Origin of the sequence: Microbacterium wangchenii (assembly GCF_004564355.1) — a bacterium.
GTDB classification, from domain to species: domain Bacteria; phylum Actinomycetota; class Actinomycetes; order Actinomycetales; family Microbacteriaceae; genus Microbacterium; species Microbacterium wangchenii.
Genome location: NZ_CP038266.1, coordinates 2,086,734 through 2,141,913, shown reverse-complemented (window position 1 = coordinate 2,141,913; position 55,180 = coordinate 2,086,734). Strand labels below are relative to the sequence as shown.

The following is a 55,180-nucleotide window of genomic DNA, read 5'->3' as shown; positions in this document are numbered from 1 at the left end:
TGGCTCGATGGCCACCCCGTGGACGTGCTCATCGGGGAGCGGCTCGTGGTGCAGCTGGACGGCTTCGCCCATCACCGGGCCGCGGACCGCCGCCGCGATATCGCCCACGACGCTCGCCTCCGCCTCCGCGGCTATACGGTGCTCCGGTTCGACTTCCACCAGGTGCTGTTCGACTGGGCGTACGTCGAGGAGACCGTGGTGCTCGCCATCGCGCAGGGTCTCCACCTCGCCAGCCGCTCATCATGACCAACCGGATTCAGGAGATCGACCGGAATCAGGAGGGATGCAGCGGATTCGGTCCTGACTCCGGCGATTCTCCTGAATTCGGGCCAGCGGCGGCCGGTCAGGAGGCGAAGGAGCGGAGGTGCTCGCGCAGCGTGGGCCCGCTGCGGAACTCCCGGATGAGGTGCTGCGCGACCTCGCGCAGGTCGCCGTCGGCGGCCTCGGCCACCGCGAGCTGACGGGCGGAGCTGCCGCCGGTCGTGAGGATCGTCTCGAGCGCGGCGAGCTCGCGCGCGCACTTCAGCTCCACGGCGATGTCGGCGACCTCGTCGATCGTCTCTCGGAGGTGGTCCACGACGGGCGCCTGCGTCCCCTCGGCGTCGACGATGATGCGCGCGCCCAGGCCGTACCGGGCGGCGCGCCACTTGTTCTCCCGGATGTACCACGGCGGGATGCGGGGGATCGGCCGCCCCTCGTCGAGGTCGCGCGAGAAGCGTTCCACGAGCGTCTGGGCGAGCGCGGCGACAGCGGCGAGTTCGGGGAGGGTCGACATCCCGTCGCACGCGCGGATCTCGATCGTGCCCCAGCGCGGTGCGGGGCGGACGTCCCACCGCACCTCAGTGGCGTCGGCCATGACGCCGGTGCGCATCATGTCATCCAGGTACGCCTCGTACTGGGCCCAGTTCTCCAGCTGCCACGGCAGCCCGGCGGTGGGCAGCTGCTGGAACACCAGCGCGCGGTTGGAGGCGTAGCCGGTGCGCTCTCCCGCCCAGAACGGGCTCGACGCCGACAGCGCCTGCAGGTGCGGCAGGTACACCGAGAGCGCGTCGATGAGGGGGAACACCTTGTTGACGTCCTCCACTCCCACGTGCACGTGGATGCCCCAGATGAGCATGTTCCGTCCCCACCACTGGGTGCGCTCGATGAGCTTGTGGTAGCGCGTCTTGTCGGTCACCTGCTGGTCGTACCACTGCGCGAAGGGGTGGCTGCCGGCGCACAGCAGCTCGACGCCGAGCGGCTCGGTCTGCGTGCGGACGGCGGCGATCGCGTCGGCGATGTCATCCACGGCGGCCGCGACGGTGTCGCCGACGCCGCTGGTCAGCTCGATGGTGTTGGTGAGCAGTTCCTGCGTGATGGTGAAGCGCTCGAGCTTCGTGCTCTCCTCCAGCGGCTCGACGATGTCGGGCGCGCGGGGGACGAGATCGCCGGTTTCGCGGTCGGCGAGCATCAATTCCCACTCGATCCCGACCGACGAACGTGCGGAGGGCGCGAACGGGACCGTCATGGCGACAGTCTGACACGGGGACGCACCGCGACCGCTCGTTTCGCAGCATCCCCCGATGTCTGGCAGAATAGAGGGCTGGACCGTGTGCTCGACCCTCTATCCAGCCCCGGTCCGACCATTTGAGCTTCCGTCGGATGCGTACCCCACTCCGGCGACCGGTTCGTCACCTTCCACACCACCAGGAGAATCGTGGCTGTCAAGATCCGTCTCAAGCGTCTCGGAAAGATCCGCGCGCCCTACTACCGCATCGTCGTCGCCGACTCGCGCACCAAGCGCGATGGTCGTGTCATCGAGGAGATCGGCAAGTACCACCCCACCGAGGAGCCCTCGTTCATCGAGGTCGACTCCGACCGCGCGCAGTACTGGCTCGGCGTCGGCGCACAGCCGACCGAGCAGGTCGCCGCGCTGCTGAAGCTCACCGGTGACTGGGCCAAGTTCAAGGGCGAGAAGGACACCTCCTCGAAGGTGCGCGTCGCCGAGCCGAAGGCTCCGTTCGAGGTCGACTCGTCCAAGAAGTCCGTCGTCAAGCCCAAGGCCGAGAAGAAGGCCCCCGCGGCCGACGCCTCCGCCGACGACGCCCCCGCGGCGTCCGACTCCGAGTAAACCGTTGCTGGCCGCCGCGCTCGAGCACGTCGTCAAGGGGATCGTGGATCACCCCGACGACGTGACCATCCGCTCCAGCACGTCCCCGCGAGGCGACGTGCTGGAGGTGCGCGTGCACCCGGACGACCGGGGGCGCGTGATCGGGCGCGGCGGACGCACGGCCAAAGCGCTGCGTACTCTCATCTCGGCGCTCGCGGACGGTCGTCGCGTTCGCGTCGACGTCGCCGACGACTGATGTCGGACGCAGCACAGCCCCGACCCGCCAAGCCCCCGCGCACGCAACTGCGCGTGGGCCGGCTGGTCAAGGCGCACGGGCTCAAGGGCGCCCTCAAGCTCGAGCTGTACACCGATGACCCCGAGGGCCGGTTCGTCCCTGGCGCGACGTTCACACTGCAGGTGCCGACGTCCTCGCCGTGGCACGGCAAGACGCTCACCGTGCGGGAGTTCCGCTGGATGAACAGTCACGCCGTCGCCTTCTTCGAGGGCGTGGACGACCGTTCCGCCGCCGAGGAGCTCGTCCGCGCCATCCTCTGGATCGATGAGGATGCCGCGACCTCTCCCGCCGAGGACGACGCGTGGTACGACCACCAGCTGGTGGGCCTGGACGTCGTGCGCGACGGCGAGGTGGTCGGACGCGTGGCGCGCGTGGACCACATGCCCGCGCAGGACCTGCTGATCGTGACGGCGGGCGAGCGCGAGGTCCTCGTGCCGTTCGTGAAGGCGATCGTCCCCGAGGTCGATGTCTCCGCCGGGCGCGTGGTGGTCACCCCGCCGCCCGGGCTGTTCGAGGAGCTGCCCCCGGCGGCCGACGACGAGCCGGAGCCGGCCGAAGCCGTTCCCGCATCCGACGAGGACGAGCCCCGGGAGGACTGACGTGCGCATCGACGTCGTCTCGATCTTCCCGTCCTTCTTCGACGCGCTCGAGGTGTCGCTCCTGGGCAAGGCCCGCGCGGCCGGCGTGCTCGATATCCGCGTCCACGACCTGCGGGACTGGACGCACGACCGTCACCGCACCGTCGATGACACCCCCTACGGCGGCGGAGCCGGCATGGTCATGAAGCCCGAGCCGTGGGGCGAGGCGCTGGATGACATCGTGCGCGACACGCGCGAGCGCCCCGTCTTCGTCTTCCCGTCCCCGGCCGGCGAGGTGTTCCGCCAGTCCACCGCGCGCGAACTCGCGCATGCGCCGCACCTGGTCTTCGGATGCGGTCGCTACGAGGGGATCGACGAGCGGGTCTTCGCCGAGGCCGCCACCCTGGGCGAGGTGCGGCTGATCAGCCTGGGCGACTACGTCCTCAACGGCGGCGAGGTCGCGGCGATGGCGATGATCGAAGCCATCGGCCGGCTCATCCCCGGCGTCGTCGGCAATCCGCAGAGCCTCGTGGAGGAGTCCCACGAAGACGGTCTCCTGGAGTACCCGTCGTACACGAAGCCGGCCGTGTGGCGCGGCCGGGAGGTGCCGCCGATCCTGCTCAGCGGCAATCACGGCGCGATCGCCGCGTGGCGCCGCGAACAGCAGATGAAGCGTACGCGCCTGCGCCGCCCCGACCTCCTGGCCGAGTGAGTACTCCGCTGCCCTGATCCGGCCGGATCAGTCCACGCCGAGGAAGGACCGATCCGTCAGGATGACGGGCCCCTCCTCGGTGATGGCCACGGTGTGCTCGGAGTGCGCGCCGCGCGACCCGTCGGCGCTGCGCAGCGTCCAGCCGTCGGGGTCGGTGATGAGCTTGTCGGTGGTGGCGAGGAACCACGGCTCCAGGGCCAGAACGAGGCCTGCGCGCAGCGGATAGCCGCGTCCGGGCTTGCCGTCGTTGGCCACGTGGGGGTCGCCGTGCATTTCGCGCCCCACGCCGTGCCCGCCGAAGTCGTTGTTGATGGAGTACCCGTCGGCGCGGGCGACGGCGGCGATCGCGGCGGAGATGTCGCCGATGCGGTTTCCGACGGTCGCGGCGTGGATCGCCGCATCCAGGGCACGCTCGGTGGTGTCGATGAGTGCGAGGTCTTCGTCGCGCGGTGTGCCCACGACGAAGGAGACCGCCGAATCGGCGACCCAGCCGTCCACGGACACGGCGAAATCCAGCGTCACCAGGTCGCCGTCGCGCAGCGCGTAGTCGTGCGGCAGCCCGTGCAGCACGGCGTCGTTGATCGACGTGCAGATGACCTTGCCGAAGGGGCTCGCCCCGAACGAGGGGTGATAGTCGATGTAGCACGACTCGGCTCCGGCACGACGGATCATGTCGTGGGCGCGACGGTCGATCGCCAGCAGGTTGGTGCCCACCTTGGTCTCATCGCGCAGGGTCGCCAGCGCCTCCGCCACGAAGCGGCCGGCCGGCCGCATCGCCTCGATCTCCGCCGGGGTGCGCAACTCGATCATGGATGTCCTTCCGTCCCCTCCATTCTCCGTCATGCGCCAGCCGAGAGGATGCCGAGGGAAATCCGGGGCCCGGGACGGGTGCGCGGCCCCCGCGTTAGCATCGGAGCATGTGGCTTCGTCGCGCGTTTTTCTGGTGGTTGTTCCCGGCCGCCGTCGTGCTCCCGGCGTGGCTGCTGGCCGGCTGGATCGCGTTCGACGCCGGCGGGTGGGCGCTGCTGTGGGTGCTGTTCCTCGCGATGCCCTCGGTGTTCGTCTCCCAGCTGATCCTCGCGTTCCTCGTGCGGGCGCGCTCGAGCGTGCGCCTGACGCGAGCCGTGTCGTGGTGGGACGTGCTGGGGTTCGGGGTCTGGCATGCCCTCATCATCGCGACGGGACTGTTCAACGCCACGTGGTTCGCGCCCGTCCTCGTGCTGACCCTGTTCGTCGCCGTCGCGCTGTTCTGGCTGACGCTGTGGCAGCTGTGGCGCGAGGCGCGGGACGGCACCCGGGCCTACCTGCGCGCCGCCGACGGCACGGCCTACCTTCCGCCGCAGCCTCAGCCGCAGGCGCAGCCCAAGGCCGCTGAGACGCCCGTGATCGTCGTCGTGGAGCGCCCGCCGGACGCCTGATGGTTTGGGGGCGCTCCGCATCCATGGCAGAATGGATCATTGTGCCCTGACCGGCTCTGCCACAGGGGAGACCGCCGCGTTCCGCGGCCTCGGGCACACTCCGAACCTCACCAACCATCGTGCGATCGACCTGTGGCGGTCGCAGGAAGAGAAGATCATGCAGATCCTCGATGCCGTCGACGCGGCCTCGCTCCGTTCCGACATCCCCGACTTCGGTCCCGGTGACACCGTCAAGGTGCACGTGAACATCACCGAGGGCACGCGCTCTCGTATCCAGATCTTCCAGGGCATCGTGCTCGGTCGCTCCGGTGACGGCGTGCGCGAGACCTTCACCGTCCGCAAGATCAGCTTCCAGGTGGGCGTCGAGCGCACCTTCCCGGTGCACAGCCCGGTCATCGACCACATCGAGGTCGTGACCCGCGGCGACGTCCGCCGCGCCAAGCTCTACTACCTCCGCGCCCTGCGCGGCAAGAAGGCCAAGATCAAGGAGAAGCGCGACCGCTGAGCGCCTCCGTACCGAAACGCCCCGGCTCCGGCCGGGGCGTTTCTCGTTTCCCGCAGAACCGCTGGGTGGATTCCCGCTGCGCGCGCCAGGTGTGCGACGCTTGACGGGCGGTCCGCGTCGTCCTCGGCGGGCCCGGTGTGAAGGATCCCCATGAGCAGCGACCAGACCGCATCCGTCCCGGCGGCCGCCGCCGGTCCCGCGGGCGGGGAGCACGATCGCCGGCGCGGCTGGCTGATCTTCCTGCGCGACGTCGTGGTCATCGTCGTGGTGGCGCTCCTGGTGTCGTTCCTGGTGAAGACCTTCGTCGTGCGTTCGTTCTACATCCCATCCGCGTCGATGGCGCAGACCCTGCTCGTGGATGATCGCATCCTCGTCGACGAGGTGACGCCCCGGTTCGGCGGCTACGAGCGCGGCGACGTGGTGGTCTTCCGCGATCCGGGCGGGTGGCTCCCGCCCACCGTCCGAGCCCCGCGCCCCCCGATCGTGGAGGCCGGGGAGTGGCTCCTGTCGCTGGTGGGTCTCTCCGCGCCGGACAGCGACGATCACCTCATCAAACGGGTGATCGGCGTCGCCGGCGACCACGTGGTCTGCTGCAACGCGCTCGGGCAGGTGAGTGTCAACGGCGTCCCCATCGACGAGACCGACTACCTCAACCTTCCGCCCGGCCGCGACGCCGCCGAGCCCGTGCCGTACGAGATCGACGTGCCGGAGGGGTCGCTGTGGGTCCTGGGCGACAACCGTGACAGCTCGCGTGACTCCCGGTACAACCAGGACCAACCGGGGGAGGGCTTCGTCCCGCTGGAGAACGTCGTGGGCCGGGCGTTCCTCAAGACGTGGCCGGTGAGCCGCTTCGGTCCGATCGACTTCCACCATGACGTCTTCGCCGGCGTTCCCTCGTCCGAGGATGCGCCGTGACGGTCGTGGAGCCGCGTCTGACGCTCGAGCGGCGCCTGCTGAAGGAGCACGCGCTGGTCATCGCGTGCGACGAGGTGGGCCGCGGTGCCCTGGCAGGCCCGGTGGCCGTCGGTGCGGCCGTGATCGACCCGGAGCGCTCACGTAAACGGATCCCCGCCGGACTGCGCGATTCCAAGCTCGTGCCCGAGCTCAAGCGTGCCGACGTGGCAGCGCGGGCGTCGTCGTGGGTCGCCGCCAGCGCCGTCGGGTGGGCGAGCTCGGCGGAGATCGACCAGGTCGGGATCATGCGGGCGCTCGGGCTGGCGGCGATCCGCGCCATCGCCGACCTGCGGACCTACGGTGTGGTCCCCGAAGAGGCGATCGTCATCCTCGACGGCAACTACGACTACATCACCGCCGCCGGTGCATCCGGGCTCCGCGTCACGCCCGTGATCAAAGCCGACCGCGATTGCGCGAGCGCCGCCGCGGCATCCGTCATCGCCAAGGTCGCCCGTGACGCGGTCATGACCGGCCTGCACGACGAGACCCCGGCCTACCAGTGGGTGCGCAACAAGGGCTACGCCAGCCCCGAGCACCGCGACGCGATCCGGGCGCACGGGATGAGCCCGCATCACCGACAGTCGTGGGCGATCGCCGACGCCCCCACGCTGTTCTGACCGACCACGCGGCGGGGCTCCGCCCACCGCACCCGCATGCCGCGCCCTAGGATGGAGACACCATGGATGACGATGTCTTCGAGGACTACGACCGCGAACTCGAACTCGCGCTGTACCGCGAGTATCGCGACGTCGTCTCGCAGTTCCAGTACGTGATCGAGACCGAGCGCCGCTTCTACCTCGCCAACGAGGTGAACGTCGTGCGTCGTGACACCGAGCACGACTTCTACTTCGAGATCTCGATGAACGACGTGTGGGTGTGGGACATCTACCGGGCAGACCGCTTCGTGAAGTCCGTGCGCGTGCTCACCTTCAAGGACGTCAACGTCGAGGAGCTGTCGCGCCGCGACTTCCAGCTTCCCGAAGAGCTCTCCCTCGACGGCTGAGCCCACCTCTCCTCCCCAGGCGCCGGCTTTCACGCGCCGTCCCCGGATGACGCGACCACCCGCGTCCGGGGGTTCGCGCGCCGTCAGGCTGAGCGCATGGCAGCCAAGGACGACTTCGGCAGGGCGGGCGAGGATCGTGCGGCCGCGCACCTGCGGGCGCACGGGTACACCCTCCTCGACCGCAACTGGCGGTGCCCTCAGGGGGAGATCGACCTCGTCGCCGTGCGCGGCCGCGACCTCGTCGTCGTGGAGGTCAAGTCCCGCCGCTCGGACGCATTCGGCCATCCCCTCGAGGCCATCGACGAGCGCAAGGCGGCGCGACTGTGGCGCCTGGCGCTGGCGTGGATCGCGTCCCACCCCGCCGACGCGCGCGGCCGGCGGCTGCGCGTGGACGCGATCGCGCTGACCGGCGTCGATCCGGCCACCGCGATGCTGGAGCACCTCGAGGATGCGCTGTGACGACCGCGCGCACGCTGTCCATCGCGCTGTCAGGGCTGGACGGCGCCGTCGTCGAGGTGGAGGCCGACCTCACGCCGCAGACACCGGGGTTCCGGGTCATCGGCCTCCCCGACAAGGCCATCGGCGAGGCCGTGCAGCGGGTGACGAATGCGTGCGCCAATCGAAACCTGCCCCTTCCGCGGCGTCGCCTGACGGTGAACCTCTCTCCGGCGAGCGTGCCCAAGCACGGGTCCGGCTTCGACGTGGCGATCGCCGTCGCGGCCTTGGCCACGGAGCATCCGGTGGATGCGGCGCGTGTGGCCTCGACCGTGCACATCGGCGAGCTCGGGCTGGACGGCCGACTGCGCCCCCTGCCGGGGGTGCTGCCCGCCGTGCTCGCGGCGGCACGCGGTGGCGTCGCCCGCGCGGTCGTCCCGTGGGCCAACCTGGCGGAGGCGGAGCTGGTGGAGGGCATCGAGGTCTTCGGCGCCGTGTGCCTGGCCGACGTGCTGCGCTGGCACGGAGCGGCCACCGATGCTCCCGAACTCGACGCCGTGAGCGTACAGGGCGGGGTCGAGCCGGTGGCGTCCGACGAGGTGCCCGACCTCTCGGACGTCATCGGGCAGCCCGAGGCGGTCGAGGCGATGGTCGTCGCCGCCGCCGGTGGGCATCACGTTCTGCTGAGCGGACCGCCGGGTGCGGGCAAGACGATGCTCGCGCGGCGGCTGCCGGGCATCCTGCCGCCCCTGGACGACGATGCGGCGCTCACGGCGGCGTGTGTGCGCTCGCTCGCGGGTGCCCAGGTGACCCGCCTCTCGCGCACGCCTCCGTGGGAGGCGCCCCACCACAGCGCGAGCGTGGGCGCTCTGGTGGGCGGCGGGTCGCGCGTCGTGCGCCCGGGTGCGATCGCGCGTGCGAGCGGCGGAGTCCTGTTCCTCGACGAGGCGGGCGAGTTCGCGGCATCGGCGCTGGATGCCCTGCGGCAGCCGCTGGAGTCCGGCACGATCGCCATCCACCGCACCGGGGCGTACGCGTCCTATCCGGCCCGGTTCCAGTTGGTGCTCGCGACCAATCCATGCCCGTGCGGTCAGTACGGGGTTCCCGGCGGCACGTGCGTGTGCCCGCCGCACGCGATCCGCCGCTACCTCGGGCGCCTGTCCGGCCCGCTGCTGGACCGCATCGACATCGAGCTGTCGCTGCGGCGGGTCTCCGTCGCCCACCGCGACGCGGCACCACACGTGACGACCAGCGCCGCCGCGCGCGGACGGGTGCTCGCCGCACGGGAGCGCACCCTGGCGCGGCTCAAGGAGACACCGTGGCGCCGCAACGCCGACGTGCCGGGGACATGGCTTCGCCAGGGCCCGCTCGCCCTGGCGCCCATCGTGCGTCGGCCGCTCGATGCCGCCCTGCATCGCGGCGCGCTCACGCTGCGCGGTTATGACCGCGTCCTGCGGGTCGCCTGGACCCTCGCCGACCTCGCCGGGCGCGCCACCGTGGACGTCGGCGACATCGGACGCGCCCTCTTCCTCAAGAGAGGGGTCATGGCATGAGTGGATTCGATCTGTCGGCCGACGCGTCCACCGCGGCATTGCGCGGCGTGCGCGCCGCATCCGCTGCATCCGCCGACGTGTACGCCCGTGCCGTGTGGAGCGTGCTCACCGAACCGGGCGACCGCGTCGCCGGAGCGCTGATCGCGCACCTGGGCGCGGCGCCCGCATTGCGGCACGCCCTCTCCGGCGCCGCAGCGGAGTCGCCCGTGTCGCCGCGGGAGATGGCGACCGCGCGGGAGCGGTGGATGCCGCGGGCCGACCCCGCACTCGTCGCCACGGCGCTGGAGCGCGCCCGGCGTTCGGGAACCCGGCTCGTCGTACCCGGGGACGCGGAATGGCCGACCCGCCTGGATGACCTGGGCGAGCACGCGCCGCATGCGCTGTGGATGCAGGGGACGCCCGGCGACTGGAACGTCACGCCCGCGGTCGCTCTGGTGGGCGCCCGCGCGGCGACCGGCTACGGGGAGCATGTGGCCGCGGAGCTGTCGGCCGAGCTGGCCGGCGAGGGGGTGACGGTCGTCTCCGGCGCCGCCTACGGGATCGACGGCGCCGCGCACAGGGCCGCGCTGTCCGCCGGCGGCCGCACCGTCGCCCTCCTGGCCGGTGGGGTCGACCGCCCGTATCCGACCGGTCACACCGACCTTCTCCGCCGCATCGCGAGCCACGGCGTGGTGGCGGGGGAGACGCCGTGCGGCACGGCACCCAGCAAGTGGCGGTTCCTCGCGCGCAACCGGCTCATCGCGGCGCTGTCCGACGCCACGATCATCGTGGAGGCCGGCGTGCGCAGCGGGTCGCTCAACACCGCCGCGCACGCGGCCTCCCTCGGCCGGGCGCTCGGTGCTGTTCCCGGGCCGGTCACCAGCGCCGCATCCGCGGGGGCGCACCGCATCCTGCGGGAGTTCGACGGGGTGTGCATCACCGGCGCCGACGACGTGCGAGAGCTTCTCGGGTTCACCGTGGCGGCGCCAGTGGCGACCGGAAGCCGCACCTCCGAGCTCACGCGCCTGCTCGATGCCGCGAGCACGCGTGTCGCGACGCCGGCCCTCGAGCTGGCGCGGCGCAGTGGCCTGGCGCCGGCGGAGGTGGAGGCGCTGCTCGGCCTGGCCGCCCTGTCCGGCGACCTCCTGGCCGACGGGGACGGCTGGCGACGCGCGCCGACCCGGTGACCCGCCGCGCGCCCGCCCCCCACGGGCGGCGCGGCGGGGCATTCTGGGAGAGTGCTGCTGAGTGCCGCGACCGACGCCTACCTCGCCGACCTGGAGTCGGTGCGGCGGCTTGCGCCGGCGACGGTGCGCGCCTACCGGTCCGACCTCGACGATCTGATCGCCACCGTCGGCGACGCGCCGCTGGCGGAGGTGGACGTCGAGCACCTGCGGGAGTGGTCATGGGGCGCGGCGCAGCACGGGCTGGCGCGCAGCACGCTGGCGCGGCGCACCGCCGCCGTGCGCGGACTGTTCCGCTGGGCGCGGGAGGAGCACCTCATCGAGTCCGACCCGACGCTCCGGCTGACCAATCCCAAACGCGGACGCACGCTGCCGCAGGTCGCCTCGGCCGACTCGCTGCGCGAGGTGCTCGAAGAGCTCGCGGTCCGCGCCGCAGAGGGCGACCCGGTGACGCTGCGCGACTCCGCCGTGCTCGAGCTCCTGTACGGCGCGGGCGTGCGCGTGTCGGAGCTGTGCGGACTCGACGTGGATGACCTGGACCCGCAGCGGCGGACCGTGCGGGTGCTGGGCAAGGGATCGAAGGAGCGGGTCGTGCCGTACGGCGGCGCCGCCGCCCGGGCCCTCGACGGGTACCTCGTGCGTGCCCGGCCCGCGCTCGCCGCGCGCGCGGACGATGCCGGGGCCGCACTCTTCCTCGGCGTCCGCGGACGGCGCCTGGGGGTGCGCACGGTGTACGACCTGGTCACCCGCACGGTCGGGCCGGCCGTGGGATCGGCGGCGGTGGGGCCCCACGCGCTGCGCCATTCCGCCGCAACCCACCTCCTGGACGGCGGCGCCGACCTCCGCGCCGTGCAGGAGATCCTCGGACACGCGAGCCTGGGCACGACGCAGATCTACACGCATGTCTCCAGCGAGCGCCTGAAGGAGTCGTACCGGCTCGCGCACCCTCGCGCGTAGCTGCGCGGGAATCGAGGACTCTCGCGGATCGAGAGCACCCGGGTCTTTCGGACCTTCGATCGGCCGGATCTCCTCGTTCGCCGGGCGAGGGACCTACCGTGGAAACATGACTCGACGCGCACACCTGGCCGTTCTGGTGGCATCGGCGGCGATCCTGTCCGGATGCGCCGCGCCCGACCCCGTCGTGACGCGCCTGCCCTCCGACGAGGCCCGGCCCGTGCCGTCGGCCACGTCCTCGCCTCCGGCGACGCCGACAGCAGCCCCGGCCGACCCCGGCACCGCGCAGGACTGCGCCGGCGCACCGCTCACGCTCACGGCGGGCTCGCCCTCCCTGGCCGTGCGCGGCGACTGCCCCTCGGTGCAGGTGCAGGGCAACGACCTCGCCGTGGACCTCTCGGCCGCCGACATCGACGTGCTGGGCATCGAAGGCGACCGTGTCACGGTCACGGTGGGGGAGACGGATTCGCTCACGCTGGTGGGGAACGACTCCACGGTCACCGCGCGCGATCTCGACGACCTCATCATGACCGGAGACCGCAACACCGTCACCGCGACGGACTCCATCGACGCCGTCACGGTGGACGGGAACGACAACGTCGTCCGCGGCATCGACGACGATGCGGTCATCTCCGACGGCGGGGCCCGCAACTCCATCCAGTGATCCGCGCCTTCAGCAGCACGGCAGGAGGACGGCGCGCGGCACGCCGCCCAGGAGCAGCAGCGGGTTGATGTAGTCGCCGTCCAGCCGCACTCCGAAATGCACGGCTCCCTCGGCGGTATGGCCTCCGGAGGCGACCTCGGCGACCTCCTGCCCGCGAGTCACGGCGTCGCCGGGACGCAGCGCCGACTCCACCGGCTCGAAGGTCGTCACGAGCCCGTCACCGTGATCGATCGTGAGGACGCCCCGATCCACCACGGTGCCGGAGTAGGCGATGACCCCGTCGGCGGGGGCGCGCACCGCGCCGTCGGCGGCCAGGTCGATGCCGCGGTGCCCCGCACCGTACGCGTGCGCGGGCGCGGCGAAGGGGCGGACGATCTGCACCGGCGCCGTCGGCCACGTCCATCCGCGCTCCATCAGGGGCGCTGAGGCAGGAGTGGTCACCGCCCACACTGCGGCGACGGCCACGGTCACGGCGCTGCGGAACGGGTGCGGCATCGCCCCAGGATCGCGCGCGACCACTGCCCACCGGCGGGCGGAAACGGCTCCGGTGGACGGTGCCGGCGATGCGGGGTGCTGGGGAGGCGCGGCTGGTACAGTAGAAGGGCACCCCGTCCGTCGGGGTGACTCCGCGTGTCCACAGCGCACCGCGGTTCCCTGCGAACTGCACCGCGCGGCATCCCGCATCCACCGGTCTCCCGAGCTTTCGCCCGGGAGCGGATGCGTGCCGGACACCAGGCTCGCCGCCCATCCGGGCCGGCGCGAAACCAACCGCAACCCAGGCGCATCCGCGCCCAGAGAAGGAGAACGGCCATGGCCGTCGTCACCATTCGCCAGCTGCTCGACAGCGGCGTCCACTTCGGACACCAGACCCGCCGGTGGAACCCGAAAGTCAAGCGCTTCATCCTCACCGAGCGCAGCGGCATCCACATCATCGACCTGCAGCAGTCGCTGTCCTACATCGACAAGGCGTACGAGTTCGTCAAGGAGACCGTCGCCCACGGCGGCACCATCCTCTTCGTCGGCACCAAGAAGCAGGCGCAGGAAGTCCTCGCCGAGCAGGCGACCCGCGTCGGCCAGCCGTACGTGAACCAGCGCTGGCTCGGTGGCCTCCTCACCAACTTCCAGACCGTCTCCAAGCGTCTCGCGCGCATGAAGGAGCTCGAGGAGCTGGACTACGACAACCCCGCCGAGAGCGGCTTCACCAAGAAGGAGCTGCTGCTGAAGAAGCGGGAGCTCGACAAGCTGCACAAGTCGCTGGGCGGTATCCGCAACCTGCAGAAGACCCCGTCCGCCATCTGGGTCGTCGACGCCAAGCGCGAGCACCTGGCCGTGGATGAGGCCAAGAAGCTCGGCATCCCCGTCATCGGCATCCTCGACACCAACGCCGACCCCGACGAGTTCCAGTACCCGATCCCCGGCAACGACGACGCGATCCGCTCGGTGAGCCTGCTCACCCGCATCATCGCCGACGCCGCGGCCGAGGGCCTCATCCAGCGTCACCAGCCCGCCGGGGAGGCGACCGAGGTCGCCGAGCCGCTGGCGGAGTGGGAGCGCGAGCTGCTCGAGCAGGGTGCCCCGTCGCAGTCCTCCGCCGAGACCGAGAAGGTCGCGGATGTCGCCGAGGCCACCGCCGAGGCGAACGAGCTCATCGCCGACGAGCAGGCCATCGAGGGCGAAGCGGCGACCGAGTCCGCCGCCGACGCCGAGGCAGCCGCCGCCGCGGAGCAGACCACCGACGAGGCCGCTCAGGCCGAGTCCGCCGAGAAGTAATCGGCGCCCGCACCACACTCCCGTCGGCGAGGTCGTGACCAGCGACCTCGCCGACGTCTCCCTCAGAACTCACCAGAACTAGGAGCCACCACACATGGCAAACTTCACGATCGCCGACATCAAGGCGCTGCGTGAGCAGCTCGGCACGGGCATGGTCGACACCAAGAAGGCGCTCGAGGAGGCCGACGGCGACGTCGACAAGGCCGTCGAGATCCTGCGTCTGAAGGGCGCGAAGGGCAACGCCAAGCGCGCCGACCGCTCCACGAGCGAGGGCCTGGTCACCGCGCGTGAGCAGGACGGCAAGGTCACCCTGCTCGAGCTCGCGTGCGAGACCGACTTCGTCGCCAAGAACGAGCGGTTCATCGCGCTGGCCGACAAGGTCGTGGAAGCGGCTGCCGCCGCCTCCGCCGACTCCGCCGAGGCGGCCCTGGCCGCCCCCGCCGGTGAGCAGACCGTCGCCGAGCTGATCTCGGACGAGGCCGCCATCATCGGCGAGAAGGTCGAGCTGCGTCGCGTGCGCACGCTGACCGGCGAGCACTTCTCGGTGTACCTGCACAAGACCAGCAAGGACCTCCCGCCGCAGATCGGTGTCGTCGTCGCCTACAGCGGCGAGAACGCAGAGGCCGCTCGCAGCATCGCGCAGCACGTCTCGTTCGCCAACCCGACCTACCTCGCCCGCGAGGACGTGCCCGAGGCCGACGTCGAGAAGGAGCGCGAGATCGTCACCGAGATCTCCCGCAACGAGGGCAAGCCGGAGGCGGCGCTGCCGAAGATCGTCGAGGGTCGCGTGAACGCGTTCTTCAAGCAGGTCGTGCTCCTGGACCAGGACTACGCCAAGGACAACAAGGTGTCGGTGGCTCAGGTCGCCAAGGACGCCGGGATCACGATCACCGACTTCGCTCGCTTCAAGGTCGGCGCGTAACACGTGTGGAAGGCCCGCATCGCTGACCGGTGCGGGCCTTTCCCATGCCCGACGATAAGTTGTACCCGACGAGAGGATGACACGTGATCGATGAGGCCACCGGACGCCGCCGCGTCCTGCTGAAGCTGTCGGGTGAGGCTTTCGGCGGAGGGCAGCTGGGTGTCAATCCCGACGTCGTCAGCCAGATGGCCCGTGAGATCGCCGCGGCGGTGGATCGTGTCGAGGTCGCCGTCGTCGTGGGCGGGGGGAACTTCTTCCGCGGCGCCGAGCTCAGCCAGCGGGGAATGGACCGCGGCCGGGCCGATTACATGGGCATGCTGGGAACGGTCATGAACGCCCTCGCGCTGCAGGACTTCCTCGAGCAGGCCGGCGCGGCCACGCGCGTGCAGTCGGCCATCTCCATGACCCAGGTCGCCGAGCCGTACATCCCGCGCCGCGCCGAGCGCCACCTCGAGAAGGGGCGCGTGGTCATCTTCGGAGCCGGCGCCGGCCTGCCGTACTTCTCCACCGACACCGTCGCCGCGCAGCGGGCGCTGGAGATCGGCGCGACGGAGGTCCTCGTCGCCAAGAACGGCGTGGACGGCGTCTACACCGCCGATCCGCGGCACGACGCCACGGCGACGCGCATCGACACCATCACCTACCGCGACGCCCTCCAGCGCGGGCTCAAAGTCGTCGACTCCACGGCATTCAGCCTGTGCATGGACAACGGCATGGACATGCGCGTGTTCGGCATGGTGCCGGCCGGCAGCGTCACGCGCGCCCTGCTGGGCGAGCCGATCGGAACCCGCGTCACCGCGTGAGCGGAGCGTGCGCCCGCCGGATGGCGCGCGCTTGTCTAGACTGAGACGTCGAGCCCAACGAATGGAGTCCCCGTGATCGCCGATGTTCTGGCCGACGCCGAAACGCGCATGGACCGCGCCGTCGAAGCTGCGAAAGAAGACTTCGCCACTGTTCGCACCGGGCGCGCGAACCCGCAGATGTTCCAGAAGGTGATGGTGGACTATTACGGTTCCCCCACCCCGCTGGCCCAGCTGGCTTCGCTGAACAACCCCGAAGCCCGCACCCTCGTGGTCACCCCCTACGACAAGTCGGCCCTGAAGGCGATCGAGACCGCCATCCGCGACATGCCGAACCTCAGCGCGAACCCGACGAACGACGGCAACATCGTGCGCGTCACGCTGCCCGAGCTCACCGCCGAGCGCCGCAAGGAGTTCGTCAAGATCGTCCGGGGCAAGGGCGAGGACGCGAAGGTGCACGTCCGCGGCATCCGCCGGAAGTCCAAGGACGAGCTGGATGCGCTCAAGAGCGAGGTCGGCGAGGATGAACTCGTCCGCGCCGAGAAGGAGCTGGATGCGTTGACCAAGGCGCACGTCGACGCGATCGACGAGGCGCTCAAGCGCAAAGAGGCAGAGCTCCTCGAGGTCTAGACCCCATGACCGACCCCTCCGGCCCGGAAAGCGCGTCACCCCCGGACGCGCCGCTCTCCCGACGCGACGCGGCCCGTGCGCGCCGTGCGCAGAGCGCCGCCGACGCCGGGGCGGGCTTCCAGACGCACATCCGCGCCGCACGCACGGAGTTCGAGAGCCAGGTCGCGCACGCGCGCGCCGAGTTCGAAGAGGCCAACGCGCGCATCGCACAGCGCACGGGGCGCAACCTGCTGCTGGCGACCCTCATCGGCCTGGCCGCCGGCGCAGCGGTGCTCGGATCCCTCCTGTTCGTCAAGTGGATCTTCCTGGTCTTCGCGATCGCCGCGGTATCACTGGCCGTCTTCGAGTTCGCGCGCGCCCTGCAGGCCTCCGGACGTCGCGTCGACCTCGTCCCGCAGCTGCTGGCGAGCACGCTCCTGCTGCTCTCGGGTGCATTCACGAGCCTGTGGCTGCACTGGGTCGCCGTGATCGCGGCGGTCGTGCTCGTGGTGGTGTGGCGCCTGCTCGGGCAGATGTTCGCGCGCGACGGCCGCTCGTACGGCGCGGTGCTCTCCGACGTCCTGGTCGCGGGGTTCATTCAGCTGTACGTGCCGTTCATGGGCAGCCTCGCGATGGTGCTGCTCGCTCAGCCCGAGGGGGAGTGGTGGGTTCTCGCCTTCCTCATCGTGACGGTCGCCGCCGACACCGGGGCGTATGTCTCCGGTCTGACCTTCGGACGCGGCGGGCGTCATCTGATGGCCCCGCGGATCAGCCCCAAGAAGACGTGGGAGGGCTTCGCCGGCGCCGCCGTCGCCGCGCTTGCGGCCGGAGTCCTGCTGGCGCTGTACATGCTGCACCTCCCGTGGTGGGCGGGGCTGATCTTCGGCGCGGTGATCCTCGGCACCGCCACAGCGGGCGATCTCGGTGAGTCCATGATCAAGCGCGATCTCGGCATAAAGGACATGAGCTCGTGGCTGCCCGGCCACGGCGGCGTGCTCGACCGACTCGATTCCATCCTCCCCTCGGCCACGGGAGCCCTGGCGCTGTTCTATCTCCTGAGCCCTCTGGTGGTGACATGACCCTCGAGACGGAGCGCCCGGCCGAGGAGGCCGCGACCGAGACCCGCCCGCCGTTCCCCGACGCGACCGGTCGGCAGAAGGGCTACGAGAAGCGCGCGGTGGATGCGTTCCTCGAGCGGGCCCGTGCCGCCTTCGAATCCGACGAGCCCGATGCGCTGCGCTCGACGGAGGTGCGCGCCACGGCGTTCCCGCTCGTCCGTCACGGGTACGCCATCGCCCCCGTCGATGCCGCGCTCGGGCGCATCGAGGACGCCTTCGCCGCTCGCGAGCGCGAGTGGGCGATGAACCGGCGCGGCGCGCGGGCCTGGGTCGCGGAGTCGCGCGAGACCGCGCAGGTGGTCCTGGACCGGCTGCTGCGCTCGCGTGGACAGCGCTTCGACCGCGTCGGCGTGCTGCGGTACGGCTATCGCGTGGACGAAGTCGACCTGGTCGCCGACAAGATCGCGCGCTACCTCGCGGCGGGGGAGCCGGTGACGGCCGACCAGGTCAGAGCCGTGGCGTTCCGGATGCAGCGGGGCGGCTATCGCGAGGACCAGGTCGACGCGGTGCTGGATGCCGTGGTCGAGGTCATGCTCGCCGTCGGCTGACGTCGTCCGCGCCGTGCGGCGGGGTCCTGTACCCCCGGCTCGGCGGATGGCGGGCGATGGGGCAGGCGGCTAGAATCGAGCGCATTGTGACCTCCGGCACCGAGATGACGCGCGCCACCTCCGGACCGATCGTCCGCAGGCCGGCCAACGGTCTCGATGTGGTGCCCCCGCCCACGCCGCCGCGCCGGACGCCCCGCTGGTCGCGTCGGCGCGGGGTGCTCGCCGTCTTCGCCGCGCTGTCCGCGCTGGGGTTCGTGGCGGCGTACGTCGGACCCACGGGGGCGGCGCTGGCGGAGGTCGACCCGGATCGGGTCTCGCTGTTCGAGAACGCCCTCGCCGACACGCAGAGCTACTCGCCGGCCCCGGGTGCCATCACCCCGGCCGCGCTCGAGCGCGGCACCTACTCCGTGTACGTCACCCCCAAGCCCACGCCCACCCCCACTGCCACCGCGCGAAGCGTGGCGGCGCCGGCGGGGGCTTCGTCATCGTCGGGATGGCAGCCCCCCTTCGTGGCGCCGGACCCCGGCACCGCGCAGGCGATCGCCTACGAGGCTGTTCTCGCGCGCGGCTGGGGCGACGACCAGTTCGCGTGCCTGCGGGCGCTGTGGCAGAAGGAATCCGGCTGGCGCGTGAACGCGTACAACTCCTCCAGCGGCGCGTACGGCATCCCGCAGGCGCTGCCGGGGAGCAAGATGGCCAGCGCGGGCGCCGACTGGGAGTCCAACCCGGCGACGCAGATCGCGTGGGGGCTGGGGTACATCGGCAGTCGCTACGGCGACCCGTGCGGGGCCTGGGGCAGCTCGCAGAGCCGCGGCTGGTATTGACCGGTGGCCCGCGGGAAGCGGCGCCGGCCGCAGTCATCCGGTGATGATTCCTTGGCGCGCCTGATCGCAGGATGGAAGCGCACCGAGAGCCGGCGCGGCGTCGAATGGACCGTGCAACCGGTCGCCGCCCACGCCGCACAGAAGCCCTACACGTGTCCCGGATGCGGCGGCACGGTCGAACCCGGTGTCGCCCACGTGGTGGTGTGGCGGGCGGACGGCGTCCTCGGTGACGCCGCCGACCTCGCCGCCCGCCGCCACTGGCACACCCACTGCTGGAGGATCGGCTGACATGGAAATCCGAGGACCGCTCGCCCTGCCCGCGCGCCGCGAGGAGATCGAGCTGCACACCGACGACGGGCTGACCCTCGTCGGCGAGCTCGCGCTCCCCGAGAGCCGCGATCCGGTCGCGACGCTCGTGACGCTGCATCCGCTGCCCACCGCGGGTGGATTCATGGACTCGCACATCCTGCGCAAGGCCGCCGCGCGCCTGCCCGCGCTGGCCGACCTCGCCGTGCTGCGCTTCAACACCCGCGGCACGAGCTCGCCGCGGGGAAGGAGCGAGGGAGCCTTCGACGGCGGCGCCGGCGAGCGCCATGACGTCGCGGCGGCGGTGCGGTTCGCCGCCGAGCGGGGACTGCCGCATCCGTGGCTCCTGGGCTGGTCGTTCGGCACCGAGCTGGCGCTGAAGTACGGCCGCGAGCACGACGTCGAGGGTGCCATCCTGCTGTCGCCGCCGCTGCACCGCACGAGCGCCGACGAGCTCGCGGGGTGGGCGGGAGATCCTCGCCGCCTGGTGGTGGTCGTCCCCGAGTTCGACGACTACCTCCGCCCCGCCGAGGCCGCCGAACGCTTCGCGGCCGTGCCGGAGGCCATGCTCGTCCCGGTGGAGGGGGGCAAGCACCTGTGGGTGGGGGAGAGTCAGACCCGCCGCGTGCTGTCGGAGATCGTGGGTGTGGTCAATCCTGCGGCACTGCCCCTGCCCGCCACGTGGGACGGTCCGGTGCCGCAGGACTGAGCGTCACCGCTCGTTCTGCCGCGGGATGAGCACCTGCCGGTAGATGATCAGGATGCTCGCGGCCACCGGGATCGCCACCAGCGCGCCGAGCAGACCGAGGAGCGATCCGCCGGCGAGGGCGGCGATAACGACGACGGCGCCGGGGATCGCGACGGCGCGGTTCATGATGCGCGGAGAGACGACGTAGGCCTCGATCTGCATGTAGATCAGGTAGTAGATCGCCGCGATGAGCGCGGTGGTCGGGGAGCCGAGCCCCGGGAGGAGGCACGTCAGCACGATGATGGTCGATCCCGTCAGGGTCCCCACGAGCGGGATCAGCGAGAAGAAGAACGCGACCACGGCGAGCACGGCGGGGAAGGGAGCGCCGATGATCGAGAGCAGGATCGCACTGAGCACGCCGTTGATGACGCCCAGGCTCGCCTGCCCGATGACGTAGTAACCCACTGAACGGGTGATCTGCTCGGCCAGGTCGATGAACCGTGCGCGCTTGGAGGCGGGCACGAGCTGGTACACGGCAGCCTTCAGCGCCGGGGTGGACGCGGTGAAGTAGATCGTGAGGATCAGCACGATGAAGGCGCCGCCCAGGCCCACCACGACGGCGCCGACGAAGCCGAGGATCCCCTCACCCACGTCGCTGGAGATCGTGCCGAGGTCCAGCGAGGTCCACCAGTTCTCGATGTAGCCCCATGCGCTGTCCACATCGAGTGCGGGAAATGTGTCCTCCGCCCACGCGCGTGCGTCCTGCACGACGTCGTCCCACTGCAGGTCGGTGGCGATCTCCTCGATCTGGCTGACCAGCTGAGCCACCTGACTCACGATGACCGGGACGATGGTCAGGATGATGCCGGCGAAGATGCCCAGCACCCCCAGGATCGTGATCAGCACGGCGGCCCAGCGGCGGAGCTTGCGCCGCTCGAGCCACGAGATCACCGGGTCCAGGCCCAGCGAGAGGAACAGCGCCGTGCCGACGTACAGGAGGATCGTGGACAGGGTCTGCACGCTGTTGATCAGCAGCAGGCCGACGCCGACCCCGAGCGTCGCCACGAGGGCGACACGGAATGGATTGTGGATCTTCACGCGGGCTCCTGTCCGGCTGCGGCCGAAGCCGCCATCTCGTTCCGTCAGGATACGCACCGGCGGCCCGCAAACCCGGCAGGCACCCCCTCCCGGTCGACTTTCAGGTCGTTCCCGCTACGCTGGAATGTCGTGTGTGCGTGGCCCGACCCGACGGGCCGGCATCGGGAAGGTATGGTTCGTGCGTTTCGTGTGGGCGGTCGCGGCGTTCGTCATCGCTGCGCTGATGATCGGTGCGGGCATCGCGCAGCGCACGATCTTCGAACCGCCCCCCGCCGAAGCCACCGCTCTGCCCGCCGGCGAGGAGGAGGCCTACACCGTCATCGACGGCGAGGTCCTGAACCTGTTCCCCGGCGCCCAGACGCTCACGGTCGAGGGTGAGGGCACGATCTTCGCCGCGTACGGGCGCACCGCCGATGTGCAGGCCTGGCTGGCCGACGTTCCTTACAACCGGATCACCGTGGACGGGGAGGAGTTCCGCACGCGCGTGGTGGAGCCCGAGGCCGCCCCCGCGGGAGACGAGGCCGCGGCCGAACGCGCCGACGATTCGGAGGAGACGGAGTCCGCCGGGCGCACCCCCGTGGGATCGGACCTGTGGCTGGACGAGTTCCAGCAGGAGCGGCGGCTGTCCACGCCCCTGCAGCTGCCCGAGGACATGAGTGTCCTGGTGGCATCCGACGGCACCGCCCCGGCCCCCGCCGACATCTCGGTCACCTGGCCGGTCGACCGCAGCACCCCGTGGGCCGGCCCGCTCATCGTCGGCGGCGGAATCGTGCTGGTGGCCGGCGTGATCCTCTATCTGCTGGGCATCCGCCATGTTCGGCGCTCGCGCGGCCCGCGGCGCAAGGGGCTGCCCCTGCCGCCCACCGAACCCATCGACCTGGCCGTCGAAGGCGGCAAGAAGGGCGTCATCAGCTCGGGGCGGCGCCGGGCGATCAAGGCACGGCGGTCGTTCGTCGTGGTCCCCGCCATCGCGATGTCGGGCCTGCTGTTCGCTGGCTGCTCCTCCGATGCGTGGCCCGACCTCGCCGTCTCGCCCACCCCGTCGCCGACGTCGTCGGTCATCGTCCCGGAGGGACAGCAGTCGCCGGCGGTGACCGAGACTCAGGCCGAACGCATCCTCGCGCGCATCGCCTCGACGGTGGCGGAGGCGGACGCCGCGGCCGACGCCGACCTGGCCGCGTCGCGTCTGGCCGGCCCCGCGCTGGCCGAACGGCAGACCAACTACGGCCTGCGGGCGCAGCTTCCCGACCAGACCCCGCTCGCACCCATCCCCGACCGCCCGGTCGAGATCGTGCTGCCGCAGGCCTTCGACGAATGGCCGCGCTCGTTCATGACGGTCGTGGAAGCCTCCGATGACACCACCGTGGCGCCCACGATCATGGTGATGACCCAGGCCGACCCGTGGTCGGAGTACAAGGCCACCTACATCGCAGGCCTGGAGGCGGCGACGCTGCTGCCCGACCTGCCGGCCACCTACGTCGGCGCCGCGCTGGCACCGCCGGATTCCCCGTTCCTGCGCCTGCGCCCGGATGAGGTCGCCGCGGCGTACGCCGACCTCATCAACAACGGCGAGAAGAGCGCGTACTGGAACGACTTCGACACCGCGGGCGACCTGCTCCTGCCCAGCATCCGCGAGAACCAGCAGCAGCGCCTGGATCAGCTCAACCAGACCGGGTCGGGCACCTCGAGCCTGGAGTTCAAGGCCACGGCGGGAGCGGGTGCGCCCATGGCGTTGACGACGCTGGACGGCGGGGCCATCGTGGCCGTGGAGGTCCGCGAGAGCGACATCGTCCGTCCGACGAATGCCGACGCGGTGATCCGGCTGCCCGAGAACCCGGCTGTGCGCGCGCTGACGGGCGTGGAGCAGTCGGCGACCGGCTTCCAGACGACCTACGCCGATCAGCTCTTCTTCTACGTCCCCCTCGAAGGCGAGAACGAACCCATTCGCCTCCTGGGTTACCGGTCCAACATCCTGGAAGCGAAGGTCCTCGAGTGAGCACTCCCCAGCCTGGTTCCGTCCTGCGCGGCGCTGTCGATCTGTCCGCTCTGCGCAACCGTCCGCAGACGCCTGCCGCGCCCACGGGCGATCAGGCGGAAGCGCCCGCCGGCGCCGTGTCCTCGCTGGTGATGGATGTCACCGACGCGACGTTCGGCCAGGTGCTCGAGCTCTCCCGGACGGTGCCCGTCGTGGTGGATCTGTGGGCCGAGTGGTGCGGACCGTGCAAGCAGCTCTCGCCCATCCTGGAGAAGGTCGTCACCGAGCTCGGGGGACGGCTGGTCCTGGCCAAGGTCGACGTCGACGCGAACCCGCAGCTCGCGCAGGGTTTCCGCGCGCAGTCCATCCCGATGGTCGTCGCGCTCGTGGGCGGGCAGCCTGTTCCGCTGTTCACCGGGGCCGTGCCCGAACAGCAGGTGCGGGAGGTCTTCGCTCAGCTGCTGCAGCTGGCGGCGCAGAACGGCGTGACGGGGACCGTCGCGGTGTCCGGCGCGCCGGAGGCCGACAGCGACGAGGCCCCCGCCGACCCGCCGCTGCCGCCACTGCACGCGGAGGCGTTCGAGGCGATCGAGAGCGGCGACTACGACCGTGCCGTCCGTGCCTACGAGCAGGCGCTGGCCGAGGATCCGCACGATGCGGATGCGCGCGCAGGCCTCGGTCAGGTGCGCCTGCTCGCTCGCGTGCAGGGCGCCGACCTGCAGTCCGCCCGTGCCGCCGCCGCAGCCGACCCCGCGGACCTGGAGGCCCAGTTCCTCGTCGCCGACCTCGACGTCGCCGGCGGTCACGTCGAAGACGCCTTCGATCGGCTGCTGGACGTGTTCTCCGTTCTGCCCGAGGATCGGCGCGCGCCCGTCCGCGAGCGGCTGCTGGAGCTGTTCGGGCTCGTCGGCGACGCCGACCCGCGTGTCACGCGGGCTCGCGGACGTCTGTCCTCGCTTCTGTTCTGAAGCTTCGCTCCCATTCCGCCCGGCCTCCCGCGGGCGGGGATTCTGCGTGCCCGGAAACGCCTGCGTCCTGTCCCTGAAAGCCGTCCCAGTTATACCCCAGGGGGTATAACTTACGATGGGTGCAGGATCAGAAGGAGTCACGCGTGGGCGAAGTCACGGCAGCAGAGAAGATGAGGATCGTCATCGTCGGCGGGGTGGCCGGGGGGATGAGCTGCGCCGCTCGCGCGCGACGGTTGGACGAGGACGCCGAGATCATCGTCCTCGAGCGAGGTGCCCACGTGTCCTTCGCCAACTGCGGCCTGCCGTACTTCGTCGGCGGGGAGATCGAGGATCCCGATGCCCTGCTCGTGCAGACGCCCGCGTCACTCCGGGCATCCCTGGCCTTGGACGTCCGTCCCGGGCATGAGGTGGTGGGAGTGGATCCTGACGGGAAGACGGTGACCGTCCGCTCCGACGGGGGTGTGGAGCAGCTGTCCTACGACGCGCTCGTGCTCTCGCCCGGCGCGGCGGCGTCCCTGCCGCCCATCCCCGGGATCCGGTCGCCGCGCGTGCGGACGCTGCGCACCGTCGAGGATGCGGTCGCCCTGCGTCGTCAGGTGGGCTCGGGCGCGCGGCGGGCGGTGATCCTCGGGGCGGGCTTCATCGGAGTCGAGGCTGCCGAGGCGCTGGCCGCGCAGGGGCTCGAGGTCTCCCTCGTGGAGCTGGCCGCGCACCCGCTGCCGCCGCTCGAGCGGGAGCTGGCGTGGGAGGTGTCCCAGGAGCTGCGCCGCCTCGGTGTGGACGTGCACGCCGGAGTCGCGGCGACCGCCGTCGAGCCCGGCTCAGCCGCCGACACCGTGGTCCTCGCCGATGGCACCCGCCTGTCCGCGGATCTCGTCGTCGTGTCGGTGGGCGTGCGTCCGGACACGGCCGTCTTCGAGAACGCGGGCATCCCCTGTGACGGCGGCGCTCTGATCGTCGATGAGCATGGCCGGACCGGCGTCGCTGGTATCTGGGCGGTGGGGGATGCCACCGCGAGCATCGATCCGATCACCGGGTCCCGACGTCCCGTCGCGCTGGCCGGGCCGGCCAACCGTGCCGGACGGCTCGTCGCCGACGACATTCTGAGACCGGGGCTCGCTCGCCCGATTCCCCGGCCCGCCGGCACGGCGATCGTCCGGGTGGGTGCACGGACAGCGGCGCTCACCGGTGCCAATCGTGCGACGCTCGCGGCAGCGGGTGTGGCACATCGCACTCTGCACCTGCATGGCAACCAGCATGCAGGCTATTTCCCCGGCGCCAGCCCGGTCCACCTGGTCGTGCACTTCGATCCGGGCAGCGGCCGTCTGCTCGGCGCTCAGGCGGTCGGTCGTGACGGTGTCGACAAGCGCATCGATGTCCTGGCGACCGCGATCGCCGCCGGTTTCTCGGTGGAGGACCTCATCGATCTCGACCTGGCGTATTCCCCGCCGTATGGGCAGGCGAAGGATGTCGTCAATCTCGCCGGCATGGTGGGGGAGAACGTGCGCAACGGGACGCTGTCGCTGTGGTACGCGGACGATGTCGACGAGGTGCGAGCGTCGGCGCTCGTACTGGACGTACGGCGTGCAGAGGAGTGGCGGTCCGGCCACCTGCCCGGCGCTCTCCACATCCCGCACACCGAACTGCGCGGCCGGTTGAACGAGGTCCGCGAGCACGCAGGCGGACGGCCGGTGCGCGTCCTGTGCGCCTCCGGCGTGCGTTCCGCCATCGCCCATCGTGTCCTGGCGCACGCGGGCATCGACTCGGCGTCGCTGTCGGGCGGAATGCAGACCCTCCGCGCCGTCCTCGGTGACGACACCGACCGCATCCTCGAGAAGGAACCCGCCCTCGTCGGCGGATGAAGGAGATCGATCATGTGGCGAGCAGCGACATGCGCGACGTGCGGGAAGACCACGTGGGCGGGATGCGGCCAGCACGTGGACCAGGTCATGGCGGGGGTGCCGCGCGCCCAGCGGTGCCCGGGGCATGACAGCGCGCCCTCGACCGGCTTCCTCGCGCGGCTGTTCGGACGCTGAGTCGCGGCGGCGCGCCGTCGCTCAGGCGAGCGTCAGGAAGAGCTTCTCCAGCTCGTCGGGAGTGACGGAATCGTCGGTGGGATCGGCGAGGCACGTCCGCATCGCCGACGCGATGATGGCGTAGCCCGCGCGGTCGAGCGCCTTCGAGACGGCGGACAGCTGAATGACGACGTCGCGGCAATCGGCTCCCGCGTCCACGGCAGTGATGACCGCAGCCAGTTGCCCCTGAGCGCGGCGCAGCCGGTTCACGATCTTGCGCTGCTGAGCCTGTGCTTCGGCGTCGTCACGACGCTGCCGATCCATGTTCGTCGTCGCGCCCATGTCCGCCTCCCTCCTGCGCGATCCGCCCGCGCAGACGGCTATTCTGCCACGGAACCCGATACCCCAGAGGGTATTCCGGCGGCCGGGCGTCCCGCTGCCGAGCCGCGCGTGCGCACGGCCAGCAGCGCGCACGCAACGACGACCGCGCCCCCCACGATCGTCGTCCAGGTGATCGGCTCGTGCAGGATCAGGCCGGCCCACACGATGCTCAGCACCGGCTGCGCCAATTGCACCTGACCGACGCGCGCGATCGGGCCGATGGCGAGACCTCGGTACCACGCGACGAAGCCCAGGAACATGCTGATGACCCCGAGGTAGGCCAGCGCCGCCCACTCGCGTGCCGTGCCCTCCGGCGGCGTGTCGACGACGGCGATGCCCGTCAGCACCAGCATGAGGGGGGCGGCGAGGACCAGTGCCCACGAGATCGTCTGCCACGACCCGAGTTCGCGGGAGAGCAGCCCGCCTTCGGCGTACGCGATCGCGCAGACGATCACGGCGGCGAACAGGAGGAGGTCGGGCGCTCCCGCCGCGCCCAGGCCGCCGTGCTGGAGCGCGGCGAAGGAAACCGCCGCGAGGGCCCCGACGCCTGCGGCGACCCAGAACCACGGCCGGGGCCGCTCGCCGGCGCGCACCACGGCCATGACGGCGGTCATCGCGGGAAGGAGGGCGACGACGACCGCCCCGTGACTGGCCGGGACCCCCGTCAGGGCGTAGGAGGTCAGCAGCGGGAAGCCCACCACGGCGCCGGCTGCCACGATCCCCACGCGCACCCACTGGGTGCCGCGCGGCACGCGCTGGCGGGTGACGGCGAGGGCAGCGCCGGCGAGGACAGCCGCGAGCACGGCCCGGGCAGAGCCGACGAACAGCGGGGACATCGCCCCGTCTTCCACGGCCACGCGTGTGAACGGCATCGTGAAGGAGAACGCGATGACGCCGAGGGCACCCCACCAGAGCCCCGCCCCGCGGCCGTGTAGCGGTGGACGGATCCGCGCGATAGCGCTATCTTCTGGTCTCATGGGAGAGAGTAGCAGTGCGCGGATCGCGGCGGAACTGCGCTCGTGGGTCGCGGCCGCCCCGCCCGGCGCCCGGCTGCCCTCGACGCGTTCGCTGACGCGCACCCATGGTGCGAGCCCCGTGACCGTGCAGAAGGCGCTGCACGCCTTGACCCTGCAGGGCCTCATCGAGACGCGTCCGGGCGCCGGCACCTTCGTGAGCAGGCCGCGGGCGACCCGGCCGCACGACTATGCATGGCAGACGGCGGCCCTCGGAGCGCCCGCCGCTCGTGTGGCGCAGTCCTCATCCCTGCGTCCGACCTCGCCGGAGGCCGTCGCGCTGCACGAAGGCTATCCCGAGCGAGATCTCCTTCCGCATCGGCTGGTGCGTGCGGCCCTCGCCCGGGCGGCCCGAGGCGACGTCGCGGTCACCCGACCGCCGTCGGCCGGAATCCCCGAGCTGCAGGCCTGGTTCGCAGCGGAACTGGCTGCCGTCACGCCGGCCGGCCTGGCCGCCCCGACGGCGAAGGACGTCATGGTCCTCCCGGGGAGCCAGAGCGGTCTCAGCACACTGTTCCGCAGCCTCGTGGGGGCCCGCATGCCGCTCCTGATCGAGTCGCCCACCTATTGGGGTGCGATCGGGGCGGCGGCACAGGCCGGAGTGCAGGTCGTCCCTCTCGCCTCAGGGGTTCACGGCCCCGACCCTGAAGAACTGGACCGAGCGCTGACCGAGACGGGGGCCCGCGCGTTCTACGCGCAGCCGACCTACGCCAATCCCACCGGAGCGCAGTGGTCGCCGGCCCGGTCGGAGGAGGTGCTCCGCGTCATCCGCGCACACGGCGCGTTCCTCATCGAGGACGACTGGGCCCATGACTTCGGGATCTCCACCGCACCGTCGCCGCTGGCCGCGCGAGACGACGCCGGGCACGTGGTGTACGTGCGGTCGCTCACCAAGAGCGTGTCCCCGGCTCTCCGCGTGGCCGGCCTGATCGCCCGCGGTCCTGCGCGCGAGCGCATCCTCGCCGACCTTCAGGCCCACTCCCTCTACGTCAGCGGCGTGCTTCAGGCCGCGGCGCTGGATGTCGTCACCCAACCCGGGTGGCGCACGCACCTGCGCGGCGTGCGCGAGCAGCTGGCCGCCCGCCGGGACCTCCTCGTCGACGCCGTCTGCACCCACCTTCCGACGGCCCACCTGGAGGCCGTCCCCGCCGGCGGTCTGAACCTCTGGGTGCAGCTGCCCGACGAGACCGACCTGGCGCGCCTGGCCCGCGAGTGCGAGACGCGCGGGGTCGCGATCGCGACGGGCGACGACTGGTTCCCCGCCGAGCCGACGGGGCGTTTCATGCGCCTGAACTACTCCGGGCCCAATCCCGGGGCCTTCCCCGACGCCGTCCGCGTCATCGGGGAGTGCCTCGCGGGGTGACGTTCACCGGCGACGGCCGTGCCGCCCCTCAGCCCTTGCCGGGCGCGGGGAGGCGCGCATTGTCGCGACGGTGGTGCAGCCACAGCACCCCCAGCGGGGGCAGGCTGAGGACCGCGCGCCCGGTGTCGTCGGCGTGCACGACCCCGAGGTTGCCGACGCCCGAACCGCCGTACTCGGCGGCATCGGTGTTGAGGATCTCCTCCCACACACCGTGTTCGGGCAGAGTCAGCTCATAGCCGTGCAGGGGGGCGCCGGAGAAGTTGCACACGACCGCGACGGTGTTGCCGTGCCAATCGCGTCGCGCGAACGCGAGCACGTTGGAGTTCCAGGACGGCGCGCCCAGGCGCGTGAACGCCGCGCCGTCGGAGTCCCGCGACCACAGCGCCGCCTGCTCGCGATAGGTCCGGTTCAACGTCGCCACGAAGTCGTGCAACTGCGCGTGCGAGGGCTGTTCCAGCATCCACCAGTCCAGGCTCCGCCCCTCGGCCCATTCGGACATCTGCCCGAACTCCTGCCCCATGAACAGCAGCTGCTTGCCGGGGTGGCCCCACATGTACGCGAGGAAGGCACGCATGTTGGCGAGCTTCTGCCAGTGGTCGCCGGGCATGCGGCCGAAGAGGCTCCCCTTGCCGTGCACGACCTCGTCGTGGCTCACGGGGAGGATGAAGTTCTCGCTGAACGCGTAGACGAACGAGAACGACAGCTCGCCCTCGTGGTGGCCGCGGTACAGCGGGTCGCGCGCCATGTACTGCAGCGAGTCGTTCATCCAGCCCATGTTCCACTTGAACCCGAAGCCGAGCCCGGCATGATCGGTGGGGGCGGTGACGCCGGGGAAGCTGGTGGATTCCTCGGCGATGATCGCGATGCCCGGGTAGCGCTTGTACGCGGTGCCGTTGACCTCCTTGAGGAAGCGGATCGCCTCGAGATTCTCGCGGCCGCCGTACTGGTTCGGCGCCCACTCGCCCTCGTTGCGGGAGTAGTCCAGGTACAGCATGGAGGCCACCGCATCCACGCGCAGCCCGTCGACGTGGAACTCCTCGAGCCAGTACAGGGCGTTGGCGACGAGGAAGTTGCGGACCTCGTTGCGCCCGTAGTCGAAGATCAGCGTGCCCCAGTCCTTGTGCTCGCCGCGGCGCGGGTCGGGGTGCTCGTAGAGGGGTTCGCCGTCGAAGCGGGCGAGCGCGAAGGCATCCTTGGGGAAGTGCCCGGGCACCCAGTCCATGATCACGCCGATCCCGGCCTGGTGGAGGCGATCGATGAGGTAGCGCAGGTCGTCGGGCTGTCCGAAGCGGCTGGTGGGGGCGTAGTACCCCGTGACCTGGTATCCCCACGACCCGCCGAACGGGTGCTCGGCCAGCGGGAGGAACTCCACGTGCGTGAAACCCTGCGCGGTGACGTATTCGACGAGCGGATCGGCCGCGTCGCGGTACGTCAGGCCCGGGCGCCACGAGCCCAGATGGATCTCGTAGATCGACATCGGAGCCGACACCGGCGCGGTGCGCGCGCGCCGCGCCATCCACGCGTCATCACCCCACGCGTATGACGATTCGGTGACCACGGATGCGGTGGCCGGGGGCTTCTCGGCGAACCGCGCCATCGGGTCGGCCTTGAGGATCCACTCGCCCCGACGGGTCAGGATCTCGAACTTGTAGGTGTCGCCGGCGGCCATCCCCGGCACGAACAGCTCCCACACTCCGCTGCCGCCCATCGACCGCATCGCGTGCGCGGTGCCGTCCCAGCCGTTGACGTCGCCGGCCACGCGCACGGCGCGGGCGTCGGGCGCCCACACCGCGAAGGCGACGCCGGGGGACCCGTCGAGCGTGCGCACGTGCGCGCCCAGGACCCGCCACAGCTCTTCGTGCCGCCCTTCGCCGATGAGGTGGAGGTCCATCTCGCCGAGGGTGGGCAGGTGCCGGTACGGGTCGTCGGCGGTGTAATCGGTGCCGCCTTCGTAGGTGGACGTGATCGTGTACGGCCCGGGCTGGCGGGGCACGCGCGCTTCCCAGATGCCTGCCCGCACGTGCTCGAGGCGAGCCGACGAGCCGTCGGCGAGGTTCGCCGTGACCGTGGCCGCGAGCGGCCGCCGGGTGCGGATCACCCATGCGCCGTCGCCGGCGGGATGCACGCCCAGCACCGAGTGCGGATCGTGATGCGTGCCGGCGGCGACCGCGTCGAGCAGGGCGTCGTCGGGGAGGGTGGACGGTGTCATCGTGACTCCTTCACATGCAGGAGGTGCACCGGCTCGGTGAACGCATCCAGACGCACGAAATTGTGATCGGTCCAGGTCCACACCGCGCCGGTGACGAGATCCTCCACCTGGTACGGCTCGCCCGGGGCGATGCCCCACAGCGTCGTGTCCAGGTGCACCATCGTCTCGCGGACGGAGTGCGGGTCGACGTTGGCCACCACCAGGACGGTGTCCGATGCGCCGGTGGGCGAGAGCGCGGCATCCAGGTGCTTGGAGTACACCAGGATCGAATCGTCGTCGCTCCAGTGGACCGAGAGGTTGCGCAGCTGCCCGAGCGCGGGATGCGCGCGGCGCGCCGCGTTCAGCATCCGCAGGTACGGCGCGAGCGATTCGCCGCGCTCCTCGGCGCCCTCCCAGTCGCGGAACTTGTACTCGTACTTCTCGTTGTCGATGTTCTCCTCGGAGCCGGGCCTGGCCACGTTCTCGAACAGCTCGTATCCGGCGTACACGCCGTAGCTGGGGGCGGCGGTGGCCGCGATGGCCGCGCGCACCTTGTAGGCGGCGCGCCCGCCGAACTGGAGGTACTCGGTGAGGATGTCGGGGGTGTTGACGAAGAGGTTCGGCCGGAGGAAATCGTCGGTCTCCGTGGCGAGGGAGGTGAGGAACTCCGCGAGCTCCTCCTTGGTGTTGCGCCACGTGAAGTAGGTGTAGCTCTGCTGGAAGCCGGCCATCGCCAGTCCCTGCAGGGGAGCGGGGCGCGTGAACGCCTCGGCGAGGAACACGACGTCGGGGGACTCGGCGCTCACCGTCGCGATGAGCCACTCCCAGAACTGCAGCGGCTTGGTGTGCGGGTTGTCCACGCGGAAGATCTGCACGCCCTGCGCGATCCAATGACGCACGATCCGCAGCACCTCCGCGCGGATCCCTTCCGGATCGTTGTCGAAGTTGACCGGATAGATGTCCTGGTACTTCTTCGGCGGGTTCTCGGCGTAGGCGATCGAGCCGTCGGGAAGTGTCGTGAACCACGCCGGGTGCTCTCTCACCCACGGGTGGTCGGGGGAAGCCTGCAGGGCCAGGTCGAGGGCCACCTCGATTCCGGCACCGCGCGCAGCCCGCACGAACGCCCGGAAATCGGCGAGGGTGCCCAGGTCGGGGTGGACGGCGTCGTGGCCGCCCGCGGAAGATCCGATCGCCCACGGCGATCCGGGGTCGCCCGGGGCGGGGTGGAGGGTGTTGTTGGGGCCTTTGCGGTTGCTCTGTCCGATGGGATGGATCGGGGGCAGGTACAGCACGTCGAAGCCCATCGCCGCCACGGCCGGAAGCCGCTTGGCCGCGGTGCGGAAGGTGCCGCTCTTGACGGTGCCGTCCTTGAGGCGCCGCGCGCCCTCGGAGCGGGGGAAGAACTCGTACCACGCGCCCACACCGGCACGCTGCCGTTCGACGAGCAGCTCCAGCTCGTCACCGACGGAGCCGAGCATCGCCAGCGGGCGTTCGGCGAAGTACGCAGCCAGTTCCGGGTCGGTCACGATCCCCAGCGCCACCTCGTCGGTGATGGCGGTATCCCGCAGCGCCCGCGCCGCCCCCTGCAGCGCGGTGCGCTCGGCGCGGGGGCGCGACTTGTCGGCGACGGCCCGATCGAACAGCAGCGCTCCGGAGGTGCGCATGAGCGCCGTGTCCACGCCGGCGGCGATCTTCACCTCTGCCGCGTGCTGCCACGTGGCGAAATCATCTGCGAACGCCTCGAAGCGGAACCGCCACACGCCCTGCTCCAGCGGGGCGACCAGGGTCGACCACCGGTCGAGGCCGTCGTTGAGGGGCGATAGACGATGCAGCGACTCGTCGCCGGCGGGGGAGAACAGGCGCACGTGCACGCCGATGAGGTCGTGCCCCTCGCGGAAAGCGGTGACCGTGAACGGCACGGCCTCCTCGACGTAGGCGGACGGGCGGAAACGTCCGCCGGGCACCGAGGGGCGAGGGGCGGCCATCGGGATGCGCGGGGTCACCGTCGCGACGACGGAATCCGTCGCCGGGCGGACCGGGATCGCGCTGCCGCTGCGCCACGGACGGGGGGTCGAAGATCGTGTCGGAGCTGCCACCATCCGAACCTACCCCGGCCGCCGGAAGCGGCACAGGTGAGAGCCGGCGGTTGACAAGCGGCCCCGTTTTGGGTCAGACGACCCGGAACAGGTGCATCGAGGTGTCGGGCATGGTGACCACGTCGCCGGCGGCGAACTCCGGCCTGTCCTCGGCCGGGCGGTCGGTGAGGCTGGTCCACAGCGACACGAATCGCTCGGCTCCCTCCAACTCGGGCAGGGTCACCTCGATGGGGGCCTCGTTGCCGTGCACGATCAGCAGGATGCGGTTGTGCGGTTCGTGCTCGGGGGTGGACGCGGCGACGTACTGCAGCGTGCGGTGGGTCGCGCTGGTCCACCGCTCGATCGACATCGTCTCGCCGTGCTCGTCGTACCACTGCATGACCGAGGCCGAGGGGATGTGCTCGCCCAGACGCGCGAACCGGCTGGGGCGGAGGGCGGGATTCTCCCGTCGCAGCTGCAGGAGGCGCCGCACGTGCGCGGCGAGATCGTCCTGCCACGGCGCGTGGTCCCACGACAGCCATGTCAGCGCGGAGTCGTGGCAGTACGCATTGTTGTTGCCGCGCTGCGTGCGGCCGAACTCGTCGCCGGCGGTGAGCATCGGGATGCCGGCGGACAGCAGCAGCGTTCCCAGGAGGTTGCGCATCGCCTTCCGGCGCACCGAGAGGATGCCCTCATCGTCGGTGGGACCCTCGGTGCCGTGGTTGAACGAACGGTTCGTGTCGGCGCCGTCGCGGCCGTGCTCCCCGTTGGCGAGGTTGTGCTTGACGTCGTAGGAGACCAGGTCGTGCAGCGTGAACCCGTCGTGGGCGGTGACGAAGTTGACGCTGGCGAGGGGACCGCGCTCGGCGCTGAACGTGTTCGACGATCCCGCCAGGCGCGTCGCGAAACCGCCCACTCCGGTCGGGGACGTGTCGGCGCGTCGCGCATAGTCCACGTCGCTCAACCAGAAATTGCGCACACGGTCGCGGTAGCGGTCGTTCCACTCGTGCCAACCGGTGCCGAAGTTGCCGGTCTGCCATCCGCCCAGGCCGACATCCCACGGCTCCGCGATCGTCTTGACCCCCGCCAGGAGGGGGTCGTCCACGATGGCGCGCAGCAGCGGATGATCCGGCGTGAACGTGTGCGCGCCGTCCCGGCCGAGGGTCACGGCGAGGTCCAGACGGAAGCCGTCCACCTGCACGTCGTTGGCCCAGTACCGCAGCGAATCCAGCACGAGCCGCGCGGCGGCGTCGGTGGCGGTGTCGACCGAGTTGCCGCATCCGGTCACATCGATATAGGTCCCGTCGTCGTGCTGACGGTAGTAGGAGCGGTTGTCCAGCCCCCGCAGGCTGGAGCGGGGGCCGCCCACGCCCTCCTCCGAGGTGTGGTTGTAGACGACGTCCAGGATGACCTCGAGCCCGGCTTCGTGCAGCAGCCGGACCATGCCCTTGAACTCCCGCAGCACCGCCTCGGGCCCGCTGCGACGACTCTCTGCGGTGGCGTAGCGGGCGTGCGGCGTGAAGAAGTTGACGGTGTTGTAGCCCCAGTAGTTCGTCAACCCGAGATGCAGCAGGCGCGGTTCGGTCGCGAAGGCGTGGATGGGGAGCAGTTCGACGCTCGTGACGCCCAGGTCGAGGAGGTGCTGGATCATCGCGGGATGGGCGAGCCCCGCGTAGGTGCCGTGCAGGGCGGGCGGGACGCCGGGGTGGCGTTTGGTGAGCCCTTTCACGTGCGCCTCGTAGATGACCGTGCGATCCATCGGCACGGCGGGTTTGGTCACCCCGCCCCAGTCGAACCCGCCGTCCACGACGACGGCGCGGTGATCGCCGAACCCGCCGGCCACGATGCCGCGCGCATAGGGATCGAGCAGGAGGGTCTCGCGGTTGAAGGTGTTCCCCGGGGCGGGGGGACCGTCGGCGCGCACGGCGTACCGCGCCCCGGGCCGCAGCAGCTCCGTCGTGACGGCCCACACCCCACCGCCGACGGGGACGAGGGGAAGGGTCGCGACCGCCCAGTCGAGGTCGACGTCGTCGAAGACGACGAGCTCGACGCTGTCGGCATGCCCCGACCACACCCGCAGCGTGCCGCCCTCGGGCCCCTGGCGCACCCCGAGGTCGTCGTAGACGGCGTCCAGCAGGCCCGCGCGGGCAGGAGGCACGAGAGCAGGTTCGGGTCGCGCCATGCGATCTACAGTAGTTACGTCGTGCGTCGGGCGCGTGACGACGGGAGGTGGCGCATGCCGGTCTACCTGGACCACGCCGCGACGACCCCGCTGAGGCAGGAAGCCGCCGAGGCGTGGCTGGCCGCCGCATCCGTCGGAGCCAACCCCTCCTCGATCCACGGCGGCGGTCAGGCCGCGCGCCGCGTGCTGGAGGAATCCCGCGAGCGTCTCGCCGCCGTCCTGGGATGCGACCCCGTCGAGGTGGTCTTCACCTCCGGCGGCACAGAGTCGATCAACACGGCGGTGAAGGGCCTGTGGTGGGCGCGCGGCGACCGCCCCGGTGTCATCGCGCTGCCCGACGGGGAGCATCACGCCACGACGGACACCGTCGCGTGGCTCGTCCAGCGTGAGGGCGCCGGCGTCCTCCGTGTGCCGCTCGACGGCGTGGGACGCATCGATCCGGGCCTTTTCGGGGAGGCCGCGGCCGGATCCGCGTTCGCGACGGCGCTCGTGGCCAACAACGAGGTGGGCACGGTGCAGGATGCCGCGGCCCTGGCCGCCGCATCCGCCCGCGCCGGCGCGCCGCTGCACCTGGACGCCGTGTCGGCGCTGGGACACGTGCCGGTGCACTTCGCGCGATGGCGAGGCGACGCTCCGGGCGGGGCCGGGCTGGTCGGGATGAGCCTGTCGGCGCACAAGGTGGGCGGCCCGGTCGGGGTCGGCGCGCTCGTGGTGGCCCGCTCGGCGCGCCTGGGCGCGCTCGTGCACGGCGGGGGGCAGCAGCGGGGGCTCCGGGCCGGGACGCAGGACGTCGCCGGGGCCGCCGCGTTCGCCGTGGCCGCGGAGCTGGCCGAGGCCGAGCGCGACGCGGAGGACGCGCGGCTGTCGGAGCTGCGCGATGCGCTGGTGCGCGGCATCCGCGCCCTGGTCCCGGGGGTGGAGCTGCTCGGCGACCCGCAGGAGCGCCTCCCCGGCAACGTGCACGTGCTCTTCCCCGACGCCGCGGGGGAGACGCTGCTGTTCCTGCTGGATCAGGCCGGGATCGCCGTCTCGACAGGCTCGGCCTGTCAGGCCGGCGTGGCCGAGCCGTCGCACGTCGTGCTCGCCCTGGGTCGCACCGAGCGCGAGGCGCGCTCGGTGCTGCGCCTGACCCTCGGGCGCACCTCGACCGCGGCCGACGTCGCCGCCTTCCTCGAGGCGCTCCCCGACGCGTACGCGCGGGCCGCTTCCGCCGCCGCCCGCGCTCGCCGCTGACGCCGCTACTCCGGCGCTCCGCCCGGCCGTCCGGCCGCCACCCGGCGCTGTGCAGAATTCAGGAGACACGCCGGTGGAGGTGGGCTCCGGGGCGGTGAAAGGCCCGGATCTCCTGAGTTCTGCGCGGGGCGGTGGCCGCGGCCGAGCGGCGGTGACGGCGGGGATGCGGGTCCGGCGGCGGGGTGCGCGTGGCGCCGCATCCGTCGTACCCACCCGGCGCTGTGCAGAATTCAGGAGACACGCCGATGGGGGTGGGCTCCGGGGCGGTGAAAGGCCCGGATCTCCTGAGTTCTGCGCGGGGCGGTGGCCGCGGCCGAGCGGCGGTGACGGCGGGGATGCGGGTCCGGCGGCGGGGTGCGCGTGGCGCCGCATCCGTCGTGCCCACCCGGCGCTGTGCAGAATTCAGGAGACACGCCGATGGGAGTGGGCTCCGGGGCGGTGAAAGGCCCGGATCTCCTGAGTTCTGCGCGGTGACGGCGGAGCACCCGCCGTCCGTCCAGCCCACGCCCGGGCTCCGCTCGTAGACTGGCAGGATGCGGATTCTGGCGGCGATGAGCGGTGGAGTGGACTCCGCGGTCGCGGCTGCCCGCGCCGTGGACGCGGGGCACGACGTCGTCGGCGTGCACCTGGCCCTCTCCCGGGCCGGCGGAACCCTGCGCGCCGGCAGCCGCGGATGCTGCACCATCGAAGACGCGATGGACGCCCGCCGTGCCGCCGATCGCCTGGGCATCCCGTTCTACGTGTGGGATTTCTCCGAGCGCTTCCGCGACGACGTCATCGACGACTTCATCTCCGAGTACCGCGCCGGCCGCACGCCCAACCCGTGCATGCGGTGCAACGAGAAGATCAAGTTCGCCGCGCTGCTCGAGCGAGCCCTCGAACTGGGTTTCGACGCCGTGTGCACGGGGCACTACGCCGCGCTGGTGGACGGGCCCCACGGGCGGGAGCTGCACCGCGCGTCGGATGCGGCGAAGGACCAGTCGTACGTCCTGGGCGTCCTGACCGCCGAGCAGCTCGCGCACACGTACTTCCCGCTCGGTGACACCCCGTCCAAGGCGCTCGTGCGTGCCGAGGCGGAGGCTCGCGGCCTCACCGTCGCGCACAAGCCCGACAGCCATGACATCTGCTTCATCCCCGACGGTGACACACGCGGATGGCTCGCCGAGAAGGTCGGGGCCGAGCAGGGCCCCATCGTCGATCGGGCCGGTGCGGTCGTCGGCTCCCACGAGGGCGCCCACGCGTACACCGTGGGACAGCGCCGCGGGCTGCAGTTGGGCACACCGGCACCCGACGGGAAGCCGCGATTCGTCCTCGAGGTGCGTCCGGTGAGCAACACCGTCGTGGTCGGGTCGAAGGAGGCCCTCGCGACCGCCGAGATCTCCGGCTCGCGATACACGTGGGCCGGTCGCGCGCCCGAGCCCGGGGAGTTCGCGTGCCACGTGCAGATTCGTGCGCACGCCGACCCCGTCCCCGCCCGCGCGAGCTGGGTGGACGGCACGCTCTCCGTCGTCCCCGACGTCCCCTTCGACGGCGTGGCCCCCGGCCAGACGGCGGTCCTCTACGACGGCACCCGTGTGATCGGCCAGTTCACGATCGACCGCACGGTGTCGGCGGTTCCCGTCCCCGCCTGACCTGCGCAAGGGGCCGGGCGGCGTCGGTGGTGCTCCCTAGACTGGCCGGGTGGCGAACGGTGATCAACTCCCCGACCTGACCCTCGACGAGGCGCGCGCGGAGGCGGCCGACCTCACCACGCGCATCGTCGACGCGCGCGATGCCTACTACGGGCGTGATGCCGAGATCGTCGACGACGCCACCTACGACGAGTGGATGCGCCGCCTCGAGCAGATCGAGCGGCTCTACCCCGAGCTGCAGGGGCAGGACAGCCCCACCCAGTCGGTGGGCGCCGCCGAGAGCACGATGTTCGCGCCGATCGAGCATGCCGAGCGGATGCTGAGCCTGGACAACGTGTTCAGCTCCGACGAATTGCGGGACTGGTGCGTCAAGACCTCCGCCTCCGCCGGGCGGTCGGTCCGCTGGCTCGCCGAGTTGAAGATCGACGGGCTCGCGATCAGCTTGCGCTATGAGAACGGCGTGCTCACCTCGGCCGCCACCCGGGGCGACGGGCGCGTGGGGGAGGACGTGACCGGGAACGCGCTGCAGGTGACGGGGATCCCGCAGCGTCTGTCCGGGACGGGCCATCCGCCGCTGGTGGAGGTGCGCGGCGAGGTGTTCATCCCCGTTGCCGCGTTCGACGAGCTCAACGCCCTCCAGGCGCGCCTGCGCGAACGGGTCGTCGCGGACTCCCTCGCGCGCGGGGGAGACGAGGAGAAGGCATCCCGCAGCGCCGCCCGGCGGTTCCCCGCCTTCGCCAACCCCCGCAACGCCGCCAGTGGCGGACTGCGGCAGCAGTTGGAGAAGAAGAGCGGACTCGAGCTGGAGGCCGGGCGCGCCCGGCTGCAGTCGCTGCGGCTGTTCGTGCACGGGATCGGCGCCTGGCCGGCGCCGCCGGTGTCGTCGCAGAGCGAGGTGTACGGGCTGCTGGCCGAGTGGGGCCTCCCGACGAGCCCGTATTTCCGCACGTCCGACGACATCGACGGCGTGCTCGCGTTCGTCGCCGAGTACGGCGAGCATCGCCACGCCGTGGAGCACGAGATCGACGGCGTCGTGGTGAAGGTCGACGAGCTGGCACTGCACGACGAGCTCGGCGCCACCAGTCGCGCGCCGCGGTGGGCGATCGCGTACAAGTACCCGCCCGAGCAGGTCAACACGAAGCTCCTGGACATCGTCGTGTCGGTCGGCCGCACCGGACGTGCGACGCCGTTCGCCGTGATGGCTCCCGCCCGCGTGGCCGGCAGCGTCGTGCGGCAGGCGACGCTGCACAACCAGGAGGTCGTCAAGGCCAAGGGCGTGCTCATCGGCGACACGGTGGTGCTGCGCAAGGCCGGCGACGTCATCCCGGAGGTGCTCGGCCCGGTCGTGGAGCTGCGGGACGGCAGCGAACGCGCGTTCGTGATGCCCACCGAGTGCCCGGAGTGCGGGTTCCCGCTGAGCCCGGCGAAGGCGGGCGACATCGACCTGCGCTGCCCCAACACGCGGGCGTGCCCGGCTCAGGTGCGCGGACGCGTGGAGCACATCGGCTCGCGCGGCGCGCTGGACATCGAGGCGCTCGGCGAGGTGACGGCGGCCGCCCTCACCCAGCCGAGCGTGCCGGAGCAGCCTCCGCTGGAGACCGAGGCGGGCCTGTTCGACCTCACTCTGGAGCAGCTCGTGCCGATCGAGGTGATCGTCCGCGACACCGAGACCGGCGAGCCCCGCGTCGACGAGAAGACCGGCGACCCGGTGCGGCGCGCGCCGTTCCGGCGCAACCCCAGTCCCGCGGAGAGGAAGGCCGGCGCCACCGGACCCCAGCCGTCGGCGCAGGCGGTGACGCTGCTGGAGGAGCTGGAGAAGGCCAAGACGAAGGAGCTGTGGCGCTTCCTCGTGGCGCTGAACATCCGCCACGTCGGCCCGGTGGCCGCGCGCGCCCTCGCGCAGTGGTTCGGCTCGGTCGATGCCATCCGCGCGGCCTCGCGGGACGAACTCGCCGCGGTCGAGGGTGTCGGGGGCATCATCGCGGATGCGGTGACCGACTGGTTCGCGGTGGACTGGCACCGCGAGATCGTCGAGCGCTGGGCCGCGGCGGGCGCGCAGCTCGCCACCCCCGGCCACCCCGGCCCCGGCGCCGCGGCCGAAGGCGGCGGGGTGCTGGACGGGGTCACGGTCGTGGCCACCGGGTCGCTGGAGGGTTACACGCGCGAAGGCGCGCAGGAGGCGATCCTGCGCGCCGGCGGCAAGGCGGCATCGAGCGTGTCCAAGAAGACCGACTTCGTCGCCGCGGGGCCCGGCGCCGGATCGAAGCTCGGCAAGGCCGAAGAACTGGGCGTCCGCATCATCGACGCGGCGCAGTTCCACGTGCTCGTGACGGAGGGTCCCGCCGCGCTGGACGCGATCGCACCGGACGCGGGATGACCCGCGCCGTCGTCGTGACCGGTGCCGCAGGCGGCATCGGCTCGGCGCTGGTCTCCGCGCTGCGACAGGACGGCACACCGGTGGTCGCCGTCGACGTCGCGCCCGTCGCATCCGCCGATGGGATCGCCGTCGTGCGCGGCGACGGGGGAGACCCCGAGGTCGCCGGCGCCGCGGTACGGGCGGCGGAAGGACTCGGCGGACTGGGCGGCTGGGTCAACGTGTCGGCGCTGTTCTCCGACGTCTGGCTGGACGAGGCGGGCGGCGACGCGGCGATGGCCGCGATCGACGCGAACCTGCGCCCCGCCGTGGTCGGATGCGCCGCCGCCGTGCGGGAGTTCCGCCGCAGCGGAAGAGGCGGTGCGATCGTCAACGTCAGCTCGCATCAGGCGGCGCGTCCCGTGCGCGGAAGCCTCGCCTACGCCACGGCCAAGGCCGCCGTGGAAGGACTCACGCGCGCCCTGGCCGTGGACGGCGGCCCCGACGGCATCCGCGTGAACGCGGTGGCGCTCGGATCCATCCGCACCGCCCGCTCCGATCGGCACCTCCAGGAGCTGCCCGAGCCCGATCGCGTCGCCTTCGGCGCAGCGATCGCCCGCCTGCAGCCGCTCGGCCGCATGGGGGAGGCGGACGAAGTGGCCGCCGTCATCCGGTTCCTGCTGTCGGATGCGGCGTCCTTCCTCACCGGTGCGGTGATCCCGGTCGACGGCGGGCGCGCAGCCCACGGGCTCGACCCCGAGGAGCGCGAGCGCTGACAGCGGCCCCGGCGGCCCGCGGCGAGGCAGCGGTCGTTGCTAGCCGGAGACGTGCGCGCTCGTGCCATCCTCCGACGCCGACATCCGGCTGAAGTACGAGATCTTGTCGTCGAGGACGTCGATCGCCTGCGCGAGAAGGTCGGCGCGCGCAGCGAGCGCGGCCCGCCGACCCCGGAGAAAGGTGACGGGGTCCTCCGACGTGTCGCCGCCGCGCAGCAGCGCGGCGAACACCCGCAGCTCGGAGATCCCCAGACCAGCCTCCCGCATGCACGTCACCACACCGATCCACGCGATGTCGCTCTCGCTGAACCTCCGACGGTTCGAGGCGTCCCGGCCGAGCGGCCCGATGATCCCCTCCTCCTCGTAGTAGCGGAGCGCGTCCGGTGAGACTCCGCTGGACGCGCTCGCCTCGCCGATCGTGAGTGTCGCGCTCACCGGCCCGCCGCCTCGTCGAGGAGGGTGCGCGCGTCGGCATCCAGGTGGAGGTCGCGCGCGTCCATCGTCTCGTCGAGCTGGCTGATGCCGGATACGCCCACGATGGGGGTGATCCGTGGGGTGGACCCCAGAAGCCACGCCAGCACGACCTGGTTCCTCGTGGCGCCGACCTGTTCGGCGACGCGATCCAGCGCCTCCAGCCGACGCCGCGTGTCCAGGTGGCGGTACGGCTCCTGCAGGCGTTCCTCCCGCGTGTACGCGCCGGTGAGCAGGGTGCTGTAGGCCCACACGGCCAGTCCCTCCGACTCCGCGTAGTCCAGCGCTTCGGGGGTCGCCACGACGTGCCCCTGGTCGGGAAGCGGAGCGAAGGGGATCGGCTGGAGGTACGTGTGCCGCAGCTGCACGGCGGTGAAGGGCTCCGCTCCGCGGGAGCGGGCGAGGTCGCGGGCGCGCTCGACCCGCCAGGTCGCGTGATTGGATGCTCCGATCCGGCGCGTCCGGCCGTCTGCGACGACCGAGCCGAAGGCCTCCACCTGGGCGTCGAGGTCGACCGAGCGGTCTTCCACATGCGCCCAGTACAGGTCGACGTGATCGGTGCCCAGCCGGGCGAGGGAGCGGTCGAGGGCGGCATGGATCGTCTGCGGCCGCAGCCCCTCCATCGACTCGGGCCAAGCTCCTGCCACGGTCGGATCCGCGCCGACCTTGGTCGAGAGGAGAACCTCGTCGCGCGCTCCCGGGTTCGCCTGCAGCCACGCTCCGATCACGGTCTCGCTGGCGCCGCCCAGGCCGGACTCGTCCACCCAGAACGCATAGTTGTCGGCGGTGTCCAGCCAGCGTCCGCCCCGTTCCACGAAACGATCGAGGATCGCGAAGGACGCGGCCCGATCCAGCCGCGTTCCGAAATACATCGTGCCCAGGGCGATGCCGGCGGTGTCTGTCGTCATGGGGGCATGAAACCACCTGGAGCGCACACCATGTCAAGACGCGGTCCGACGCTCCGACCGGCGCAAGGACCGGCCGGCCCCTCGACGGAGGAGAGGCCGGCCGGCGCGGATGAGGGGTCAGTCGGCGGCGTCGGCGCGGGCGAAGCGGTCGCCGTGGTCGGCCACGTCGATGTGCGCGGGGGCGGCGTCCGCCGTGCCGTTGTACACGTCGCGGTCGATCTCATCCGTCGACTGCGCCACGAGCATCGCGACCATCGTGTCGCCGTTGACGTTGAGGAACGTGCGGAAGATGCCGGTGAACCAGTCGACGGCGATGAGGAGTCCGACCGCCTCGATGGGCAGGCCGATGGAGGTCGCCAGGAACATCGCGACGACGGGGAAGCCGCCCGGGACGGTGATCGTGCCCATGTTGAGCAGGATCGCCAGCGCCATGCCCAGCACGACCTGGCCGACCGTCAACTCCACGCGTCCCGCCTGGGCGAGGAACATCACCACGATCATGTAGTTCAGGACTGCGCCGTACGAGCCCATCGTGAGTCCGACCGAGAGCGTGAAGTTCGCCACCCGCTGGCTGATCCCGACCTTTTCGACCGCGTTGCGCAGGACGGTGGGGAAGGTCACCGCCGAGCTCGTCGTGGTGATGGCCACCACCGTCTGCTCGGCGAGCTTGGCCGGCAGGCGCCACGGGCTGAGGCGCGTGCGGACGGTGACGACCACGACGAACAGCACCGTGATGATGACCACACCGAGGAGCGTCGTGCCGAGATACGCCACGGCCGAGGTGATGACGGCGAAACCCACGTCGCCCGCCAGCGCCGCGAGCAGGCAGAAGACGCCGATCGGGGCGATGTACATCACGAAGCGGATCATCGTCAGGACGATCTGCTGCACCTGATCGAGGAAATCCAGCACGAGGCGGCTGCCGGTCTTGGCGATGTAGCTGTTCAGGGCGAGACCGAACAGCAGCGAGAACAGGATGATCGGCACCATCGTGGCCGTCGACATCGCCGAGAAGATGTTCGTCGAGACGAATCCGAGGATCGTCTCCTGCCACCCCGTCGCCTGCGAGGCCGACTCCTGCAGGGCGGGATCCAGCTCACCGTCGAAGACCATCCCGGCGCCCGGCCGGATGAGGGTGCTGAGTCCCCATGCCACGAGGGCGGCGACGGCGGAGAACCCGATCATCCACGAGAACGTGCGGCCGGCCAGCTTCCCCATTCCGGTGCCCGTGAGCGAGCCGGTCGCGACGATGACGGAGGCCATCACCAGCGGCACGATCGACATCTGGATGAGGCGGATGAACAGGTCGCCGATGAACTTGAGGTTGGCCGCCCAGTCGCCCACCAGCAATCCGAAGGCGATCCCTGCGATCGCGGCGATGCCGATGAGGGCGGCCGGGTGGCGGAGCGCCCGCCCGTAGCGTCGGGTCCGGCTCGGGGCCGGGGGTTCGCTGATGAGGGCCGGGGGAACGGTCGTCGCCATGGGGTCCGTCGCTTTCTGTCGAGGACCCCAGTGTTGCGAGGGCGGATTTCGGCGCCGGTTCCTCCGCGTTACCGTGCTGTTTCCACGGGGATCGGGCCCCCCGCGGACCCCGACGGACAGCCGCCGTCAGGCCCCCGATGTCAGCGCGAGCAGACGATCGCGCACCTGACGGCGCTGCACCTTCCCGATGAGCGAGCGCGGCAGCTCATCGACGACGAAGATGCGCCGCGGCACCTTGTAGGGGGTGAGGATGCTGCGCGCGAACGCGCGGATCGCCTCCACGTCGACGTCGTCGTCGGTGTCGTCCAGGACGACGGCGGCCACGACCTCTTCGCCCGAGCGGTCGCTGGGAAGACCCACGACGGCGACATCGGCGACGTGCGGATGCTGGCGGATGACGTTCTCCACCTCGGTGGGGGCGACGTTGAAGCCGCCGGTGATGATGAGCTCCTTGATGCGGTCGACGATGCGCACGAAGCCGGCCTCGTCGATCGTGACGATGTCGCCGGTGCGGAACCAGCCGTCCACGAAGGCGGCTTCGGTGTCTTCCGGCTTGCCGTAGTAGCCGCCGAAGACCTGCGGTCCGCGCACGACGAGCTCCCCGCGTTCGCCCGCTGGCACGTCCGTGCGGGGATCGTCGGGATCCACGACGCGGCACTCGGTGCCCGGCAGCGGCAGGCCGACGGTACCGGGTACGCGGTTGTCGGCGACGGGGTTGGCCATCAGCACGGGGGCGCATTCGCTGAGCCCGTAGCCCTCGACGAGATACCCGCCGGTGGCCTCCTCGAAGGGCACCACGAGGTCGTGCGGCAGGGCCATCGCGCCCGAGATCGCGATTCCCGTGCCGGCCAGGGAGATGCCCTTCTCCCGCGACGCCGTCAGCAGCCGCTCCGCGATCGGCGGCACGAGCGGCAGGAACGTCGCCGGCCGCTTCTTGGTCACGGCGAGGACCAGGTCGGGGTCGAACTTGGGGAAGAGCACCAGCCGGGCGCCCATCGACATCGCGAAGGTGAGGCACAGAGTGAGGCCGTACGCGTGGAACATGGGCAGCACCGCGTACACGACGCATCCGTCGCCGCGGTGGATGGAGGGCACCCACGCGCGCGCCTGTGCGGCGTTGGCCAGCAGGTTCCGGTGCGTGAGCGCGGCCCCCTTGGGGGTCCCGGTGGTGCCGGAGGTGTACTGGATGATCGCGAGGTCGTCGGTGGCCGGCCGGGGGTAGGTGGCGGGGAGCGGCTCGGCGCGCAGCAGCTCTTCCCACGTCACCGTTCCGGAGACCTTCTCATGCAGGGCGGCCCGGGATTCCCGCGCCCGTGCGATGGGGAGCCGCAGCGCGGTGCGCGTGGCCAGCGGCATCGCACGGGTGAGGTCGACCGACACGAGCGTGTCGACGCGGAGGTCGTCGGGGAAGGCCTGCACCGCGCCGACGACCTTGCTCCACACGATCGCGTGCGCGGCGCCGTGGTCCTCGAACTGCTTGCGCAGTTCGCGAGGCGTGTACAGCGGATTGTGCTCGACCACCACGGCGCCCAGGCGCAGGACCGCGTAGAACGCCACGATGTGCTGCGGGCAGTTCGGCAGGACGATGGCGACGGGGTCTCCCGCCCGCACGCCCCGGGCCCGCAGCCCTTCGGCTGCCCGGGAGATCTGCTGCTCGAGCTCGCGGTACGACGTCGTGCGACCGAAGAACTCCAGGGCCGGAGCATCCGGATAATCGCGCGCCGATGCCGCGACGATGTCGACGAGCGACCCGCTCACGGGATCGAGGTCGGCGGGCACGCCGTCGGCGTAGCTGTTCACCCAGGGCCGCGGCGGGTCGTACGTGGTCATCCCGCCACCCTATTTCGTCCGTCACGACCCCTCCCGCCTCCGCGCCGGGTGCATCGGAGGGTCGTGCGGCAGAACCTAGACTGAAGGGGTGTCTGAAATCACCCCCGATCTCGTGCGCCATCTCGGTGTGCTCGCCCGGATCCAGCTCAGCGACGAGGAGGTCGAGCGCCTCACCGGCCAGCTCGACGTGATCGTCGACAACATCGCGAAGGTCTCGGAGGTCGCCACGCCCGAGGTCGTCGCGACGAGTCATCCGATCCCGCTGCAGAACGTGTTCCGCACCGACGTGCCCAGCGACGTGCTGAGCCTGGAGCAGGTGCTGCAGAACGCCCCGGATGCGGCGGACAACCGCTTCCGCGTGACCGCGATCCTGGGGGAGGAGCAGTGACCGACGACCTCACGCGCCTGAGCGCGTCCGATCTCGCCGCGCGCCTGTCCGCCGGTGAGGTTTCCAGCGTGGAGGCTACGCAGGCCCACCTCGACCGGATCGTCGCCGTCGACGGCGACCTGCACGCCTTCCTGCACGTCAACGCCCATGCCCTCGACGTCGCCGCCGACATCGACCGCCGTCGAGCGGCCGGCGAGGAGCTCGGCCCGATCGCGGGCGTGCCGCTGGCGATCAAGGACGTGCTCGTCACGACCGACATGCCCTCCACGAGCGGCTCGAAGATCCTCGAGGGCTACCTGTCGCCGTACGACGCGACGGTCGTCGCACGCTCCCGCGCGGCCGGTCTCGTGCCGCTGGGCAAGACCAACATGGACGAGTTCGCCATGGGGTCCTCCACCGAGCACTCCGCGTACGGCCCGACGCGCAACCCGTGGGACCGTGAGCGGATCCCCGGCGGCTCGGGCGGCGGATCGGCGGCGGCGGTGGCCGCCTTCGAGGCGCCGCTGGCCCTGGGCTCGGACACCGGCGGCTCCATCCGCCAGCCGGCGCACGTCACCGGCACGGTCGGGATGAAGCCCACCTACGGCGGCGTCAGCCGCTACGGCGCGATCGCGCTGGCCTCGAGCCTGGACCAGGTCGGGCCGGTCACGCGCACGGTGCTGGACGCCGGGCTCCTGCACGACGTCATCGCCGGACACGATCCGCACGATGCGACTTCGCTCACCGACTCGTGGCCGTCCTTCGCCGATGCCGCCCGCGAGGGCGCGACCGGACAGGTCCTGAAGGGACTGAAGGTCGGTGTCATCCGCGAGCTCGCCGACAGCGGCTTCCAGGCCGGGGTGGCGTCGTCGTTCCGCGACGCCCTCTCGGCGATGGCGGCGCAGGGCGCCGAGATCGTCGAGGTCAGCGCGCCGCACTTCGAGTACGGCGTGGCCGCGTACTACCTGATCCTCCCGGCGGAGGCCTCCAGCAACCTCGCGAAGTTCGACTCGGTGCGGTTCGGGATGCGGGTCACGCCGCACGCCGCGGCCACCGTGGAGGAGGTCATGGCCGCCACCCGCGACGCCGGTTTCGGCGACGAGGTCAAGCGCCGCATCATCCTGGGCACCTACGCGCTGTCGGCGGGGTACTACGACGCGTACTACGGCAGCGCCCAGAAGGTGCGGACGCTCATCCAGGGCGACTTCGACGCCGCCTTCGCGCAGGTCGACGTCATCGCGACGCCCTCGGCTCCCACGACGGCCTTCCGCTTCGGCGAGAAGATCGACGACCCGCTGCAGATGTACCTCAACGACGTCACGACCATCCCGGCGAACCTCGCCGGCGTGCCGGGGATCTCCATCCCCTCCGGTCTCGCCGCCGAGGACGGGCTGCCCGTGGGTATCCAGTTCCTCGCGCCGGCGCGGGAGGATGCCCGCCTGTACCGCGTGGGCGCCGCCCTGGAGGCACTGCTGGTGGACGAGTGGGGCGGCCCGCTGCTGGACCGTGCACCCGCCCTGGACGGAGGGAGCCGCTGATGGCGAAGGACACGCTGATGGACTTCGACGAGGCCCTCGAACGTTTCGAGCCGGTCCTCGGATTCGAGGTGCACGTCGAACTGAACACGCGCACGAAGATGTTCTCCGGAGCGCCCAACCCCGCCCACTCCGACAACCACGGCGCCGCGCCGAACACGCTCGTGGCGCCCGTGGACATGGGGCTCCCGGGAGCCCTGCCGGTCGTGAACGAACAGGCCGTGCGCTTCTCCATCTCGCTCGGGCTCGCCCTTGGCTGCTCGATCGCGCCCTCGAGCCGGTTCGCACGGAAGAACTACTTCTACCCCGACCTGGGCAAGAACTACCAGATCTCCCAGTACGACGAGCCCATCGCCTTCGAAGGCTCGGTCGAGGTGGAGCTTCCCGACGGCACGGTCGTGACCGTGCCGATCGAGCGGGCGCACATGGAGGAGGACGCCGGCAAGCTGACCCACGTGGGCGGTTCGACCGGCCGCATCCAGGGGGCGGAGTACTCCCTCGTCGACTACAACCGCGCCGGCGTGCCGCTCGTGGAGATCGTCACCAAGCCGATCTTCGGAGCGGAGCGGTCCGCTCCCGAGCTCGCGAAGGCGTACGTCCAGACGATCCGCGACATCGTGCTGTCCCTCGGCATCTCGGAGGCGCGTCTGGAGCGGGGCAACCTGCGGTGCGACGCCAACGTCTCCCTGCGCCCGCGGGGGCAGGAGAAGCTCGGCACGCGCACCGAGACGAAGAACGTCAACTCGATGCGCTCGGTGGAGCGTGCCGTGCGGTACGAGATCCAGCGCCAGGCCGCGATCCTCGCCGCCGGCGGCACCATCATCCAGGAGACCCGGCACTGGCACGAGGACACCGGCACCACCTCGCCCGGCCGCCCGAAGTCGGACGCCGACGACTACCGCTACTTCCCCGAGCCCGACCTGCTCCCCGTCGCTCCCTCCGAGGAGCTCATCGAGGAGCTGCGGGCAGCTCTGCCCGAGCCGCCGGCCGCGCGCCGGCGCCGGCTGCAGGGCGAGTGGGGCTTCGCCGACATCGACTTCCAGGGTGTCGTGAACGCCGGCCTGCTGGCCGAGGTCGAGGCGACGGTCGCCGCCGGTGCGTCGCCCGCCGCGGCCCGCAAGTGGTGGATGAGCGAGATCAGCCGCATCGCCAACGCGCAGAACCGTGAGGCTCCCGATCTCGTCTCGCCGGAGAACGTCGCCGCGCTGCAGCGCCTCATCGACGCCGGTACGCTCACCGACAAGCTCGCCCGCCAGGTGCTGGAGGGTGTCATCGCGGGGGAGGGCACGCCGCAGGAGGTCGTGGATGCCCGCGGCCTGGCCGTGGTCTCCGACGACGGCGCGCTCCTGGCCGCGATCGACGAGGCCCTCGCCTCCCAGCCCGACGTCCTCGCGAAGATCCGCGACGGCAAGGTGCAGGCCGCCGGAGCGGTGATCGGCGCGGTCATGAAGGCCATGAAGGGCCAGGCCGACGCCGCGCGCGTGCGCGAGCTCGTGCTGGAGCGCGCCGCGCAGTAGCCCACATCAGGAGAATCGCCCGAATCAGGAGCATCCGGAGCAATCCGGTCCTGACTCGGGCGATTCTCCTGATTCGGGGCGGTGCGGGGATGTCGGCGGCGACGGGGAGAATGGACGTATGGGACGCGGCGACGGATCGGGACGTATCGTCTCCGCCGACGGCGCCGACGACACCGGCGCGGGCATCCTGCACGTCGACATGGACGCGTTCTACGCCTCGGTGGAGGTTCTGGACGACCCGTCGCTGACGGGCAAGCCGATCATCGTCGGCTCGCCCGAAGGTCGCGGGGTCGTCTCCAGCGCCTCGTACGAGGCGCGGCGGTTCGGCGTGCGTTCGGCGATGCCGGTGTCGCAGGCGCTGCGCCTGTGCCCCACCGCGGTGGTCGTCATGCCGCACTTCGACCGGTACACCGAGCTCTCCCGTCGCGTCATGGAGATCTTCCGCGACTTCACCCCGCTGGTGGAGCCGCTCTCCATCGACGAGGCGTTCCTGGATGTCCGCGGCGCCCGCCGGCTGTGGGGGAGCCCGACCCAGATCGCGCGCATGCTGCGGGCCCGGGTGCTGGAGGAGACCGGCCTCACGTGCAGTGTCGGTGCGGCGGCGACCAAGCACGTCGCCAAGATGGCCTCCACGATCAGCAAGCCGGACGGCCTGCTGGTCGTGCCCGAGGCCGAGACGCTGGCGTTCCTGGCCGCCCGGCCGGTGCGGGCGCTGTGGGGTGTCGGCCCGAAGGCCGCCGAGGCGCTGGAATCCCGCGGCATCCGCACCGTCGCCGATGTGCTCGCCTCGCCGCGGCACATCCTCGATCGCGCCCTCGGGCCGGCGATGGGGGAGCGGGTGTGGCAGCTGTCCCACGGCCTGGACGCGCGCGAGGTGCAGACCGAGCACGTCGAGAAGAGCATCGGCCACGAGGAGACGTTCTCGGTCGACATCGCCGACACCCGCGTGCTGCACGTCGAGCTGCGCCGCCTCGCCGACCGGGTGGGCGTGCGCCTGCGCCGGCACGGCGTGGAGTCGGCGACCGTCGCGATCAAGGTGCGGTTCTCGGATTTCACGACGCTCAGCCGTTCGCGCACCCTCGCCGAGCCCACCGCCGTCGGGCAGCGCATCGGGGAGGCGGCGATCGAGCTGTTCGACGGCATCCCCCGGCCCCTCCCGGTGCGGCTGATCGGCGTGCGCGCGGAGAAGCTGCGGACCGCCGCCGGGCCGCTGGGGCTGTGGGACGACGATGAGGAGTGGCGCGCCGTGGAGGATGCGCTCGACGGGGCCGCCGAGCGCTTCGGGCGGGGCGCCGTCACGCGCGCAGCCCTGCTCGGCCCGCGGCGCGACGGCGGGTCGCTGCCGTCGCATCCGCTGCCGTCCGGGGAGTGACGCTGGGAACTGTCGCTGCCGGGCGCTACGGTGGAACCATGCCCAACATCGCACTCGAACTCGGTGAACAAGCCGCGCAGTTCGGCGTCACCGCCGCATACGGAGAGCAGCTCGACGTCGACGGCGTCCGTCTCGTGCCGGTCGCCCTCACCTGGACGGGCTTCGGCGGCGGGGCCGACGAGTCCGGCAACGGCGGCGGTGGCGGCGGCGGCTACACCGTGCCCCTCGGCGCGTACATCCGTCGTGGGGACGACCTGCGGTTCGAGCCGAACATCGTCTCGTTCCTCGCCGTGGCGATCCCGTTCGTGTGGGTGGCCGGTCGCGCCCTCAGCCGTGTCGTCCGGGCACTCAAGAAGTAGTCCCGACCCGTTCGCCCGCGCGCTGGAGTCGGCGGCGGATGCGGTCGCACATGCCGTCCGCGGGGTCGCCGCCGCCAACCCGGTCGTCCTGATCGACGGCCGGAGCGGCGCCGGGAAGACGTCGCTCGCGCGGCTTCTCGTCGCGCGCTGGCCGCAGCGCGGTCGCGTGCAGCTGGTCGCGCTGGATTCCCTCTACCCCGGCTGGGACGGCCTGACCGAGGGCGTGGAGTACGCGCGCACCGCGATCCTCGTGCCCCATGCGCGCGGCGCGGTCGGCGTCTGGCAGCGCTGGGACTGGGAGGGCGGCCGACGCGCCGAGGCGCATGCCGTTGACCCGTCGCTGCCGCTCATCGTCGAAGGTTCCGGCCTCCTGACGCCCCGCACGGCCCTGCTCGGTGACGTGCGGGTGTGGCTGGACGCTCCCGAGCCGGCCCGGCGGACGCGGGCACTGGCGCGCGACGGCGAGGGCTATCGACCGCACTGGCAGCGCTGGGCCGCGCAGGAGGACGCGCATCTCCGCTCCGACGATCCGCAGCGCCACGCCACGGCGAGCTTCACTCTGCCGTGATCAGGCGGCGTCCAGGGCGAGGTCGTGCACGGCGGAGTCCAGGGTCGCGCCGTTGAGTTCGAGGTAGAGACGGCGTTCGGTGATCGACAGGGTCATCGTGCTGCGCCGTTCGAGGCGGGATGCAGCGGCGTCGATGAACCCCGCGTCGAAGCTGTGCACCACGATGGCGTCCGCCTGGTGGATGCGCTTGCCCGCCCACGACGCGACGAGTTTCGCGGGATCGCGGTGGGTGTACACGCGGGTGCGGTCGGCGAGCCGGCTGCCGTAGTGCAGGCGCTCGGCATCCGGTGCCCCCACCTCGATCCACGCCGTGACGCGACCGGTGCGATCGCGCACGAGCACGGCCGGCTCATCCGTGGCGGAGATGCCCTCGCTGAAGGCGATCCCCTCCTCGTACTCGAGGCAGTACGCGAGGACGCGCGTCATCATGAACGCGTCGGTCTCGGACGGGTGGCGCGCCACGCGCAGCGATAGTTCCTCGTACACGCCGCGGTCGACATCGGCCAGATTCACGCTGAACGTGTGGACTGTTGCGCCGGCGGCCATAACTCCCGAGCCTACGCGTCACCGGCACTCTCTCCCGACAGCGGTCAGGCCGGGCCCACCGCGGCCACGAGCGCGTCCAGGCGCTGGCCCAGCCAGTCGTACAGGACGGCGCGCGGATCGTCGATCGGATCGTCGTCCTCGTCCACGATGCCCATGCGCGACGCCAGGACCAGCCGCAGCGCGGCCAGTGTGCGCAGCCATGCGGCCGACTCCTCCGCGTCGAGGGTCACCGTCAGCGGACGCATCGCGGTGTGCTCGTCCAGCTCCGAGACGGGCGCGACCGGGCCGTGCTGGGCGAGCGTGCCCAGCAGCGTGCGCGCGTCGTTCGCGCGGCGATCCAGGAGGTCGCCGGAGGTGAGCCGGCGGAAATCGCCGGACGCGTCCGGATCGCCGGGGTAGGCGTCGGGCACGAGGCGCGCCACCGCCGGATCGCGCGATGAACCGGTATCGCCGACCAGTTCGAGGAACTGCTCGGTGATGGCGATCAGATGAGCTACCTCGATGGTGGTGAGCTCGAGCACCAGCAGGCGGCCGCTCATTCGGGGGCCTTCCGCACGGTGGCCCACAATCCGTAGTCGTGCATCGCCGCGGTGTGCAGTTCCATCTGCTCGCGCGGGCCTTCGGCCACGATGGCATGACCGTCGTGGTGCACGGCGAGCATGAGGCGGGTGGCTTCGGCCGGTCGGTAGCCGAAGTACGTCCGGAAGACGTGGACGACGTAGCTCATCAGATTCACCGGATCGTTCCAGACCACCGTCTGCCAGGGGCGGTCGGCGACGGCGGCGGTGTCGCGCCGGAGGTCCTCTTCGGTCAGGGTGCCGGTCATGCCCACCCCAGCTCGTGCAGGCGTGTGTCGTCGATGCCGTAGAAGTGGGCGATCTCGTGGACGAGCGTGGTGTGCACCTCGTCGCGCAGTTCCTCCAGGCTCTCGCACGCGGCCAGGTGCGACTCGCGGTACAGGATGATGCGGTCGGGCAGTTCGCCGGAGCTGCCGTACCGGTCGCGTTCGGTCAGCGACCAGCCGTCGTAGAGTCCGAGGAGGTCGAGCGAGCCGTCCTCCGGGCGGTCTTCCACCACGAAGACGACGTTGTCGAGTCCATCGACCATGTCGTCGGGGAGGCGGTCCAGTTCATCGATCACGAGCTGCTCGAAGGTCGCGGCATCCATGCTGCCCAACCCCGAGGCGTCGTCGTCTAGATCGATCATGACGGCGACGGGGCTGTGCGGCGGCGGGAAGGGTGTGGAGGCATGTTCACAGGGTCAGGCGAGGACTTTTCCAACTTAGCCGACCCGCGCCGCGCGTCGCCCTCCACGACCCGCTGGTGCGGGGCGAAGAGGCGGCGCGGAGGTACCACGGATTGGGGTGAGTAACGGGACTTGAACCCGCGACCCCCTGGACCACAACCAGGTGCTCTACCGACTGAGCTATACCCACCATGCGCCCCGCTCACGCGGGGCAACCCAACGATTCTCTCACATCGCGAAGGGATACGCGGACACCGTCGTCGCCGCCACGGCGCGCGCGTCGTCGCTGGAGGGCCCGGGCTCGGGAACGAAGACGGCGCCGCGGTAGTACGCCAGCTCGCGGATCGACTCGTGGATGTCGGCGAGGGCGCGGTGGCCGCCGTTCTTGGCCGGAGCATGGATGTAGGCCCGGGGATACCAACGACGCGACAGCTCCTTGATGCTGGACACGTCGACGTTGCGGTAGTGCAGCCAGCGATCCACGCGCGGCATGTACTTCGCCAGGAACATGCGGTCGGTGCCGATCGTGTTGCCTGCCAGCGGGGCCTTGCCCTCGAGCGGCACGAACCGCTGGATGTACTCCAGTGCCTGGAACTCGGCGTCCGCCAGGGAGACGCCCGCGGGGATCTCCTCCAGCAGCCCGGAGGTGCGATGCATCTCCGTGACGAATTCGCTCATGTTCGCCAGGGCCGACTCGTCCGGCTTGATGACGATCTGGAACCCCGGGTCGATCACGGTCAGTTCGAAATCGGTCACCACGACCGCGATCTCGACGAGTTCGTCGACGGTGAGGTCGAGTCCCGTCATCTCGCAGTCGATCCACACGAGGCGGTCGTTCTCGGAAGCTCCCACCATGTCCCCCATCCTAATGAGGAGGAGGAACCCGCCGGTGCCGTACGTCCCCCAGACACGATTCGAACGTGTGACCGGCGGATTAGAAGGCCGCTGCTCTATCCACTGAGCTACTGGGGGTCGATCTCCCAGGGTACCGATGCGCGAGCCCGCGTGCACTGGTGCCCCGCCGTCGCGCGGCGTAGCGTCGGAGGCGCACCAGTGAAGGGACGGATCGACGATGACCGAAACCAGCACACGCCGCCTCTGGGTGGCGTACGGACCGGCCGGCGTGGTGGGCACCATCCAGAAGGACGGCGAGGGCTACACGGTGCACATGGCCGGTGCGGATGCCGCTCTGGGAACGTATCCGTCGATGGACATCGCCAAGCGCGCGCTGCAGTCCCACCTCAAGCCAGGGGCCGAGCCCGCGCAGTACCGCGAGCACTGACGACGCCCACAGGCGCGCCGGTGCCGTCCGGTGGGATGTCGAACAACGGCAGCGCGATGTGCACCAGCGGGCCGATGCACACCGCGAAGACGACGGTCCCGATCCCCACGGTGCCGCCGAGCCACCATCCCAGGACGAGCACCGACCCCTCCACGCCGAGGCGGCACAACCAGATGGGCGTGCCGAAGCGCGCATTCAGGCCTGTCATGAGCCCGTCGCGGGGCCCGGGACCGAATCGCGCGCCGATGTACAGGCCCGACGCCACGGCCACCGACACCACTCCGGCCGCGAGCATGGCGATGCGGGGGAGCGGGGCCGACGGTGTGGACACGACGGCGAGCGTGGCCTGCATCGCCGTCCCCACCAGGGCGATGTTGGCCAGTGTGCCGATGCCCGGATGCTGATGCAGCGGGATCCACGCCAGTAGCACCACCGCCCCCAGCAGATTCGTCATCCATCCCACGCCGATGCCGGTGCGCAACGACAGCCCCTCGGCGAGCACCGTCCAGGGGTCGACCCCCAGACCGGCCGAGATCGTC

59 protein-coding genes and 2 tRNA genes (2 of these 61 only partly in view) are annotated in these 55,180 nt (G+C 71.3%); 40 read left to right on the top strand and 21 right to left on the bottom strand.

What is annotated here, in order from left to right:
* Positions 1-246, top strand: the final stretch of a protein-coding gene (locus tag E4K62_RS10295) for an endonuclease domain-containing protein (RefSeq protein WP_135067130.1). Its footprint begins 606 nt before the window's first position; the window shows 246 of its 852 coding nt (coding positions 607-852); its start codon lies off the left edge, out of view; its stop codon occupies positions 244-246.
* A gap of 97 nt (positions 247-343) precedes the next feature.
* Here the strand turns inward: E4K62_RS10295 and E4K62_RS10290 are convergent, their stop codons facing one another.
* Positions 344-1,507 (bottom strand): glutamate--cysteine ligase, encoded by a 1,164-nt coding sequence (locus tag E4K62_RS10290; RefSeq protein WP_135067127.1) that lies wholly within the window; start codon positions 1,505-1,507, stop codon positions 344-346.
* A 189-nt stretch (positions 1,508-1,696) separates the two neighbouring features.
* Here E4K62_RS10290 and rpsP point away from each other — a divergent pair, with 189 nt between their 5' ends.
* Genes rpsP through trmD form a run of 4 tightly spaced genes read left to right on the top strand, consistent with a single transcriptional unit; the run spans position 1,697 to position 3,674 of the window.
* Positions 1,697-2,110 carry a 30S ribosomal protein S16 gene (rpsP, locus tag E4K62_RS10285; protein ID WP_135067124.1) on the top strand — a complete coding sequence of 138 codons (414 nt, stop codon included), beginning with the start codon at positions 1,697-1,699 and terminating at the stop codon, positions 2,108-2,110.
* A 4-nt stretch (positions 2,111-2,114) separates the two neighbouring features.
* Positions 2,115-2,345, top strand: a complete 231-nt coding sequence (locus E4K62_RS10280) for an RNA-binding protein (protein WP_135067122.1) — start codon at positions 2,115-2,117, stop codon at positions 2,343-2,345.
* Positions 2,345-2,983, top strand: coding sequence for a ribosome maturation factor RimM (rimM, locus tag E4K62_RS10275; RefSeq protein WP_135067118.1), 639 nt, complete (start codon positions 2,345-2,347; stop codon positions 2,981-2,983). Before E4K62_RS10280 ends, rimM begins: the two co-directional genes overlap by 1 nt.
* A 1-nt stretch (position 2,984) precedes the next feature.
* Entirely contained in the window at positions 2,985-3,674 is a 690-nt protein-coding gene (trmD, locus tag E4K62_RS10270) for a tRNA (guanosine(37)-N1)-methyltransferase TrmD (RefSeq protein ID WP_135067115.1), read from the top strand.
* 27 nt (positions 3,675-3,701) lie between these two features.
* Here the strand turns inward: trmD and map are convergent, their stop codons facing one another.
* On the bottom strand, positions 3,702-4,484 hold the full coding sequence (map, locus tag E4K62_RS10265; RefSeq protein WP_135067112.1) for a type I methionyl aminopeptidase: 783 nt from the start codon (positions 4,482-4,484) through the stop codon (positions 3,702-3,704).
* A 107-nt stretch (positions 4,485-4,591) separates the two neighbouring features.
* On the opposite strand from map, the gene E4K62_RS10260 reads away from it, so the two are divergent.
* From E4K62_RS10260 to E4K62_RS10215, 10 genes are all read left to right on the top strand, one after another.
* Positions 4,592-5,092 (top strand): MFS transporter permease, encoded by a 501-nt coding sequence (locus E4K62_RS10260; RefSeq protein ID WP_135067109.1) that lies wholly within the window; start codon positions 4,592-4,594, stop codon positions 5,090-5,092.
* 157 nt (positions 5,093-5,249) lie between these two features.
* Positions 5,250-5,597 (top strand): 50S ribosomal protein L19, encoded by a 348-nt coding sequence (gene rplS / locus E4K62_RS10255; protein WP_135071207.1) that lies wholly within the window; start codon positions 5,250-5,252, stop codon positions 5,595-5,597.
* 150 nt (positions 5,598-5,747) lie between these two features.
* Positions 5,748-6,512: a signal peptidase I gene (gene lepB / locus E4K62_RS10250; protein ID WP_135067106.1), complete on the top strand. Its 765-nt coding sequence runs from the start codon at positions 5,748-5,750 to the stop codon at positions 6,510-6,512.
* Complete coding sequence (locus E4K62_RS10245; protein ID WP_135067103.1) at positions 6,509-7,168, top strand: ribonuclease HII; 660 nt, start codon at positions 6,509-6,511, stop codon at positions 7,166-7,168. Before lepB ends, E4K62_RS10245 begins: the two co-directional genes overlap by 4 nt.
* 62 nt (positions 7,169-7,230) lie before the next feature.
* Positions 7,231-7,554 carry a DUF2469 family protein gene (locus E4K62_RS10240; RefSeq protein ID WP_135067100.1) on the top strand — a complete coding sequence of 108 codons (324 nt, stop codon included), beginning with the start codon at positions 7,231-7,233 and terminating at the stop codon, positions 7,552-7,554.
* 96 nt (positions 7,555-7,650) lie between these two features.
* Positions 7,651-8,013, top strand: a complete 363-nt coding sequence (locus tag E4K62_RS10235) for a YraN family protein (RefSeq protein WP_135067097.1) — start codon at positions 7,651-7,653, stop codon at positions 8,011-8,013.
* Positions 8,010-9,542 carry a YifB family Mg chelatase-like AAA ATPase gene (locus tag E4K62_RS10230; RefSeq protein ID WP_135067094.1) on the top strand — a complete coding sequence of 511 codons (1,533 nt, stop codon included), beginning with the start codon at positions 8,010-8,012 and terminating at the stop codon, positions 9,540-9,542. The genes E4K62_RS10235 and E4K62_RS10230 overlap by 4 nt, the downstream gene beginning before the upstream one ends.
* Positions 9,539-10,708 (top strand): DNA-processing protein DprA, encoded by a 1,170-nt coding sequence (dprA, locus tag E4K62_RS10225; RefSeq protein WP_135067091.1) that lies wholly within the window; start codon positions 9,539-9,541, stop codon positions 10,706-10,708. Before E4K62_RS10230 ends, dprA begins: the two co-directional genes overlap by 4 nt.
* 51 nt (positions 10,709-10,759) lie before the next feature.
* The gene (locus tag E4K62_RS10220) at positions 10,760-11,662 is read left to right on the top strand and encodes a tyrosine recombinase XerC (protein WP_135067088.1); all 903 of its coding nucleotides are present in this window, start codon (positions 10,760-10,762) and stop codon (positions 11,660-11,662) included.
* A gap of 106 nt (positions 11,663-11,768) precedes the next feature.
* Positions 11,769-12,323, top strand: coding sequence for a DUF3060 domain-containing protein (locus E4K62_RS10215; RefSeq protein WP_135067085.1), 555 nt, complete (start codon positions 11,769-11,771; stop codon positions 12,321-12,323).
* Positions 12,324-12,332: 9 nt separating this feature from the next.
* Here the strand turns inward: E4K62_RS10215 and E4K62_RS10210 are convergent, their stop codons facing one another.
* Positions 12,333-12,818 carry a murein hydrolase activator EnvC family protein gene (locus E4K62_RS10210; RefSeq protein WP_135067082.1) on the bottom strand — a complete coding sequence of 162 codons (486 nt, stop codon included), beginning with the start codon at positions 12,816-12,818 and terminating at the stop codon, positions 12,333-12,335.
* A 315-nt stretch (positions 12,819-13,133) separates the two neighbouring features.
* Here E4K62_RS10210 and rpsB point away from each other — a divergent pair, with 315 nt between their 5' ends.
* The 9 genes from rpsB (at position 13,134) to E4K62_RS10165 (ending at position 19,929) form a co-directional block, all read left to right on the top strand.
* Entirely contained in the window at positions 13,134-14,093 is a 960-nt protein-coding gene (gene rpsB / locus E4K62_RS10205; RefSeq protein ID WP_135067079.1) for a 30S ribosomal protein S2, read from the top strand.
* Between the two features lie 94 nt (positions 14,094-14,187).
* Entirely contained in the window at positions 14,188-15,015 is an 828-nt protein-coding gene (gene tsf, locus E4K62_RS10200; protein ID WP_135067076.1) for a translation elongation factor Ts, read from the top strand.
* 83 nt (positions 15,016-15,098) lie between these two features.
* The gene (pyrH, locus tag E4K62_RS10195) at positions 15,099-15,818 is read left to right on the top strand and encodes a UMP kinase (RefSeq protein ID WP_135067073.1); all 720 of its coding nucleotides are present in this window, start codon (positions 15,099-15,101) and stop codon (positions 15,816-15,818) included.
* A 72-nt stretch (positions 15,819-15,890) separates the two neighbouring features.
* The gene (frr, locus tag E4K62_RS10190) at positions 15,891-16,445 is read left to right on the top strand and encodes a ribosome recycling factor (protein WP_135067070.1); all 555 of its coding nucleotides are present in this window, start codon (positions 15,891-15,893) and stop codon (positions 16,443-16,445) included.
* Between the two features lie 5 nt (positions 16,446-16,450).
* A complete protein-coding gene (locus E4K62_RS10185) occupies positions 16,451-17,503 on the top strand; it encodes a phosphatidate cytidylyltransferase (protein ID WP_135067067.1) in 1,053 nt (350 codons plus the stop codon).
* The gene (locus tag E4K62_RS10180) at positions 17,500-18,090 is read left to right on the top strand and encodes a DivIVA domain-containing protein (RefSeq protein ID WP_135067064.1); all 591 of its coding nucleotides are present in this window, start codon (positions 17,500-17,502) and stop codon (positions 18,088-18,090) included. Before E4K62_RS10185 ends, E4K62_RS10180 begins: the two co-directional genes overlap by 4 nt.
* An 86-nt stretch (positions 18,091-18,176) precedes the next feature.
* A complete protein-coding gene (locus E4K62_RS10175) occupies positions 18,177-18,914 on the top strand; it encodes an aggregation-promoting factor C-terminal-like domain-containing protein (protein WP_240742658.1) in 738 nt (245 codons plus the stop codon).
* A gap of 3 nt (positions 18,915-18,917) precedes the next feature.
* Positions 18,918-19,202: a hypothetical protein gene (locus tag E4K62_RS10170; protein ID WP_135067061.1), complete on the top strand. Its 285-nt coding sequence runs from the start codon at positions 18,918-18,920 to the stop codon at positions 19,200-19,202.
* A 1-nt stretch (position 19,203) separates the two neighbouring features.
* Positions 19,204-19,929: an alpha/beta hydrolase gene (locus E4K62_RS10165; RefSeq protein WP_135067058.1), complete on the top strand. Its 726-nt coding sequence runs from the start codon at positions 19,204-19,206 to the stop codon at positions 19,927-19,929.
* A 3-nt stretch (positions 19,930-19,932) separates the two neighbouring features.
* On the opposite strand, the gene E4K62_RS10160 is transcribed toward E4K62_RS10165, so the two are convergent.
* Entirely contained in the window at positions 19,933-21,006 is a 1,074-nt protein-coding gene (locus E4K62_RS10160; protein WP_135067055.1) for an AI-2E family transporter, read from the bottom strand.
* Between the two features lie 178 nt (positions 21,007-21,184).
* Here E4K62_RS10160 and E4K62_RS10155 point away from each other — a divergent pair, with 178 nt between their 5' ends.
* From E4K62_RS10155 to E4K62_RS18690, 4 genes are all read left to right on the top strand, one after another.
* Entirely contained in the window at positions 21,185-23,002 is a 1,818-nt protein-coding gene (locus E4K62_RS10155) for a DUF8094 domain-containing protein (protein WP_187270380.1), read from the top strand.
* Entirely contained in the window at positions 22,999-23,949 is a 951-nt protein-coding gene (locus tag E4K62_RS10150; protein WP_135067049.1) for a tetratricopeptide repeat protein, read from the top strand. The genes E4K62_RS10155 and E4K62_RS10150 overlap by 4 nt, the downstream gene beginning before the upstream one ends.
* 170 nt (positions 23,950-24,119) lie before the next feature.
* Positions 24,120-25,811 carry an FAD-dependent oxidoreductase gene (locus E4K62_RS10145; RefSeq protein ID WP_135071203.1) on the top strand — a complete coding sequence of 564 codons (1,692 nt, stop codon included), beginning with the start codon at positions 24,120-24,122 and terminating at the stop codon, positions 25,809-25,811.
* A 12-nt stretch (positions 25,812-25,823) separates the two neighbouring features.
* Positions 25,824-25,985 carry a hypothetical protein gene (locus tag E4K62_RS18690; RefSeq protein WP_167747770.1) on the top strand — a complete coding sequence of 54 codons (162 nt, stop codon included), beginning with the start codon at positions 25,824-25,826 and terminating at the stop codon, positions 25,983-25,985.
* Positions 25,986-26,006: 21 nt separating this feature from the next.
* Here the strand turns inward: E4K62_RS18690 and E4K62_RS10140 are convergent, their stop codons facing one another.
* Both E4K62_RS10140 and E4K62_RS10135 read right to left on the bottom strand, forming a co-directional pair.
* Entirely contained in the window at positions 26,007-26,306 is a 300-nt protein-coding gene (locus tag E4K62_RS10140; RefSeq protein ID WP_240742657.1) for a metal-sensitive transcriptional regulator, read from the bottom strand.
* A gap of 38 nt (positions 26,307-26,344) precedes the next feature.
* Positions 26,345-27,322 carry a DMT family transporter gene (locus tag E4K62_RS10135; protein ID WP_135067046.1) on the bottom strand — a complete coding sequence of 326 codons (978 nt, stop codon included), beginning with the start codon at positions 27,320-27,322 and terminating at the stop codon, positions 26,345-26,347.
* Between E4K62_RS10135 and E4K62_RS10130 the strand changes: the two genes are divergently transcribed.
* Positions 27,321-28,721: an aminotransferase-like domain-containing protein gene (locus tag E4K62_RS10130; protein WP_135067043.1), complete on the top strand. Its 1,401-nt coding sequence runs from the start codon at positions 27,321-27,323 to the stop codon at positions 28,719-28,721. The two genes, E4K62_RS10135 and E4K62_RS10130, sit on opposite strands and share 2 nt — an antisense overlap.
* A gap of 28 nt (positions 28,722-28,749) precedes the next feature.
* Here the strand turns inward: E4K62_RS10130 and glgB are convergent, their stop codons facing one another.
* The 3 genes from glgB to glgX form a co-directional block, all read right to left on the bottom strand.
* Positions 28,750-30,930, bottom strand: a complete 2,181-nt coding sequence (gene glgB / locus E4K62_RS10125; protein ID WP_135067040.1) for a 1,4-alpha-glucan branching protein GlgB — start codon at positions 30,928-30,930, stop codon at positions 28,750-28,752.
* The gene (locus tag E4K62_RS10120) at positions 30,927-32,894 is read right to left on the bottom strand and encodes an alpha-1,4-glucan--maltose-1-phosphate maltosyltransferase (protein WP_240742884.1); all 1,968 of its coding nucleotides are present in this window, start codon (positions 32,892-32,894) and stop codon (positions 30,927-30,929) included. The genes glgB and E4K62_RS10120 overlap by 4 nt, the downstream gene beginning before the upstream one ends.
* A 184-nt stretch (positions 32,895-33,078) precedes the next feature.
* Positions 33,079-35,166: a glycogen debranching protein GlgX gene (gene glgX / locus E4K62_RS10115; RefSeq protein WP_135067034.1), complete on the bottom strand. Its 2,088-nt coding sequence runs from the start codon at positions 35,164-35,166 to the stop codon at positions 33,079-33,081.
* Between the two features lie 54 nt (positions 35,167-35,220).
* Between glgX and E4K62_RS10110 the strand changes: the two genes are divergently transcribed.
* The 4 genes from E4K62_RS10110 to E4K62_RS10095 all read left to right on the top strand — a co-directional run bounded on the left by E4K62_RS10110 (position 35,221) and on the right by E4K62_RS10095 (position 41,159).
* Positions 35,221-36,399, top strand: coding sequence for a cysteine desulfurase family protein (locus tag E4K62_RS10110; protein WP_135067020.1), 1,179 nt, complete (start codon positions 35,221-35,223; stop codon positions 36,397-36,399).
* Between the two features lie 533 nt (positions 36,400-36,932).
* A complete protein-coding gene (gene mnmA, locus E4K62_RS10105) occupies positions 36,933-38,030 on the top strand; it encodes a tRNA 2-thiouridine(34) synthase MnmA (RefSeq protein ID WP_135067017.1) in 1,098 nt (365 codons plus the stop codon).
* Between the two features lie 49 nt (positions 38,031-38,079).
* Positions 38,080-40,407, top strand: coding sequence for an NAD-dependent DNA ligase LigA (ligA, locus tag E4K62_RS10100; RefSeq protein WP_135067014.1), 2,328 nt, complete (start codon positions 38,080-38,082; stop codon positions 40,405-40,407).
* Positions 40,404-41,159 carry an SDR family NAD(P)-dependent oxidoreductase gene (locus E4K62_RS10095; RefSeq protein ID WP_135067011.1) on the top strand — a complete coding sequence of 252 codons (756 nt, stop codon included), beginning with the start codon at positions 40,404-40,406 and terminating at the stop codon, positions 41,157-41,159. Before ligA ends, E4K62_RS10095 begins: the two co-directional genes overlap by 4 nt.
* Before the next feature lie 39 nt (positions 41,160-41,198).
* Here E4K62_RS10095 and E4K62_RS10090 read toward each other — a convergent pair whose 3' ends face one another.
* The 4 genes from E4K62_RS10090 to E4K62_RS10075 form a co-directional block, all read right to left on the bottom strand.
* A complete protein-coding gene (locus E4K62_RS10090) occupies positions 41,199-41,594 on the bottom strand; it encodes a MerR family transcriptional regulator (RefSeq protein WP_135067008.1) in 396 nt (131 codons plus the stop codon).
* Positions 41,591-42,538 (bottom strand): aldo/keto reductase, encoded by a 948-nt coding sequence (locus tag E4K62_RS10085; protein WP_135067006.1) that lies wholly within the window; start codon positions 42,536-42,538, stop codon positions 41,591-41,593. The genes E4K62_RS10090 and E4K62_RS10085 overlap by 4 nt, the downstream gene beginning before the upstream one ends.
* 117 nt (positions 42,539-42,655) lie before the next feature.
* Positions 42,656-44,020, bottom strand: coding sequence for a dicarboxylate/amino acid:cation symporter (locus E4K62_RS10080; RefSeq protein ID WP_135067003.1), 1,365 nt, complete (start codon positions 44,018-44,020; stop codon positions 42,656-42,658).
* A 126-nt stretch (positions 44,021-44,146) separates the two neighbouring features.
* The gene (locus E4K62_RS10075; protein ID WP_135067000.1) at positions 44,147-45,850 is read right to left on the bottom strand and encodes a long-chain-fatty-acid--CoA ligase; all 1,704 of its coding nucleotides are present in this window, start codon (positions 45,848-45,850) and stop codon (positions 44,147-44,149) included.
* Between the two features lie 88 nt (positions 45,851-45,938).
* On the opposite strand from E4K62_RS10075, the gene gatC reads away from it, so the two are divergent.
* The 6 genes from gatC (at position 45,939) to E4K62_RS10045 (ending at position 51,568) form a co-directional block, all read left to right on the top strand.
* Complete coding sequence (gene gatC, locus E4K62_RS10070) at positions 45,939-46,238, top strand: Asp-tRNA(Asn)/Glu-tRNA(Gln) amidotransferase subunit GatC (protein WP_135066997.1); 300 nt, start codon at positions 45,939-45,941, stop codon at positions 46,236-46,238.
* On the top strand, positions 46,235-47,755 hold the full coding sequence (gene gatA / locus E4K62_RS10065) for an Asp-tRNA(Asn)/Glu-tRNA(Gln) amidotransferase subunit GatA (RefSeq protein WP_135066995.1): 1,521 nt from the start codon (positions 46,235-46,237) through the stop codon (positions 47,753-47,755). The genes gatC and gatA overlap by 4 nt, the downstream gene beginning before the upstream one ends.
* Entirely contained in the window at positions 47,755-49,269 is a 1,515-nt protein-coding gene (gene gatB, locus E4K62_RS10060) for an Asp-tRNA(Asn)/Glu-tRNA(Gln) amidotransferase subunit GatB (protein WP_135066992.1), read from the top strand. Before gatA ends, gatB begins: the two co-directional genes overlap by 1 nt.
* Positions 49,270-49,387: 118 nt before the next feature.
* The gene (gene dinB, locus E4K62_RS10055; protein WP_135066989.1) at positions 49,388-50,641 is read left to right on the top strand and encodes a DNA polymerase IV; all 1,254 of its coding nucleotides are present in this window, start codon (positions 49,388-49,390) and stop codon (positions 50,639-50,641) included.
* Between the two features lie 38 nt (positions 50,642-50,679).
* Complete coding sequence (locus E4K62_RS10050; RefSeq protein ID WP_135066986.1) at positions 50,680-51,000, top strand: hypothetical protein; 321 nt, start codon at positions 50,680-50,682, stop codon at positions 50,998-51,000.
* Positions 50,975-51,568 (top strand): nucleoside/nucleotide kinase family protein, encoded by a 594-nt coding sequence (locus E4K62_RS10045; protein ID WP_135066983.1) that lies wholly within the window; start codon positions 50,975-50,977, stop codon positions 51,566-51,568. Before E4K62_RS10050 ends, E4K62_RS10045 begins: the two co-directional genes overlap by 26 nt.
* Here the strand turns inward: E4K62_RS10045 and E4K62_RS10040 are convergent, their stop codons facing one another.
* The 7 genes from E4K62_RS10040 to E4K62_RS10010 form a co-directional block, all read right to left on the bottom strand.
* On the bottom strand, positions 51,569-52,114 hold the full coding sequence (locus E4K62_RS10040) for a YaeQ family protein (RefSeq protein ID WP_135066980.1): 546 nt from the start codon (positions 52,112-52,114) through the stop codon (positions 51,569-51,571). It abuts the gene before it with no gap.
* Between the two features lie 44 nt (positions 52,115-52,158).
* Positions 52,159-52,653: a DUF2017 family protein gene (locus E4K62_RS10035; protein WP_240742656.1), complete on the bottom strand. Its 495-nt coding sequence runs from the start codon at positions 52,651-52,653 to the stop codon at positions 52,159-52,161.
* Positions 52,650-52,940, bottom strand: coding sequence for an ATP-dependent Clp protease adapter ClpS (gene clpS / locus E4K62_RS10030; protein ID WP_135066974.1), 291 nt, complete (start codon positions 52,938-52,940; stop codon positions 52,650-52,652). The genes E4K62_RS10035 and clpS overlap by 4 nt, the downstream gene beginning before the upstream one ends.
* A complete protein-coding gene (locus E4K62_RS10025; protein ID WP_240742655.1) occupies positions 52,937-53,320 on the bottom strand; it encodes a metallopeptidase family protein in 384 nt (127 codons plus the stop codon). The genes clpS and E4K62_RS10025 overlap by 4 nt, the downstream gene beginning before the upstream one ends.
* Positions 53,321-53,473: 153 nt before the next feature.
* Positions 53,474-53,549 (bottom strand) — tRNA-His (locus E4K62_RS10020).
* 38 nt (positions 53,550-53,587) lie between these two features.
* Positions 53,588-54,214 carry an oligoribonuclease gene (orn, locus tag E4K62_RS10015; protein WP_135066971.1) on the bottom strand — a complete coding sequence of 209 codons (627 nt, stop codon included), beginning with the start codon at positions 54,212-54,214 and terminating at the stop codon, positions 53,588-53,590.
* 44 nt (positions 54,215-54,258) lie between these two features.
* Positions 54,259-54,331 (bottom strand) — tRNA-Arg (locus tag E4K62_RS10010).
* A 100-nt stretch (positions 54,332-54,431) separates the two neighbouring features.
* On the opposite strand from E4K62_RS10010, the gene E4K62_RS10005 reads away from it, so the two are divergent.
* Positions 54,432-54,641 carry a methyltransferase gene (locus E4K62_RS10005; protein WP_135066968.1) on the top strand — a complete coding sequence of 70 codons (210 nt, stop codon included), beginning with the start codon at positions 54,432-54,434 and terminating at the stop codon, positions 54,639-54,641.
* On the opposite strand, the gene yczE is transcribed toward E4K62_RS10005, so the two are convergent.
* Positions 54,601-55,180, bottom strand: partial view of a membrane protein YczE gene (yczE, locus tag E4K62_RS10000; RefSeq protein ID WP_240742654.1) — the 3' portion only. Its footprint extends 62 nt past the window's final position; only the last 580 of its 642 coding nucleotides appear in the window; the start codon falls outside the window, past its right edge; it ends in the stop codon at positions 54,601-54,603. The genes E4K62_RS10005 and yczE overlap by 41 nt on opposite strands.

Excerpts from the sequence above, each read along its gene's own strand:
- E4K62_RS10290 (WP_135067127.1), bottom strand. The coding sequence starts at position 1,507 with ATGACGGTCCCGTTCGCGCCCTCCGCACGTTCGTCGGTCGGGATCGAG.
- rimM (WP_135067118.1), top strand. The coding sequence starts at position 2,345 with ATGTCGGACGCAGCACAGCCCCGACCCGCCAAGCCCCCGCGCACGCAA.
- map (WP_135067112.1), bottom strand. The coding sequence starts at position 4,484 with ATGATCGAGTTGCGCACCCCGGCGGAGATCGAGGCGATGCGGCCGGCC.
- E4K62_RS10260 (WP_135067109.1), top strand. The coding sequence starts at position 4,592 with ATGTGGCTTCGTCGCGCGTTTTTCTGGTGGTTGTTCCCGGCCGCCGTC.
- rplS (WP_135071207.1), top strand. The coding sequence starts at position 5,250 with ATGCAGATCCTCGATGCCGTCGACGCGGCCTCGCTCCGTTCCGACATC.
- lepB (WP_135067106.1), top strand. The coding sequence starts at position 5,748 with ATGAGCAGCGACCAGACCGCATCCGTCCCGGCGGCCGCCGCCGGTCCC.
- E4K62_RS10240 (WP_135067100.1), top strand. The coding sequence starts at position 7,231 with ATGGATGACGATGTCTTCGAGGACTACGACCGCGAACTCGAACTCGCG.
- E4K62_RS10235 (WP_135067097.1), top strand. The coding sequence starts at position 7,651 with ATGGCAGCCAAGGACGACTTCGGCAGGGCGGGCGAGGATCGTGCGGCC.
- dprA (WP_135067091.1), top strand. The coding sequence starts at position 9,539 with ATGAGTGGATTCGATCTGTCGGCCGACGCGTCCACCGCGGCATTGCGC.
- E4K62_RS10215 (WP_135067085.1), top strand. The coding sequence starts at position 11,769 with ATGACTCGACGCGCACACCTGGCCGTTCTGGTGGCATCGGCGGCGATC.
- E4K62_RS10210 (WP_135067082.1), bottom strand. The coding sequence starts at position 12,818 with ATGCCGCACCCGTTCCGCAGCGCCGTGACCGTGGCCGTCGCCGCAGTG.
- rpsB (WP_135067079.1), top strand. The coding sequence starts at position 13,134 with ATGGCCGTCGTCACCATTCGCCAGCTGCTCGACAGCGGCGTCCACTTC.
- tsf (WP_135067076.1), top strand. The coding sequence starts at position 14,188 with ATGGCAAACTTCACGATCGCCGACATCAAGGCGCTGCGTGAGCAGCTC.
- E4K62_RS10185 (WP_135067067.1), top strand. The coding sequence starts at position 16,451 with ATGACCGACCCCTCCGGCCCGGAAAGCGCGTCACCCCCGGACGCGCCG.
- E4K62_RS10180 (WP_135067064.1), top strand. The coding sequence starts at position 17,500 with ATGACCCTCGAGACGGAGCGCCCGGCCGAGGAGGCCGCGACCGAGACC.
- E4K62_RS10165 (WP_135067058.1), top strand. The coding sequence starts at position 19,204 with ATGGAAATCCGAGGACCGCTCGCCCTGCCCGCGCGCCGCGAGGAGATC.
- E4K62_RS10145 (WP_135071203.1), top strand. The coding sequence starts at position 24,120 with ATGAGGATCGTCATCGTCGGCGGGGTGGCCGGGGGGATGAGCTGCGCC.
- E4K62_RS18690 (WP_167747770.1), top strand. The coding sequence starts at position 25,824 with ATGTGGCGAGCAGCGACATGCGCGACGTGCGGGAAGACCACGTGGGCG.
- E4K62_RS10140 (WP_240742657.1), bottom strand. The coding sequence starts at position 26,306 with ATGGGCGCGACGACGAACATGGATCGGCAGCGTCGTGACGACGCCGAA.
- E4K62_RS10130 (WP_135067043.1), top strand. The coding sequence starts at position 27,321 with ATGGGAGAGAGTAGCAGTGCGCGGATCGCGGCGGAACTGCGCTCGTGG.
- E4K62_RS10135 (WP_135067046.1), bottom strand. The coding sequence starts at position 27,322 with ATGAGACCAGAAGATAGCGCTATCGCGCGGATCCGTCCACCGCTACAC.
- glgB (WP_135067040.1), bottom strand. The coding sequence starts at position 30,930 with ATGACACCGTCCACCCTCCCCGACGACGCCCTGCTCGACGCGGTCGCC.
- E4K62_RS10120 (WP_240742884.1), bottom strand. The coding sequence starts at position 32,894 with ATGGCCGCCCCTCGCCCCTCGGTGCCCGGCGGACGTTTCCGCCCGTCC.
- glgX (WP_135067034.1), bottom strand. The coding sequence starts at position 35,166 with ATGGCGCGACCCGAACCTGCTCTCGTGCCTCCTGCCCGCGCGGGCCTG.
- E4K62_RS10110 (WP_135067020.1), top strand. The coding sequence starts at position 35,221 with ATGCCGGTCTACCTGGACCACGCCGCGACGACCCCGCTGAGGCAGGAA.
- mnmA (WP_135067017.1), top strand. The coding sequence starts at position 36,933 with ATGCGGATTCTGGCGGCGATGAGCGGTGGAGTGGACTCCGCGGTCGCG.
- E4K62_RS10095 (WP_135067011.1), top strand. The coding sequence starts at position 40,404 with ATGACCCGCGCCGTCGTCGTGACCGGTGCCGCAGGCGGCATCGGCTCG.
- E4K62_RS10085 (WP_135067006.1), bottom strand. The coding sequence starts at position 42,538 with ATGACGACAGACACCGCCGGCATCGCCCTGGGCACGATGTATTTCGGA.
- E4K62_RS10080 (WP_135067003.1), bottom strand. The coding sequence starts at position 44,020 with ATGGCGACGACCGTTCCCCCGGCCCTCATCAGCGAACCCCCGGCCCCG.
- E4K62_RS10075 (WP_135067000.1), bottom strand. The coding sequence starts at position 45,850 with ATGACCACGTACGACCCGCCGCGGCCCTGGGTGAACAGCTACGCCGAC.
- gatB (WP_135066992.1), top strand. The coding sequence starts at position 47,755 with ATGGCGAAGGACACGCTGATGGACTTCGACGAGGCCCTCGAACGTTTC.
- dinB (WP_135066989.1), top strand. The coding sequence starts at position 49,388 with ATGGGACGCGGCGACGGATCGGGACGTATCGTCTCCGCCGACGGCGCC.
- E4K62_RS10050 (WP_135066986.1), top strand. The coding sequence starts at position 50,680 with ATGCCCAACATCGCACTCGAACTCGGTGAACAAGCCGCGCAGTTCGGC.
- E4K62_RS10040 (WP_135066980.1), bottom strand. The coding sequence starts at position 52,114 with ATGGCCGCCGGCGCAACAGTCCACACGTTCAGCGTGAATCTGGCCGAT.
- E4K62_RS10035 (WP_240742656.1), bottom strand. The coding sequence starts at position 52,653 with ATGAGCGGCCGCCTGCTGGTGCTCGAGCTCACCACCATCGAGGTAGCT.
- clpS (WP_135066974.1), bottom strand. The coding sequence starts at position 52,940 with ATGACCGGCACCCTGACCGAAGAGGACCTCCGGCGCGACACCGCCGCC.
- E4K62_RS10025 (WP_240742655.1), bottom strand. The coding sequence starts at position 53,320 with ATGATCGATCTAGACGACGACGCCTCGGGGTTGGGCAGCATGGATGCC.
- orn (WP_135066971.1), bottom strand. The coding sequence starts at position 54,214 with ATGGTGGGAGCTTCCGAGAACGACCGCCTCGTGTGGATCGACTGCGAG.
- E4K62_RS10005 (WP_135066968.1), top strand. The coding sequence starts at position 54,432 with ATGACCGAAACCAGCACACGCCGCCTCTGGGTGGCGTACGGACCGGCC.